56 protein-coding genes are annotated in these 49509 nt (G+C 70.3%); 37 read left to right on the top strand and 19 right to left on the bottom strand.

Features of this window, described 5'->3' with window-relative positions:
• Window positions 1-60 precede the first annotated feature (60 nt).
• On the bottom strand, window positions 61-1425 hold the full coding sequence (locus tag ACFQ6X_RS27830; protein WP_383185295.1) for an MFS transporter: 1365 nt from the start codon (window positions 1423-1425) through the stop codon (window positions 61-63).
• Between the two features lie 289 nt (window positions 1426-1714).
• Between ACFQ6X_RS27830 and ACFQ6X_RS27825 the strand changes: the two genes are divergently transcribed.
• From ACFQ6X_RS27825 to ACFQ6X_RS27775, 11 genes are read left to right on the top strand one after another with little or no spacing between them, the layout of a single operon-like run.
• Entirely contained in the window at window positions 1715-3199 is a 1485-nt protein-coding gene (locus tag ACFQ6X_RS27825; protein ID WP_383185293.1) for an aldehyde dehydrogenase, read from the top strand.
• 42 nt (window positions 3200-3241) lie between these two features.
• Window positions 3242-4186 (top strand): VOC family protein, encoded by a 945-nt coding sequence (locus ACFQ6X_RS27820; protein WP_351181257.1) that lies wholly within the window; start codon window positions 3242-3244, stop codon window positions 4184-4186.
• Window positions 4183-4980, top strand: coding sequence for an aspartate dehydrogenase domain-containing protein (locus tag ACFQ6X_RS27815; protein ID WP_383185291.1), 798 nt, complete (start codon window positions 4183-4185; stop codon window positions 4978-4980). The genes ACFQ6X_RS27820 and ACFQ6X_RS27815 overlap by 4 nt, the downstream gene beginning before the upstream one ends.
• Complete coding sequence (locus ACFQ6X_RS27810) at window positions 4977-5777, top strand: alpha/beta fold hydrolase (RefSeq protein WP_383185290.1); 801 nt, start codon at window positions 4977-4979, stop codon at window positions 5775-5777. The genes ACFQ6X_RS27815 and ACFQ6X_RS27810 overlap by 4 nt, the downstream gene beginning before the upstream one ends.
• An 11-nt stretch (window positions 5778-5788) precedes the next feature.
• Entirely contained in the window at window positions 5789-6310 is a 522-nt protein-coding gene (locus tag ACFQ6X_RS27805) for a cupin domain-containing protein (RefSeq protein WP_053930186.1), read from the top strand.
• Complete coding sequence (locus ACFQ6X_RS27800) at window positions 6303-7058, top strand: SDR family oxidoreductase (protein ID WP_383185287.1); 756 nt, start codon at window positions 6303-6305, stop codon at window positions 7056-7058. Before ACFQ6X_RS27805 ends, ACFQ6X_RS27800 begins: the two co-directional genes overlap by 8 nt.
• Before the next feature lie 19 nt (window positions 7059-7077).
• Entirely contained in the window at window positions 7078-7866 is a 789-nt protein-coding gene (locus tag ACFQ6X_RS27795) for an SDR family oxidoreductase (protein ID WP_383185285.1), read from the top strand.
• A gap of 9 nt (window positions 7867-7875) precedes the next feature.
• A complete protein-coding gene (locus tag ACFQ6X_RS27790) occupies window positions 7876-9501 on the top strand; it encodes a thiamine pyrophosphate-binding protein (RefSeq protein WP_383185283.1) in 1626 nt (541 codons plus the stop codon).
• Window positions 9502-9539: 38 nt separating this feature from the next.
• Window positions 9540-10478: a PDR/VanB family oxidoreductase gene (locus tag ACFQ6X_RS27785; protein ID WP_383185281.1), complete on the top strand. Its 939-nt coding sequence runs from the start codon at window positions 9540-9542 to the stop codon at window positions 10476-10478.
• Between the two features lie 29 nt (window positions 10479-10507).
• Entirely contained in the window at window positions 10508-10732 is a 225-nt protein-coding gene (locus tag ACFQ6X_RS27780; RefSeq protein WP_351182283.1) for a recombinase-like helix-turn-helix domain-containing protein, read from the top strand.
• 2 nt (window positions 10733-10734) lie between these two features.
• A complete protein-coding gene (locus ACFQ6X_RS27775; protein WP_383185279.1) occupies window positions 10735-11751 on the top strand; it encodes a Rieske 2Fe-2S domain-containing protein in 1017 nt (338 codons plus the stop codon).
• A gap of 80 nt (window positions 11752-11831) precedes the next feature.
• Here ACFQ6X_RS27775 and ACFQ6X_RS27770 read toward each other — a convergent pair whose 3' ends face one another.
• On the bottom strand, window positions 11832-13097 hold the full coding sequence (locus ACFQ6X_RS27770) for an arginine deiminase (RefSeq protein WP_383185277.1): 1266 nt from the start codon (window positions 13095-13097) through the stop codon (window positions 11832-11834).
• Window positions 13098-13166: 69 nt separating this feature from the next.
• On the bottom strand, window positions 13167-14621 hold the full coding sequence (locus ACFQ6X_RS27765) for a basic amino acid/polyamine antiporter (RefSeq protein WP_383185275.1): 1455 nt from the start codon (window positions 14619-14621) through the stop codon (window positions 13167-13169).
• A 185-nt stretch (window positions 14622-14806) separates the two neighbouring features.
• Here ACFQ6X_RS27765 and ACFQ6X_RS27760 point away from each other — a divergent pair, with 185 nt between their 5' ends.
• Entirely contained in the window at window positions 14807-15877 is a 1071-nt protein-coding gene (locus tag ACFQ6X_RS27760) for an LLM class flavin-dependent oxidoreductase (protein ID WP_383185273.1), read from the top strand.
• A gap of 21 nt (window positions 15878-15898) precedes the next feature.
• On the opposite strand, the gene ACFQ6X_RS27755 is transcribed toward ACFQ6X_RS27760, so the two are convergent.
• Both ACFQ6X_RS27755 and ACFQ6X_RS27750 read right to left on the bottom strand, forming a co-directional pair.
• Entirely contained in the window at window positions 15899-16519 is a 621-nt protein-coding gene (locus ACFQ6X_RS27755) for an L-threonylcarbamoyladenylate synthase (RefSeq protein ID WP_329204409.1), read from the bottom strand.
• A 120-nt stretch (window positions 16520-16639) separates the two neighbouring features.
• On the bottom strand, window positions 16640-18001 hold the full coding sequence (locus tag ACFQ6X_RS27750; protein ID WP_383185271.1) for an FAD-dependent oxidoreductase: 1362 nt from the start codon (window positions 17999-18001) through the stop codon (window positions 16640-16642).
• Window positions 18002-18304: 303 nt separating this feature from the next.
• Between ACFQ6X_RS27750 and ACFQ6X_RS27745 the strand changes: the two genes are divergently transcribed.
• Window positions 18305-18748, top strand: coding sequence for a nitroreductase family deazaflavin-dependent oxidoreductase (locus ACFQ6X_RS27745; RefSeq protein ID WP_383185269.1), 444 nt, complete (start codon window positions 18305-18307; stop codon window positions 18746-18748).
• 40 nt (window positions 18749-18788) lie between these two features.
• On the opposite strand, the gene ACFQ6X_RS27740 is transcribed toward ACFQ6X_RS27745, so the two are convergent.
• The 3 genes from ACFQ6X_RS27740 to ACFQ6X_RS27730 form a co-directional block, all read right to left on the bottom strand.
• Window positions 18789-19718: a PmoA family protein gene (locus tag ACFQ6X_RS27740; protein WP_383185267.1), complete on the bottom strand. Its 930-nt coding sequence runs from the start codon at window positions 19716-19718 to the stop codon at window positions 18789-18791.
• Window positions 19715-20869 (bottom strand): Gfo/Idh/MocA family protein, encoded by a 1155-nt coding sequence (locus tag ACFQ6X_RS27735; protein WP_383185265.1) that lies wholly within the window; start codon window positions 20867-20869, stop codon window positions 19715-19717. The genes ACFQ6X_RS27740 and ACFQ6X_RS27735 overlap by 4 nt, the downstream gene beginning before the upstream one ends.
• 123 nt (window positions 20870-20992) lie before the next feature.
• Window positions 20993-21967, bottom strand: a complete 975-nt coding sequence (locus ACFQ6X_RS27730) for an acetylxylan esterase (RefSeq protein ID WP_383185263.1) — start codon at window positions 21965-21967, stop codon at window positions 20993-20995.
• A 275-nt stretch (window positions 21968-22242) separates the two neighbouring features.
• Between ACFQ6X_RS27730 and ACFQ6X_RS27725 the strand changes: the two genes are divergently transcribed.
• The gene (locus ACFQ6X_RS27725; RefSeq protein ID WP_383185261.1) at window positions 22243-22518 is read left to right on the top strand and encodes a DUF2087 domain-containing protein; all 276 of its coding nucleotides are present in this window, start codon (window positions 22243-22245) and stop codon (window positions 22516-22518) included.
• A gap of 272 nt (window positions 22519-22790) precedes the next feature.
• On the opposite strand, the gene ACFQ6X_RS27720 is transcribed toward ACFQ6X_RS27725, so the two are convergent.
• Window positions 22791-23615: an aldo/keto reductase gene (locus ACFQ6X_RS27720; RefSeq protein ID WP_383185259.1), complete on the bottom strand. Its 825-nt coding sequence runs from the start codon at window positions 23613-23615 to the stop codon at window positions 22791-22793.
• A gap of 238 nt (window positions 23616-23853) precedes the next feature.
• Between ACFQ6X_RS27720 and ACFQ6X_RS27715 the strand changes: the two genes are divergently transcribed.
• Entirely contained in the window at window positions 23854-25149 is a 1296-nt protein-coding gene (locus ACFQ6X_RS27715; protein WP_383185257.1) for an alpha/beta fold hydrolase, read from the top strand.
• An 18-nt stretch (window positions 25150-25167) separates the two neighbouring features.
• Here ACFQ6X_RS27715 and ACFQ6X_RS27710 read toward each other — a convergent pair whose 3' ends face one another.
• On the bottom strand, window positions 25168-25740 hold the full coding sequence (locus ACFQ6X_RS27710) for a rhodanese-like domain-containing protein (protein ID WP_383185255.1): 573 nt from the start codon (window positions 25738-25740) through the stop codon (window positions 25168-25170).
• A 297-nt stretch (window positions 25741-26037) separates the two neighbouring features.
• Here ACFQ6X_RS27710 and ACFQ6X_RS27705 point away from each other — a divergent pair, with 297 nt between their 5' ends.
• From ACFQ6X_RS27705 to ACFQ6X_RS27675, 7 genes are all read left to right on the top strand, one after another.
• On the top strand, window positions 26038-26637 hold the full coding sequence (locus tag ACFQ6X_RS27705; protein ID WP_383185253.1) for a helix-turn-helix domain-containing protein: 600 nt from the start codon (window positions 26038-26040) through the stop codon (window positions 26635-26637).
• A gap of 102 nt (window positions 26638-26739) precedes the next feature.
• Entirely contained in the window at window positions 26740-27708 is a 969-nt protein-coding gene (locus tag ACFQ6X_RS27700) for an NADPH:quinone oxidoreductase family protein (protein ID WP_383185251.1), read from the top strand.
• Window positions 27705-28892 (top strand): acyl-CoA dehydrogenase family protein, encoded by a 1188-nt coding sequence (locus tag ACFQ6X_RS27695; RefSeq protein WP_383185249.1) that lies wholly within the window; start codon window positions 27705-27707, stop codon window positions 28890-28892. The genes ACFQ6X_RS27700 and ACFQ6X_RS27695 overlap by 4 nt, the downstream gene beginning before the upstream one ends.
• On the top strand, window positions 28889-30010 hold the full coding sequence (locus tag ACFQ6X_RS27690; RefSeq protein ID WP_383185247.1) for an acyl-CoA dehydrogenase family protein: 1122 nt from the start codon (window positions 28889-28891) through the stop codon (window positions 30008-30010). Before ACFQ6X_RS27695 ends, ACFQ6X_RS27690 begins: the two co-directional genes overlap by 4 nt.
• Before the next feature lie 267 nt (window positions 30011-30277).
• Complete coding sequence (locus ACFQ6X_RS27685; RefSeq protein ID WP_383185245.1) at window positions 30278-31171, top strand: phosphatidylinositol-specific phospholipase C/glycerophosphodiester phosphodiesterase family protein; 894 nt, start codon at window positions 30278-30280, stop codon at window positions 31169-31171.
• Window positions 31172-31308: 137 nt separating this feature from the next.
• Window positions 31309-31503 carry a hypothetical protein gene (locus ACFQ6X_RS27680; RefSeq protein ID WP_329204393.1) on the top strand — a complete coding sequence of 65 codons (195 nt, stop codon included), beginning with the start codon at window positions 31309-31311 and terminating at the stop codon, window positions 31501-31503.
• An 80-nt stretch (window positions 31504-31583) separates the two neighbouring features.
• Entirely contained in the window at window positions 31584-32333 is a 750-nt protein-coding gene (locus tag ACFQ6X_RS27675) for a hypothetical protein (RefSeq protein ID WP_383185243.1), read from the top strand.
• A gap of 13 nt (window positions 32334-32346) precedes the next feature.
• Here the strand turns inward: ACFQ6X_RS27675 and ACFQ6X_RS27670 are convergent, their stop codons facing one another.
• Both ACFQ6X_RS27670 and ACFQ6X_RS27665 read right to left on the bottom strand, forming a co-directional pair.
• The gene (locus ACFQ6X_RS27670) at window positions 32347-32988 is read right to left on the bottom strand and encodes an endonuclease (protein ID WP_383185241.1); all 642 of its coding nucleotides are present in this window, start codon (window positions 32986-32988) and stop codon (window positions 32347-32349) included.
• Window positions 32985-33203: a hypothetical protein gene (locus ACFQ6X_RS27665; RefSeq protein WP_383185239.1), complete on the bottom strand. Its 219-nt coding sequence runs from the start codon at window positions 33201-33203 to the stop codon at window positions 32985-32987. Before ACFQ6X_RS27665 ends, ACFQ6X_RS27670 begins: the two co-directional genes overlap by 4 nt.
• A gap of 126 nt (window positions 33204-33329) precedes the next feature.
• Here ACFQ6X_RS27665 and ACFQ6X_RS27660 point away from each other — a divergent pair, with 126 nt between their 5' ends.
• A complete protein-coding gene (locus ACFQ6X_RS27660; protein ID WP_383185237.1) occupies window positions 33330-34568 on the top strand; it encodes an aromatic acid exporter family protein in 1239 nt (412 codons plus the stop codon).
• Between the two features lie 6 nt (window positions 34569-34574).
• Here the strand turns inward: ACFQ6X_RS27660 and ACFQ6X_RS27655 are convergent, their stop codons facing one another.
• The 4 genes from ACFQ6X_RS27655 to ACFQ6X_RS27640 all read right to left on the bottom strand — a co-directional run bounded on the left by ACFQ6X_RS27655 (window position 34575) and on the right by ACFQ6X_RS27640 (window position 37150).
• On the bottom strand, window positions 34575-35012 hold the full coding sequence (locus ACFQ6X_RS27655) for an SRPBCC domain-containing protein (protein WP_383185235.1): 438 nt from the start codon (window positions 35010-35012) through the stop codon (window positions 34575-34577).
• Between the two features lie 194 nt (window positions 35013-35206).
• Window positions 35207-35437, bottom strand: a complete 231-nt coding sequence (locus ACFQ6X_RS27650; RefSeq protein WP_383185233.1) for a CDGSH iron-sulfur domain-containing protein — start codon at window positions 35435-35437, stop codon at window positions 35207-35209.
• Window positions 35421-36107 (bottom strand): HemK2/MTQ2 family protein methyltransferase, encoded by a 687-nt coding sequence (locus ACFQ6X_RS27645; protein ID WP_383185231.1) that lies wholly within the window; start codon window positions 36105-36107, stop codon window positions 35421-35423. The genes ACFQ6X_RS27650 and ACFQ6X_RS27645 overlap by 17 nt, the downstream gene beginning before the upstream one ends.
• 80 nt (window positions 36108-36187) lie before the next feature.
• A complete protein-coding gene (locus ACFQ6X_RS27640; protein ID WP_383185229.1) occupies window positions 36188-37150 on the bottom strand; it encodes an iron-containing redox enzyme family protein in 963 nt (320 codons plus the stop codon).
• 158 nt (window positions 37151-37308) lie between these two features.
• Here ACFQ6X_RS27640 and ACFQ6X_RS27635 point away from each other — a divergent pair, with 158 nt between their 5' ends.
• Window positions 37309-38673 (top strand): PP2C family protein-serine/threonine phosphatase, encoded by a 1365-nt coding sequence (locus ACFQ6X_RS27635; RefSeq protein ID WP_383185227.1) that lies wholly within the window; start codon window positions 37309-37311, stop codon window positions 38671-38673.
• Between the two features lie 8 nt (window positions 38674-38681).
• Here the strand turns inward: ACFQ6X_RS27635 and ACFQ6X_RS27630 are convergent, their stop codons facing one another.
• Together ACFQ6X_RS27630 and ACFQ6X_RS27625 are read right to left on the bottom strand one after the other, a co-directional pair.
• Entirely contained in the window at window positions 38682-39701 is a 1020-nt protein-coding gene (locus ACFQ6X_RS27630) for a PHP domain-containing protein (protein WP_383185225.1), read from the bottom strand.
• A 2-nt stretch (window positions 39702-39703) separates the two neighbouring features.
• Window positions 39704-40147 (bottom strand): hypothetical protein, encoded by a 444-nt coding sequence (locus ACFQ6X_RS27625; RefSeq protein WP_383185223.1) that lies wholly within the window; start codon window positions 40145-40147, stop codon window positions 39704-39706.
• 125 nt (window positions 40148-40272) lie between these two features.
• On the opposite strand from ACFQ6X_RS27625, the gene ACFQ6X_RS27620 reads away from it, so the two are divergent.
• The 13 genes from ACFQ6X_RS27620 to ACFQ6X_RS27560 all read left to right on the top strand — a co-directional run bounded on the left by ACFQ6X_RS27620 (window position 40273) and on the right by ACFQ6X_RS27560 (window position 48878).
• The gene (locus ACFQ6X_RS27620; RefSeq protein WP_383185221.1) at window positions 40273-40593 is read left to right on the top strand and encodes a gas vesicle protein; all 321 of its coding nucleotides are present in this window, start codon (window positions 40273-40275) and stop codon (window positions 40591-40593) included.
• A gap of 33 nt (window positions 40594-40626) precedes the next feature.
• A complete protein-coding gene (gene gvpJ, locus ACFQ6X_RS27615; protein WP_383185219.1) occupies window positions 40627-41076 on the top strand; it encodes a gas vesicle protein GvpJ in 450 nt (149 codons plus the stop codon).
• Window positions 41077-41078: 2 nt separating this feature from the next.
• The gene (locus tag ACFQ6X_RS27610) at window positions 41079-41828 is read left to right on the top strand and encodes a GvpL/GvpF family gas vesicle protein (protein ID WP_383185303.1); all 750 of its coding nucleotides are present in this window, start codon (window positions 41079-41081) and stop codon (window positions 41826-41828) included.
• 1 nt (window position 41829) lies between these two features.
• Window positions 41830-42084: a gas vesicle protein GvpG gene (locus ACFQ6X_RS27605; protein ID WP_383185217.1), complete on the top strand. Its 255-nt coding sequence runs from the start codon at window positions 41830-41832 to the stop codon at window positions 42082-42084.
• 7 nt (window positions 42085-42091) lie between these two features.
• Window positions 42092-43126, top strand: coding sequence for a histone protein (locus ACFQ6X_RS27600; protein ID WP_383185215.1), 1035 nt, complete (start codon window positions 42092-42094; stop codon window positions 43124-43126).
• 6 nt (window positions 43127-43132) lie between these two features.
• Window positions 43133-44230 carry an SRPBCC family protein gene (locus ACFQ6X_RS27595; protein ID WP_383185213.1) on the top strand — a complete coding sequence of 366 codons (1098 nt, stop codon included), beginning with the start codon at window positions 43133-43135 and terminating at the stop codon, window positions 44228-44230.
• On the top strand, window positions 44223-44576 hold the full coding sequence (locus ACFQ6X_RS27590; RefSeq protein ID WP_383185211.1) for a gas vesicle protein: 354 nt from the start codon (window positions 44223-44225) through the stop codon (window positions 44574-44576). The genes ACFQ6X_RS27595 and ACFQ6X_RS27590 overlap by 8 nt, the downstream gene beginning before the upstream one ends.
• Before the next feature lie 19 nt (window positions 44577-44595).
• Entirely contained in the window at window positions 44596-45432 is an 837-nt protein-coding gene (locus ACFQ6X_RS27585) for a GvpL/GvpF family gas vesicle protein (RefSeq protein ID WP_383185209.1), read from the top strand.
• Window positions 45433-45435: 3 nt separating this feature from the next.
• Window positions 45436-45663 carry a gas vesicle protein gene (locus tag ACFQ6X_RS27580; RefSeq protein WP_383185207.1) on the top strand — a complete coding sequence of 76 codons (228 nt, stop codon included), beginning with the start codon at window positions 45436-45438 and terminating at the stop codon, window positions 45661-45663.
• Complete coding sequence (locus ACFQ6X_RS27575; RefSeq protein ID WP_383185205.1) at window positions 45660-45938, top strand: gas vesicle protein K; 279 nt, start codon at window positions 45660-45662, stop codon at window positions 45936-45938. Before ACFQ6X_RS27580 ends, ACFQ6X_RS27575 begins: the two co-directional genes overlap by 4 nt.
• A gap of 116 nt (window positions 45939-46054) precedes the next feature.
• Window positions 46055-46210 (top strand): DUF6131 family protein, encoded by a 156-nt coding sequence (locus ACFQ6X_RS27570; RefSeq protein WP_383185301.1) that lies wholly within the window; start codon window positions 46055-46057, stop codon window positions 46208-46210.
• Between the two features lie 116 nt (window positions 46211-46326).
• Complete coding sequence (locus tag ACFQ6X_RS27565) at window positions 46327-46995, top strand: lytic polysaccharide monooxygenase (RefSeq protein WP_383185204.1); 669 nt, start codon at window positions 46327-46329, stop codon at window positions 46993-46995.
• A 215-nt stretch (window positions 46996-47210) separates the two neighbouring features.
• Window positions 47211-48878: an MFS transporter gene (locus tag ACFQ6X_RS27560; RefSeq protein WP_383185202.1), complete on the top strand. Its 1668-nt coding sequence runs from the start codon at window positions 47211-47213 to the stop codon at window positions 48876-48878.
• 44 nt (window positions 48879-48922) lie between these two features.
• Here the strand turns inward: ACFQ6X_RS27560 and ACFQ6X_RS27555 are convergent, their stop codons facing one another.
• The gene (locus tag ACFQ6X_RS27555) at window positions 48923-49504 is read right to left on the bottom strand and encodes an N-acetylmuramoyl-L-alanine amidase (RefSeq protein ID WP_383185200.1); all 582 of its coding nucleotides are present in this window, start codon (window positions 49502-49504) and stop codon (window positions 48923-48925) included.
• Window positions 49505-49509 lie beyond the last annotated feature (5 nt).

Raw genomic sequence — 49509 nt, 5'->3', positions numbered from 1 at the left:
GTCCCGGAGCAGTGATCACTGCTCCGGGACACCGGCCCCTCACGTGGAACGCCGGGTGTGTCAGGAGTTGAGCTCCTCCAGCGTCCTGTTCTTGGTCTCGATCGCGAACCAGGCGATCGCCGCGCCCACCGCGGCCACCACGGCGAGCTGCGCGAAGACGAGCCCGAGGCTGCCGCCCGCTCCGATGATCGCGCCCACCGTTATGGGGCCGAGGATGACGCCGCACCGGTTCCACAGGCCACCGAACGCCGCGCCCTTGGCCCGGTTGGCCGTCGGGTACAGCTCGGGGGAGTACAGGTAGAGACCCGCGTTGATCGCGTACAGGAAGAACGTCGTGCATGAGGCGAACACCGCGACCTGGCCGCCCGAGGTCGCACCGAGCAGGGCGAGCACGCCGAGCGAGAGCACGGTGCCGACGAGCGCGCTGATCAGGGCGGGCCTCCGGCCGATGCGGTCGATCACCATGGCCATGATGAACGTGCCGAGCAGACCGGTGATGTTGCTGAGCAGGGTGTAGACGAGTGCGGTGGTCAGATCCAGGCCGAACTGCTTCGTGTAGAGCGACGGCAGCCAGGTCGAGATGCCGTGGTTCACGTAGTAGGCGACGAACCACAGACCCGACAGGACCGCCGTACGCCGCAGGTAGCGGCCCTGGAACAGGTCGCGCAGACGGCCCTGGGAGGCCTCGTCGGGCGCGCCGGCGGCCGGTGCGGGCAGCGGCTCGGCGGTGGCGCGGGCGACCTCGGCCTCGATGAGGCTGATGGCTTCCTCGGCCTCCTGCGTACGTCCGCGGGCCAGCAGCCAGCGCGGGGATTCCGTGACGTGGCGCGGAAGCGCGGCGGCGATCAGCACCGGGAGACCGCCGATGACGAACATCGCGCGCCATCCGAAGTTGGGTACCACCCAGACGGCGAGCAGGGTGGCGGCCGCCAGTCCGGCAGGGAAGATCATCTCGTACAGGAGGACGAAGCGGCCCCGCTTGTCGGAGCGGGCGATCTCGTTGATGTACGTGGCCGCGACGGGCACGACGCCGCCGATGCCGAGCCCCTGGACGAACCGGAAGAGCGAGAAGGTCTCGATGCTGCCCGAGAAGGCGACGGCGAGGCTGGCGAGACCGGTGATCGCGACGCCCAGGGCGACGGTGCGCACCCGGCCGATCCGGTCGCCCAGCCAGCCCGCGGCGATGGCGCCGAGCAGCATGCCGATCGAGGCGGAGGTCACGGCGAAGGTGGCCTGGCCGGTGGTCAGGTGCCATTCCTTCATCAGGACGGGCAGTGCGGAGGCGGCGAGCAACTGGTCGAACGCCTCGAAGAACGTGACGGCGCCGATCAGGAACCGGACTTTGACGTGCCAGCGCGATTGCGGCAGTCGTTCGAGTCTCGCGGCTATGGAGCCGAGGGCTGGCTTGCCGGCCACAGTCGTCATGGAGGGTTCCTTCCGCGGGCAGAGCAGTTGCGGAGACAGTAGGTTCCAGTATCTAAGCGGTCAATGGTTAAGAGCTTAGGAATCTCGCTTCCGGCAACTTGGTGTTCATCATCGACGCCCTGGATGGCGTGCTCAAGGCATGGAAGGCAACGATTTCGCCCTGGACCCTTGCGGAAGAATAGTTAAGCGCTTAGATTTCTAGCACTTCGACGGTTCCGAGTGGCGGAACGCACCCCGTGCTTCCCCACCCGGCCCAGCCCTGCCCGCCACCTCGCCCGGAGGTACACCCGTGCCGCACATCCCCACCGACATCCTGATCGCGGGCCAGTGGCGACGCGGCGCGGGCGAACTGCTCGACACCGTCGACCCGGCGACCGGCCGCGTCCTCGCCACCGTCCACACCGCCTCGGCCGACGAGGTCGACGAAGCGGCCGAAGCCGCGGCGAAGGCGGTCGCGGACCCGGCCTGGCGGGACCTGCTCGCCCACGAGCGCGCCCGGCTGCTGCACCGCATCGCCGAGCTGACCGAGCAGGCGGCGGACGACCTCGCCGCACTGCAGACCGCCGACACCGGCAAGACGCTCACCGAGACCCGCGCCCTCGCGCTCAGTGCGGCAGGCACCTTCCGCTACATGGCGGCAGCCCTGGAGAGCGCCGAGGACTCGGTCACGCCGTCCCGCGGCCCGTACGTCACGATGAGCGTGTACGAGCCGCTGGGCGTCGTCGGCGCGATCAACCCCTGGAACTCGCCTGTCGCCAGCGACGCGCAGAAGATCGCGCCCGCGCTCGCCGCCGGGAACGCGGTCCTGCTCAAGCCGGCCGCCTGGACGCCCCTCGTCTCCCTCGCCCTCGGCCGCCTGATCACCCAGGCCCTCGAAGAGTTCCGCCTGCCCACCGCCCTGCTGTCGGTACTCCCGGGCAGCGGGCGGGTGGTCGGTGACGCCGTCGTACGCCACCCCCTCGTCGCCCGCATCGGATTCACAGGCGGTACGGAGACCGGTCGGTCCATCGCCACACTCGCCGCCCGGAAGCTCATCCCCGTCTCCCTGGAGCTCGGCGGCAAGTCGCCGACGATCGTGCGCGCCGACGCCGACATCGAGCAGGCCCTGGCCGGCGTGATGTTCGGGATCTTCTCCTCCAGCGGCCAGTCCTGCATCGCCGGCTCCCGGCTCTTCGTCGCCCGGGAGATCTACGACTCGTTCGTCGGTGAACTCGTCGAGCGGGTCCGCAAGCTGCGCGTCGGCCCCGGCACCGAGCCGGGCACCCAGGTCGGCCCCCTGGTGCACCACAGCCACCGCGACTCCGTCGCCGCCTACGTCGACCTCGCCCGCTCCGAGGGCGCACGGGTCCTGTGCGGAGGCTCGGCGCCCGAGGGCGAGCGGTACCAGGACGGCGCCTACTACCTGCCGACCGTCCTGGAGGGACTGCCCAACACCTCCCGCACCTGCCAGGAGGAGATCTTCGGGCCCGTCCTGGTCGCCCTGCCCTACGACGACGAGGACGACCTGGTCCGCCAGGCCAACGACTCCATCTACGGGCTGGCCTGCGGCATCTGGACCCGAGACCTGCGAGCCGCCTGGCAGCTCGCCCGCCGGATAGAGGCCGGCACGGTCTGGGTCAACACGTACAAGCAGTTCAGCGCCTCCACCCCGTTCAGCGGATGGAAGGACAGCGGCCTCGGCACGGAGAAGGGCCGCGACGCGATCCGCGCCTACCAGCGCCAGAAGTCCCTGTACTGGGGCACCTCCGGCCACCCGCTTCCCTGGGCCGGCTGACCCGGCACGCACCGACGCCCGTCCGTCCGTCTGGAGAGACTGATGCACCAACCACCCCCCGGCCCGATCGCCCGGCTCCGCTCACTGCGCTACGTCGAGCTGCATACCCCGGCCTTCACCGAGACCGCCGACTTCTACGAAGAGGTCTGGGGTCTGGAGACCGTCGAGTCCGACACCGGCGCGCGCTGGCTGCGCGGTACGGGAGACGAGCACCACGTCCTCCACCTCGCCGAGCGGGAGAAGGTCGGCCTCGGCCGCCTCTCGTTCGCCGTCGCGACCCCTGCCGAGGTCGACGAGGCCGCGCGGCGCCTCGACGCACGCGGCATCGTCCCCGTCTTCGGGCCCGGCCCGCTGCATCAGGCGGGCGGCGGCTACGGGCTGCGGTTCACCGATCCCGAGGGGCGCCTCATCGAGATCAGCGCCCAGGTCGAGGCGGTCGTCCCGCGCGGCCGGGACGGCGCCGTGCCCGTCGGGGTGACGCACGCCGTGCTCAACACCACCGACATCGACGCCGCCGTCACCTTCTACTGCGAGGTACTGGGGCTGCGCGTCTCCGACTGGTCCGAGCACCAGATGGCGTTCCTGCGCTGCAACGCGGACCACCACTGCATCGCCTTCAACCAGGCCGAGTGGACCTCGCTCAACCACGTGGCGTACGAGATGACCTCGGTCGACCACTTCATGCGGGGCCTCGGCCGGCTCCGGCACCACGGCATCACCCCCCAGTGGGGGCCCGGCCGGCACGGCCCCGGGAACAACACCTTCTCCTACTTCACCGACCCGTCCGGACTGGTCTGCGAGTACACCTCCGAGGTCGCCCAGATCGTCGAGGACGCCTGGATCGCCCGGGTGTGGCGGCGGGTGCCGGACCTGTCCGACCTGTGGGGGACGGCGGGACCGCCGTCCAAGGAGATCCGCTGCCACATGGCGGGCGCGCCGGACCCCGGCCCGCTCGCTCCCCTCGACGCCCAGGAGGCCACCGCATGAGCACCGTACGCAAGGTCGGCATCGTCGGCTGGGGCGCGATCGGCCGGGTCGTCGGCACCGCCCTCGCCGAAGGGCGGGTGGGCGGCGCCGAGCTGGTGTGCGTCGTCGACAACCGTCCGCTCGGCGAAGCCGCACCGGCGCGGCAGGCCACGTTCGAGGAGGCCCTGGAGACCTGTGACCTGATCGTCGAGGCCGCGGGCCAGGGCGTCGTACGGGAGTGGGGCGAGCGGGTGCTGGAGTCCGGCACCGACCTGCTGATCGCCTCCACCGGAGCGCTGACCGACGAGGACCTCGCGAAGCGGCTGCTCGCGGCGGGACCCGGCCGGGTGTACTTCACCGGCGGTGCCGTCGGGGGTCTCGACCTCCTCCAGGCCGCCCGCTCCCTGGGCCCGCTCGACGAGGTGCGCCTCACCACCACCAAGCTGCCCTCCACCCTCGAACAGCCCTGGATGGACGAGGACCTGCTGGCCCGGATGCGGTCGGCCACCGGACCGGTCGTGGTCATGACCGGCACCGCCCGCGAGGTCCCGGTCAAATTCCCCAAATCGACGAACGTGGCCGCGTCGGTCGCGCTGGCCGTCGGCGACCTGGACACTGTGCGGGTACAGGTCGTCGCCGACCCGGCGGCGCACCACACACGCCATCTGATCGAGGCCTCCGGCGCACACGGTGCGTACCGCTTCGAGGTCGCCCACCTGCCCGACCCGGGCAACCCGGCCACCAGCCAGGTGGTGCCGTACGCGGTCCTGCGCAGCCTCGCCGCGCTGGCGGGACGGACGGGCCAGATCCTGTGAACGCCCGCGCCGACGTCCACTCCGACGTCCATGTCGAAGAGGCGGGTAACCACGGCCCCCTGCTGCTGTGCCTGCACGGGATCGGCTCGTCGTCGGCAGCGTTCGCCCCGCAGCTCGCCGAACTCTCCTCGTACGCGAGGGTCGTGGCCTGGGACGCCCCCGGTTACGGGAAGTCGCCCGACCCTGAGGGCCCGCTCGACCTGGACGACTACGCGGACGCGGCAGCGGCTCTCATCCGTGAGCGTGCCTCGACCGCGCACGTCCTCGGAGTGTCCTGGGGCGGTGTGATCGCGCTCAGGCTCGCCACACGCCACCCTGAGCTCGTCGCCTCGCTGATCGTCGCCGACTCCAGCACGGGCTCCGGAACGGACGAGGCGAAGGCGAAGGGCATGCGGGCCCGGGCCACCGAGCTCGCAGAGCTCGGCCCGCGCGCCTTCGCCGAGGGACGCGGACCGCGGCTGGTGTCGCCGGGCGCCCCCGGCGAACTCGTACGCCGCGTCGTGGACACGATGGCCGCCTCGGTGCGGCTGCCGGGCTACGCGTACGCCGCCGAGTCCATGGCCGCCGCCGATCTGCGCGCCGAACTCCCCTCGATCGCCGCGCCCACCCTCGTGCTCTGCGGCGAGCAGGACCGGGTCACCGGCATCGACGCGAGCCAGGCCATCGCCGGAGCCATCCACAAGACCGCCTACGTGATCGTCAAGGACGCCGGTCACCTGGCCAACCAGGAGCAGCCCGGCCACTTCAACGCCTGGGTGCTCTCCCACCTCCGCATCACCGCATCCATCCCCGAGTAGGAGCCTCCACCATGCCTCTGACCACCGACGCGTACGACAACGGCGACGACCTCTCCGCGTACACCGACTCCCTCATCGCCACCAAGGCCTCCCGCGTCGCGGACTTCGACACCCTCTCCTTCCAGGAGAAGGCCGGCGCACAGTTCCGTCGCGGCCAGATCCGGTACGTCGGCTCGGGTGCCACCGGCAACCACGAGAGCGACAGCCGGATCCTCCCCTCCGGCGGGTTCACCTTCTCCAACATGCTGCTGCCGCCCGGCGCCGAGGGCCCGGCCCACACCCACCACGACGTCGAAGAGGCCTTCTTCGTCCTGGAGGGCGAGGTCAAGGTCGGCATCCACCGCGGTCCCGACGAGGCCGAGTACCGCACCCTCGGCTACCGCGACATGATCGTGGTCCCCGCAGGTGTGACCCGTTCGCTCAAGAACGAGGGCGACACCGACGCCCTGTTCTGCGTCGTCATCGGCACGCAGAAGCCGCAGGTGCCGACCTACCCCGAGTACTCGCCGATGCACGGCGTCACCCGTGGCTGACCAGCCCCCGGCCGACGCACGCACTGTCGTCGTCACCGGTGCGGGCCGTGGCCTGGGACTGGCCATGGCCCGCCGGGCGGGCGCCGACGGCTTCCGGGTCGTCGTCGCCGAGCTGGAACGGGAACGGGGCGAGCACGCCGTCGCGGAGCTGTGCTCCGAAGGCATCGACGCCCGCTTCGTGCGCTGCGACGTGGCCGACCCTGCCTCGGTGGCCGCGCTGGCCGCCGCCGTACGCGAGATCGGCCCCGTGTACGGCCTGGTCAACAACGCGGCTCTCGCCAACGGCGTGGGCGGCAAGGAGTTCCAGGACATCGACATCGAGGTGTGGGACCGGCTGATGGCGGTCAACGCCCGCAGCCCCTGGCTGGTGGCGAAGGCGCTGTACCCGCTCTTCGCGACACCCGGGCGGATCGTCAACATCGCCTCGGACGCCGCGCTGTACGGATCCCCCCGCCTCGCCCACTACATCGCCTCCAAGGGTGCAGTCATCGCACTCACCCGGGCCATGGCACGCGAACTCGGCGACAAGGGGATCACCGTGAACGCGGTCGCCCCCGGGCTCACCGAGTGCGAGGCGACCGCGACCGTGCCCACCGAACGGCACGACCTCTACCGCATGAACCGGGCCATCTCCAGGCCGCAGCAGCCGGACGACCTCACCGGGATCGTCTCCTTCCTGCTCGGCGAGGAATCCCGCTACCTGACCGGACAGGTGATCGCCGTCAACGGCGGCTTCACCATGAACTGAACTGCAGGAGACACGAGTTATGGATCTGGGACTCGCCGACCGCACCATTGTGGTCACCGGCGGCAGCTCGGGCGTCGGCCTGGCCACGGTCCGCGCCCTCCTCGACGAGGGAGCCCGCGTCGCCACCTGCGGCCGTGACGCAGACCGGCTCGCCAAGGTGGCGGCCGAGCTCGGCACCGGGCACGACCGCCTCCTCACCGGAGTCTGCGACGTCCGCGACGCCGACGCCGTGCGCGACTTCGTCCGCCGCACCGCCGAGGAGTTCGGCGGCATCGACGGACTCGTCAACAACGCCGGACAGTCCCGGATGAAGGGTCTCGACGACTCCACCGCCGAGGACTGGCGCGACGAGCTGGAGCTGAAGTTCGCCGGGGTGCTGAACCCCCTGCAGGCCGCGCGCCCGCACCTCGCCGCCTCCGGCGCGGCGAGCGTCGTCAACATCAACGCAGTGCTCGCCAAGCAGCCCGAGCCCCGGCTGATCACGACGAGCGCCGCCCGGGCGGGCATCCTCAACCTCTCCAAGTCCCTGTCGGTCGAACTCGCCGGCGAGGGCATCCGGGTCAACTCCGTCTGCCTCGGCCTCATCGACACCGGTCAGTGGACGAGGCGCTACGCAGCCGCGGACTCCGGCAGGAGCTACGAGGACTGGCAGGCGGAACTGGCCGCCGACCGCGGCATAGCCCTCGGCCGGCTCGGCCGGGCCGAAGAGGTCGCGTTCGCCGTCCTCACCCTGCTCTCGCCCCTCGCCTCGTACATCACCGGCACCAGCATCGACGTCTGCGGCGGCGTCGGCCGCTCCATCCTCTGAGGAGACACCATGCGTTACGACAACGGAGGCGATCTCCTCGTCGCCGTCCTGCGGGAACTCGGCATCGACACCGTCTTCGGCATCGTCAGTGTGCACAACCTGCCACTCGTCGAGGCCGTCGACCGCGAACTGCGTTTCGTGCCCGTGCGGCACGAAGCGTCAGCCGTGAACGCCGCCGACGCCTACGGACGTGCCCGCGGCACGCTCGGCTGCGCACTGACCTCCACCGGCACGGGAGCCGGCAACGCGGCCGGATCCCTGATCGAGTCGCTCAGCGCGGGAAGTTCCGTCCTGCACATCACCGGCCAGGTGGAGAGCGAATTCCTCGGCAGCGGACGGGGATTCATCCACGAGACCAAGGACCAGCTCGGCATGCTGAGGGCGGTCTCCGCCCACGCCGCGAGTGTGCCGGACGCCGAGCAGGCGGGTCGCATCCTGCGCGAGGCGGCCCGCGCGGCACTTACCGCGCCGGGCGGACCGGCAAGCGTGGAGTGGCCGATCGACCTCCAGTTCGCGGCGCAGACCGACGAGCCCGCCGAGCTTCCCGCAGCCGCCGTACCGGCTCCCGCGGAGAGCGAACTGGCTTCGGCCGGCGCCCTCCTGGCCTCCGCCCGACGTCCCCTGGTCTGGGCGGGCGGCGGCGCGGCCACCGCCGGCAGCGAACTCGCCGGACTGCTGGAGGCGACCGGAGCGGGACTGCTGACCTCGAACTCCGGCCGCGGTGCCGTGCCCGAGGACCACGAGCAGGTCATCGGTAACTTCGCCACCACCCCCGCGGTCCGCGCCCTGCTCGCCGACGCGGACGTGCTGCTCACCATCGGCACGCACTTCCGCTCGAACGAGACAGCCGACTACACGCTGGAACTCCCCGACGCGCACATCCAGATCGACATCGACGAGGACGCGCTGGGCCGGGTGTACCCCGCCACCCACGCGCTGCACGGCGATGCCGCAGCCGCCCTGACCGCCCTCCTGCCGCACGCCCGGCCCGCGGAGAGCGGCTGGACGGACCGCGTGGGCGCCGTCCGCACCGAGGTACGGGCGCGCCTGCACGACAACATCGGACCCCAGGCCGCGATCTGCGACGCGATCCGCGCCGCGCTGCCCCGCGAGGCGGTCGTGGCGCGCGACGTCACGATCCCCTCCAGCAGCTGGGGCAACAGGCTGCTGGAGATGTACGACCCGCGGGACAACGTCTTCCCGCGCGGCGGCGGCATCGGACAGGGACTCGGCATGGGCATCGGCGCGGCGCTCGCGCGGCCCGACGCACCCACCGTCGTCATCGTCGGCGACGGCGGACTCGCGGTCCACCTCGGCGAACTCCTCACCCTCGCCCAGGAACGGCCCCGGCTGACCCTGATCGTCTTCAACGACGGCGGCTACGGAGTGCTGCGCAACATGCAGGACCGCTACAGCGAGCGCCGCTCCGGGGTGGACCTGGCCACTCCGGACTTCGAACTGCTGGCCCGCGCCTGCGGGTTGCCGTACCTGCGGATCGCCGCCGAGGAGCATGCCGGCCCGGTGCTCGGCGAGGCCATCGCCTCCGAAGGCCCGACGCTCGTCGAGGTCGATCTGACGGCACTCGGACCGATGAAGGTCCCGTTCACCCCGCCCGTGAGGATCCCGGGCCAGTAGCCCGGTCGCGCGTACTGCCGGTAAGGAGGCAACAGGCCATGAGCGAGCATTCGCTGCAGCTGGTCGTCCATCGAATGACCTGGGAGGCGGAGGGCGTACTCTCCGTCGAACTGACCCACCCCGACGGCAAACCCCTGCCCGCCTGGACGCCCGGCGCGCACCTCGACGTCCATGTCGGGGGCCAGGTACGCCAGTACAGCCTGTGCGGCGACCCGAACGTGCCGGACGTCTACCGCATCGGTGTGCTCAACGAGCCCGCCTCACGCGGCGGTTCGCGGTTCGTGCACACCCAGCTGCGCCCCGGACAGCCGGTCACGGTCTCCGAGCCGCGCAACCACTTCGCGCTGGAGGACGCCGACGCCTACCTGTTCGTCGCCGGAGGCATCGGGATCACCCCGCTGCTGGCGATGGCCAGGGAGGCGGCCCGCAGGGGTACCGCCTGGCGGATGGTCTACGGAGGCAGGGGGCGGGCGTCGATGGCGTTCACCCCGGAACTTGCCGCGCTCGGTGGTGAGGTCACGCTCGTCCCGCAGGACGAACTGGGTCACATCGACCTGGATGCCGCGCTCGCGGACCTGCCCGAGGGCACGCTGGTGTACTCCTGCGGTCCCGAACCCCTGCTCGCGGCCGTCGAGGCACGCTGCCCCGGGGACCGGCTGCGCCTGGAGCGGTTCGCCGCGCCGACCGTGGAACGCACCGGTGACGACGAGGAGTTCGAGGTCGAGTGCCGCGCCTCGGGCGTGACCCTCACCGTCGGCGCCGACACCTCCATCCTCGACGCCGCCGAGGCCGCCGGGATCGACGCACCTCATTCGTGCCGCGACGGCATCTGCGGGTCCTGCGAGACCCGGGTGATCGAGGGCACCCCCGACCACCGCGACTTCCTGCTCAGCGAGGCCGAACGTGCCACCTGCGCCACGATGATGATCTGCGTCTCGCGGTGCGCCTCACGGAGCCGGCTCGTCCTCGACCTGTGACACCTTCCCCCGCACTTTCAGGAGACACCGTGACCGACACCTGGCCGTACCTCGACGTCCACCAGTCCCGTACGCACGAGCCGACCCCGTACGAGTACAAGCTCGCCGCGACCCTCGAGGAGGTCTTCACCAAGGAGGGCCACGAGCTGGCCGACGTGGTGCGCGGACTCAACGCCCGCCAGGTCCACGCCGGCGACGGCACACCGTGGACCGAGGAATCCTTCCGTGCCGAGATGAACCGACTGGGAGCCTGACCATGACCCTGACGTCCTCCGCCACGGCGGACCACATCTACGCCACGGGCCTGCGCAACCAGTGGCACCCCGTCGTCCCCTCGCACTTCGTCGCCCCCGGCGCGATGCGCAAGGTGACCGCGCTCGGCGAGCAATGGCTGCTGTTCCGCCGCTCCGACGGCGCCCTGTCGATGCTCGCCGACCGCTGCCCCCACCGCGGCGCACCCCTGTCGCTCGGCAAGCACCTCGGCGACCGGGTCGCCTGCTGGTACCACGGCGTCGAGGTGCAGTCCAACGGGACGGTCTTCTCCGTCCCCGGGCTGCCCGGCTGCAGCCTGGAGGGCAAGAAGCTGGTCACCTCGCTCCCGGTGCGCGAGGTCGCGGGCGCGATCCTCGCCTACTTCGGCGACGAGGAGCACCCGGAGCCGGCCGAACTGACGCTCCCGGAACCGCTGACGGACCCCGAGGTGGACGCGTTCCTGTGCTACGCCGAGTGGGAATCACCGTGGCGCTACGCCGTGGAGAACCTTCTCGACCCGATGCACGGCGCCTTCCTCCACCACGATTCGCACACGATGTTCGACGGTGATACGACGGCCAAGTTCCGTATCCGCGAGACCGGGCGCGGCTACTTCTTCGAGAAGACCGACCAGCGCGGCGTCAACTTCGACTGGGTGGAGCTCTGCCGCACCGGCGTGGACTGGGTCGACCTGTCCATCCCGTACCCGCCGTCGGCCGGTCCCGGCGGACCGTTCGGGATCGTGGGCATGGTCTGCCCGGTGGACGAGCAGCGCAGCGGCGTCTTCTTCTGGCGCTACCGCCGGGTCGAGGACTGGCAGCGCGCGTCCTGGCGCTTCCTCTACCGGACGCTGATCGAGAAGCGCCACTGGGAGGTCCTGGAGCAGGACCGCGTCATGCTGGAGGCCATGCCCGCCGACGCCGACCAGCAGGAGAACCTCTACCAGCACGACCTGGGTGTGGTGCGGCTGCGCCGCCTGTACCGCGCGGCGGCCGAGGCACAGTCGTCGGCGGGCGCCTGAGCCTGCCGCGACAGCAGCCGGGCCGGGCCGCGACGGGCGTGAACCGCGCACCCGGCCCGCCGCTGCCCGAGCCCGGTTCGTCAGAACTCGACAGGCTCGCGAATGAGGGGGCAGGTCATGCAGTGGCCACCGCCGCGGCCACGGCCGAGCTCCGCACCGACGATCGGGATGACCTCGACCCCGGCCGCGCGCAGCAGGTCGTTGGTCTGGGTATTGCGGTCGTAGGTGAAGACGACCCCGGGTTCGAGCGCGACGGCGTTGTTCCCGCTGTCCCACTGCTGGCGCTCGGAGGCGTACACGTCGCCGCCCGTCTCGATCACCCGCAGAGCCGGCAGGCCGAGGCTCCGGGCCACCACATCGACGAACGGACTCGATCCCTCGTCGATGACCTCCACGCCCTGTGAGGTGTCGCCGGGGCGGAGAGAGAACGTGTGGACCGCGTCCATGATCTTCGGATAGAGGGTGACGATGTCGCGGTCGGCGAAGGTGAAGACGGTGTCCAGGTGCATCGCCGCCCTCAGTTTCGGCATGCCCGCCACCACGACGTGTTCCGCGGCACCGTTTTTGAACAGGGCGGCGGCGACCTGGGTGATGGCCTGCCGGGAGGTCCGTTCGCTCATGCCCATGAGGACGACCCCGTTGCCGACGGGCATGATGTCACCGCCCTCGAACGTGGCGCTGCCCCAGTCGAGTTCGGGATTGCCCCACCAGACCGTGTCGCCGGCGAAGTCCGGGTGGAAGCGGTAGACCGTCTTCATCAGCAGGGTCTCGTCATGACGGGCGGGCCAGTACAGCGGGTTGAGCGTGACCCCTCCGTACAGCCAGCACGTGGTGTCGCGGGTGTAGAGGGTGTTCGGCAGCGGCGGCATGAGGTACTCGCGTGCCCCGGTCGACTCGCGGGCCAGGCCGAGGTAGCCGGAGCGGTACTCCTCGGGCAGGTCGGTGGTGGCCAGGCCTCCGATCAGGTACTCGGCGAGCTGCCGGGGTTCCAGGGACTCCAGGAAGGCGCGGGTCGGGTCGATGAGCCCCAGGCCGACCTCGTTGGCGGTGATCTTGCGGTCGAGGAGCCACGCCTTGGCACCGGGCACCGTCAGCGTCGCGGCCAGCAGGTCGTGCAGCTCCACGACCTCGACGCCGCCCTGCTGGAGCTTGCTGACGAAGTCGGCGTGGTCGCGCTGTGCGTTGTCCACCCACATCACATCGTCGAAGAGCAGGTCGCCGGCGTTGCTGGGGGTGAGCCGACGGTGTGCGAGGCCGGGTGCGCAGACCAGCACCTTGCGCAGTCTGCCCACCTCGGAGTGCACACCGTGCACGGGAGCTGCGCCGGTGTCGGTGGTGTTCGTCATGGGTGCGTCCTTTCGGTCGTGTGCTGGTGTGCCTGCGCGGAGCAGGACGGACTGGTTGCGGACGGGCCGTCAGAGGCTGATCCAGCCCGCGGCCAGGGCGATCACTCCCATGGCGGCTCCGGCGATGGAGACGGCGAAGATGACGAGTTCGGGCGGTGAGAACACCTGCCGCCGCTGTTCCCGTCGGGCCATGGCGAAGAGGATCGTGGCAGGGGCGTAGATGATGAGGGAGACCAGCACGAACTTCAGGCCTGCCGCGAACAGCAGGAACGCGGTGTAGAGCGTCGCCACGACGCTGACGACGAGGTCACGCCTGCGGCCTGTTCCGGCGGTCAGCTCATCGGGCCGCACCATGATCTTCACGGCGAACATCGCCGCCATCAGGAACGGGATCAAGGACAGGGAACTCGTCAGGTCGAGTGCGAAGTTGAACGCGTCGTCCGAGAACAAGGTGATGACGAGGACCACCTGGGACAGGGCCGTGGTCATCAGCAGTGCGGGCACGGGCACATCGGCGGAGTTCGAGCGACGCAGGAAGCGCGGCATGTCGTCGTCCTTGGCGGCCACGAAGAGCACCTCCGCCGCCATGAGCGTCCAGGCGAGATAGGCGCCGAGCACGGAGATGATCAGCCCGACGCTCACGAAGACCATGCCCCAGGTCCCGACAGCCGCCTCCAGCACAGCGGCCATGGACGGCTGGCGGAGCTCGGCGATCTCGGCCATGGGCAGGATGCCGTACGACACGATCGTGACCGAGGCGAAGACGGCGAAGACGCTGAGGAAGCCCAGCACGGTGGCCCGGCCGATGTCCTCGCGGCGCTTGGCGTGACGTGAGTAGACGCTGGCGCCCTCCACGCCGAGGAAGACGAACACCGTGGCCAGCATGGTGCCGCGCACCTGGTTGAAGAGGGAGCCCGCGTAGTCCGCGCCGGCGAAGTTGTCGGCGAAGACGCTCGTGTCCAGGTAGACCAGCGCGAGGATGACGAAGACGATGATCGGGACCACTTTGGCCACGGTGACCACCCTGTTGATCGCGGCGGCCTCCTTCACGCCCCGGCGGATGAGCAGGTAGAACGCCCACAGGCCGAACGTGGACAGCACGATGGCGATCACCGTGTCGCCGTCGCCGAGCGCGGGCCAGACGGCGCCGATCGTCGACATGATCAGAACCCAGTAGGTCACGTTGCCGACGCAGGCGCTGGCCCAGTACCCGAACGCCGAGAAGAAGCCGAGGTACTCGCCGAATCCGGCCTTGGCATAGGCGTAGACACCGGCGTCGAGATCCGGCCGGCGCACCGCGAGCGTCTGGAAGACGAACGCGAGCATCAGCATGCCCGTACCCGCGATGGCCCAGGCGATCAGCGCCCCGGCGACACCGGTCTCCTGGGCGAAGCGGGACGGCAGGGAGAACACTCCGGCGCCGACCATCGAACCGACCACCATCATGGTCAGCGTGAGCAGCGTCATCTTGACCGCGGTGCCGGAGCCCTGGACGGCGTCGGTCCCGGTGTCGGAGCTTGCCATGTCTTCCCCTCGTGCGAGACAGATACGAGAACTGGCGGACGGGAGAGCCACCGGCACCCACCGTCCAGTCGCTCGATGCCGTTGAAGGCGTTACGGACTTTAGCGACAAAATGGACAGCGCGTCTGCTGGGTGGACCGACACCCGGGACCGGGTCGGTCACGCTGTACGGGAATCCTGGTGGGCCATGAGCGTTGACCCATGCGTGAGCCCTTCGATCGAAGCGACCCGTTTCTCGTTCCTGGACCGCTCCCGCACCCGGGAGGGATACGACGGTCCGCAGGCGCTGCGCGACACCGTCCGGCTGGCCGGAGTGGTCGAAAAGCTCGGGTACCACCGCTTCTGGGTCTCCGAACACCACAGCGTTCCGGGCGTGGCCGGTTCCGCGCCGACCGTGCTGGCCGCCGCCGTCGCGGCAGCCACCTCCGTGATCCGTGTGGGCACGGGCGGGGTGATGCTCCCCAACCACCAGCCGTTCGTCGTCGCCGAGCAGTTCGGCGTGCTCGCCTCGCTGTTCCCCGGGCGGATCGACATGGGTCTCGGGCGCTCGGTCGGCTTCACCGACGGCATCCGCAGGGCGCTGGGCCGGGACAAGCAGGACGCCGACGACTTCGCGGGGCAGCTCGCCGAACTTCTCGGTTGGCTGGACGGCACCCAGCAGGCCCATCCCCAGGTGCACGCCCGGCCCGCCGAGGGGCTGCGCATACCCCCGTACGTCCTCGCGACCGGCGAGGGCGCGTCGATCGCCGCCGCGGCCGGGCTTCCCCTGGTGGTGGGTGACCTCCGCGGCCGGGAGAAGCTGCTGCACGCGATCGACGTCTACCGCAGGGAGTTCCGGCCCTCGGCCTGGACCCGGGAGCCCTACGTGGTCGTGGCGGGGACGATCGCCGTCGCAGGGACGGCCGAGGAGGCCAGGCGGCTCCTGGTCCCCGAGGCCTGGTCCATGGCGTACGCGCGCACCCACGGCACGTTCCCACCGCTCGCCCCGGCCGAGCGGATCGAGCAACTGGCGATGACCGAGAAGGAGCGGAGGCTGTTCGAGAGCGGGCTGCGCGGCCATCTCGCGGGCACGGAGGAGACCGTCGCGGCCGAACTCGAGCTGGTCGTCAAGGAGACGGGCGCGGACGAAGTGCTGGTCACCACGAGCACGTACGACCGTGAGGCGCTCGAGGACTCGCTGCGGCGGCTCGCGCGGACAGCGGGGCTGAGCGGGCCGGGCACCGCGCCTGCCGACGGGACCGCCGGCAGTGCGGAGTGACCGGGGTGTCGAGGGCTACCGCTACTCGAACCGCGCGGTGTCTCCCGCTCCGCGGCGTACGATCTCGAGTTCGCCGTTCGAGAAGTCGATGACCGTGGTCGGCTCGGTGCCGCAGTCGCCGGAGTCGAGCACGACGTCCACCACGTGGTCGAGGCGTTCCTTGATCTCCCAGCCCTGTGTCATCGGCTCCTCCTCGTCGGGCAGGAGCAGCGTGCTGGAGAGCAGCGGCTCACCGAGTTCGGCGAGGAGCGCCTGAGCGACGGCGTGGTCGGGAATCCGGACGCCGACGGTCTTCTTCTTCGGGTGCAGCAACTGCCGCGGCACCTCTTTGGTGGCGGGGAGGATGAAGGTGTAACTGCCGGGCGTCGCCGCCTTGATGGCCCGGAAGACGTCGTTGTCGATCTGCACGAACTGGCCCAGCTGTGCGAAGTTCTGGCACACCAGGGTGAAGTGGTGGCGATCGTCGAGGTTCCGGATCGACCGGATCCGCCCGATGCCGTCGCGACTGCCCAACTGGCAGCCCAGGGCGTAGCAGGAGTCCGTCGGGTACGCGACGAGCGCACCGGACCGGATGCTGTCGGCCACGCTGCTGACGGTGCGTCGCTGAGGATTCTCGGGGTGTACGTCGAAATACTTCGCCATCCGCCGAGTCTAAGGGCTCGGGGCGGTCCCGTTCGGCAACAGTCGGTACGGGCCGGAGCGACCGGGCAGCACCGCGCCCCCGGAGCCCGCCGAGGAGCTCCGGGGGCGCACGGCCCGCTGTCAGGCGCCGGACGCGTCCAGCATGGCGGCGCGCTCGACGACCTTGATCCGCTCGCGGCCCTGCTCCGCCCCGAGCGCCTGCTCATGGGCGTCGAGGCGGTGCCAGCCCTCGCGGGTGGTGTAGCGGACGCCGCGCTGCTCGAGGAATTCGACGACCGCATCGGGCTCGGGCTGCTCGGGGGCGGGCAGCCGTCCGGCGGTGTGGTCCTCCAGGAGGCAGGCGACCGTCTCGTTCGCGTCGCCCTTGGTGTGCCCGATCAGGCCGATCGGACCACGCTTGATCCACCCGGTGACGTACACCGAGGCCATCGGCTCCTCACCGCTCAGTACCCGTCCCGCGGCGTGCGGGACCGTACCGGAGGCCACGTCGAACGGCAGCTTCGGCAGCTCCTCCGAGTAGTAGCCGACCGCGCGGTAGACGCTCTGCACGTCCCAGTCGGTGAAGCTGCCCGTGCCCCGGACGTTGCCGGTGCCGTCCAGCTCGGTCCGCTCGGTACGCAGGGCGGCGACGCGGCCGTCCTCGCCCAGGACCTCCACCGGGGACTCGAAGAAGTGGAGGAACAGCTTGTGCGGACGGTCGCCCGCGTCCCGGATCGCCCAGTTCTCCAGCGTGGAGGCGACCATGTTGGCCTGCTTGTTCTCCCGCCGGGTCGCGATCGAGCCGTCGTCGTAGTCGATGTCCTCGGGGTTGACGATGACCTCGATGTTGGGGGAGTGGTCCAGCTCGCGCAGCTCCATCGGGCTGAACTTGGCCTGGGCCGGACCCCGCCGCCCGAAGACGTGCACCTCGAGCGCCCTGTTCGCCTTGAGGCCCTCGTACACATTCGCGGGGATCTCCGTCGGGAGCAGCTCGTCCGCCGTCTTGGCGAGCATGCGCGCCACGTCGAGGGCCACGTTGCCCACGCCCAGCACGGCGACCTTCTCGGCCTCCAGGGGCCAGGTGCGCGGCACCTCGGGGTGCCCGTCGTACCAGGCGACGAAGTCGGCGGCGCCGTAGGAGCCCTCGAGCTCGATCCCCGGTATGTCCAGGGCGCGGTCCGCGTCGGCGCCCGTGGAGAAGATCACCGCGTCGTAGAAGGTCCGCAGGTCGTCGAGGCCGATGTCGTTGGGGTAGTCGACGTTGCCGAACAGCCGCAGCTGCGGCTTGTCCAGGACCTGGTGCAGGGCCTTCACGATGCCCTTGATCCGCGGGTGGTCCGGGGCCACGCCATACCGGATCAGGCCGAAGGGGGCGGGCATGCGCTCGAACAGGTCGATCGATACACCCGGGTCCTGGGCGGCCTCGGACTTGAGCAGCGCGTCCGCTGCGTAGATTCCGGCAGGACCGGCTCCGACGATGGCGACGCGGACGGGGCGTGTCATGGAGTGTTGTTCCTTTGGGCGGCTGGTCAGGGGCAGGATGCTGCGGAGTAAGGCTTGGCTTACTACGCTCCGCCCCACGGTATGCCCTGCGCCTGAGCGACCCTGGAGCGGGGCAAGTGTGCAATTCGGATATAGATGTGTATATAGACACCAAAGGTGCGCGAATATGTGAGCGGAAATTACGTGAGCCCCATGGAGGCACCCGGACGCGACCCGTCCGCCGGTGTCCCCGCGTGCCCCGGACCATCCGGGGAGGCGTGAGGGGATGTGCGACGCAGGACTTCGACGAGAGGAGCACGTGTCATGCCGATCGAGGGCGAGTACGAGCCGAGTCCGACGCCGTGGGTGCGTGAGCAGGTCGAGCTCATCGAGAGTTCGGGCGGCACGCAGGGGACCACGTTGCGCGGCAAGCCCGTCATCCTCCTGACCACGCGCGGCGCCAGGAGCGGCAAACTCCGCAAGACGCCCCTGATGCGGGTCGAGCACGACGGCCGCTACGCCGCGGTCGCCTCTCTCGGCGGCGCCCCTAAGCACCCCGTCTGGTACCACAACGTGATCGCCGATCCCCACGTGGAGCTGCGGGACGGCACAGTGCGGCAGGACATGGTCGCCCGTGAGGTCACCGGCGAGGAGAAGGCCCTGTGGTGGGGCCGCGCCGTCGAGGCCTTCCCCGACTACGCCGACTACCAGACCAAGACCGACCGCGAGATCCCCGTGTTCGTCCTGGCGCCGGCCGGAGAGCGGTAGCGCCCCCGTCGCTCGGAGGGCATTCCCCGGGGCCGGGCGCCTACCAGGACAGTGCCCCGACCCGGGAGGCGATGCGTTCGCGGTCCCAGGCGCCGTCCGCGACCAGTACCCGATAGCGGCGGGTCATCGTCTCACCGGGTGCCAGGACCAGCTCGTCGTGGAAGGCGAACGACGGGGCCACGGCGGCGAACGGGGTGTTCCGCACGAACCAGTGCGCCGGATGAGTGCCGCCCGCGCCGGTGTGGTCGTTCTCGGGGGAGTGGACGAAGACGAGTGTGGCGTGGCCGTCGGCCCCGTCGTGCTCACCGCTGTAGGCCAGCCAGTCGGCCTGCTTCCCCATGAGCTCCGGGCCCTCGCCGTCCGGTGTGAGGATCCGCCCGTCGCGGAAGGCACGCGGCCCCCGCCAGAACAGGCCGGTGTACCCCGCGCCCGGACGGCCGTGCGTCGTCGGGCTGCCGAGGCGCAGCGGCTCCTCGCGCCGGTTGGTGACCGCGGACGACCACGTCAGCGCCCAGCTCCCGGTCGTCGCGTCGACATCGTGCACCTCGATGCGACGGGCCTCCTCGGCCCAGACCTCGCCGCTGTACGGATGCCAGGTCAGCCGCTCGGTGACGCGGGCCCTGCCGTCGTGCACCGACACCTCGTCGAATCCGCGGTGCGCCATCGAGCCGACGCGCTCCGGCAGGGCGAGATAGCCCTCGCCGTGCACATAGGTGTTGCCGCCCCACAGATTCTGTCCCGACAGGTGCGAGGCGGTCATCTGCAGACCCTTGTGCCAGCGGTGGTCGTTGGGGCGGTAGTCGGTCACCACCCGGCCGGACAGCGTCCGCAGGGGATGGATGTACGGTTTCGGCGCCTCCCAAGGGGATTCGGCCCGGTACACGTACCGCAGCAGTTCGACCCCGCTGCCGGCGACGGACACGGCGAGGTGGTCGCCGTGCACGTGGACGAGCCCCACGGTGCCCGTCATGCCGTGACCTCCGCGGATTCTGCCGGGGACCGGGGGGCCCAGCCGGGAGCGTCGCCGTGCAACGCGCCGTAGAAGGGATCGCCGGGACCGATCTCACCCGCCCGGACCGTGGCCCCGGTGAAGGCGGCCTTGTAGAGGGCTGTGACCAGTTCCAGGCTCTTGCGGCCGTCGGCGCCGCTGCTGCGGGGCCTGCGTCCGGCCCGCAGGTCCTCCAGCAGCCCGCGCAGCTGGGCCTCGTGCGAGCTGGGGACGTCCGCTCCGAAGTCCTGCCAGGAGGCCGCCTGCGCGGCAGGGACTCCCGGTGCGGGCGTGATCCGCCAGTCCGCGTTGCGATGCCCGTACAGATGGGTGAGCTCGACCGTGGCATGCTCGCAGTCGATGCGGATCCGGCTGACCTCGTCCGGGCTGAGCACGCTGTTCACGACCGTGGCCATCGCACCGCTCTCGAAGCGGATGAGCGCCGTGGAGACGTCCTCCGTCTCGACGTCGTGCACGAGCCGCCCCGCCATCGCGCGGATCTCCGTCCACGGGCCGAGCAGATCGAGCAGGAGATCCATCTGGTGGATGCCGTGCCCCATGGCGGGACCGCCGCCCTCGCTGCTCCAACTCCCGCGCCAGGGGACGGCGTAGTACGCCTCGTCGCGGTACCAGGTCGTCTGGCAGTGGGCCACCAGGGCCCTGCCCATCGCCTGTTCGGCCAGCAGTTCCCGCACATGGCGGGAGCCCGAACCGAATCGGTGCTGGAAGACGATCGCCGCGTACGGGCCGCCGTCCTCGGGGCCCTCGGCCGCCTCGATCGCGTCGAAGTCCTCCAGGGAAGGGCAGGGCGGCTTCTCGCACCACACCCAGGCTCCGGCCCGCAGCGCGGCAACGGTCTGATCGCGGTGGAACCGGGGCGGGGTGCAGAGCGTGACCAGGTCGGGCCGCTGTTCGGCCAGCATGGCGGACAGGTCCGTGTACGGGTGGGGGATGCCCGCATCCGCGCAGAACGCCTCGGCCGACGCCGCATCGACGTCGACCGCGGCGACTATCTCCAGCGGCTGTCCGGCGGCGAGCGCGGTCAGCGCCGGCAGATGGCTGCCCCGCGCGATCGCGCCCGTGCCGACGATCGCGACCCGGACCGGTCCCCGGTGTGAAGGACGGCTGGGCATGACGTACCCCCTGGAGGATCACCTGGCGGATGGCGAGCGCCCGATAGCAAGCGCTTTCTCTCCGGGGAAACCTAGGCTCCGCACGCGAGCCGGGTCAAGTGCCCGGCGCCGCGTACGTGGAGGTCAGGCCTTCAGCAGCCTGGGCAGCCGGGCGAGTTGCACCGCCTGCTGGAACGGGCCGCCGCCCTCGTGGTCGTTGAAGTCGTACACCTCGATCTCCTTGTCCGGGTGGGCGTACGCGTTGAAGGCGGCGAAGACCGTGGACGGCGGGCAGGTCTGATCCTCGAGGGCGACCGAGAACAGCGCGGGCGCCCGGCCGCGGGCGGCGAAGTGGACCCCGTCGAAGTAGGCCAGCGTGGCCCTCGCCTGTTCGGCGCGCCCCCGGTGCGTCTTGAGGTAGTTGCCGATCTCGCGGTAGGGGAGCCTGTCGGTCAGGCTGATCGCCCGGGGGAAGTCGCAGAGGAACGGGACGTCGGGTGCGACGGCCGCCAGGTCGGGTATCAGCCCGCCGACCGCGAGGGCGAGCCCGCCGCCCTGGCTCGCGCCGATCGCGGCGGTGCGGGTCGCGTCCGTCAGCGGGTGCGAGCGGGCCGCCTCCACGGCACGTACCGCGTCCGTGATCAGCCGCCGGTAGTAGTACGCCTCGGGGTCCTCGATGCCCCGGGTCATGAACCCCGGCAAGGACGGCCCGCTCCCCACGGGGTCGGCCGTGTCGCCCGGAGCCCAGCCGCTTCCCTGGCCCCGGGTGTCCATCACGAAGTGGGCCATGCCGGCCGATGCCCAGAGCAGGTACGAATGCGGCAGCCCGCGCCCGCCCCCGTACCCGATGAACTCCACGACCAGGGGCAGCGGTCGCGTGGTGCCCGCCGGCATGACGAGCCAGCCCCGGACCGGATGTCCGCCGAAGCCGGCGAACGTCACGTCGAACACATCGACCGTGGTCAGACCGGTGTCGGTGAGCAGTTCGAATCGGGCATCGAGGTCGTGGGTTCCGGCCTCGTCGAGGGTGGCCGACCAGAAGGCGTCGAAATCGGCCGGCTCCGCCGACCCGCTGGTGTAGGTGCGCAGTTCGTCCAGGGGCAGATCGAACAGGGCCATGCGGAACCGCCTTTGTCGCGAAGTCGATAGGGATGATCACACCGTACGACCGGCGGGGCATCAGTCAAAGAACTTCTTGTGTCCACAACGGGCGCAGCGCGGCGCCGGGTTTCGGTACGCAGAACGGCACCGCGTCGCACGGTCCACGAGGCGGGGGAGCGGCTCCAGGGCGCCATCGCCGTCGCGCGCACTGCAGGGCCGCGACACAGGCGCCGGCCTGCCGTCAACGCGGAAATCGCGTTGCCCGACCGGCCGGCGCCTGCCACGCTTCCGCCATGTCCGATTCAGAAAACCGCAGTTCGCACCAGGTGGCAGCGCTCTTCTCACACGGTCGCCTGACGGCGATCCCCCGGAAGGTGGCCCGCCGCCAGCAGCTGCTGGTCCACCTCGCCGACACACTCTTCGAGCGCGACCGCGCCTACACCGAGCGCGAGGTCAACGACGCGCTCCTCACCGTGCACGAGGACTGCTCGGCCCTGCGCCGCTATCTGGTGGTCGCCGGGCTGCTGGTCCGCCCGAAGGACGGCAGCAACTACCGACGGGGCCGCTGAGGGCCGTACCGGGTCACGGCCGGCTGTCCGGCAGGTGGGATGATCTCCCCATGGGGAGATGTTCGGGCACGTGCGCCCGGTGTGAGAGACATCGTCGGCTGAGGGGCGGGACCTGCCGCAGGTGCCGGTCCGCGGAACACCGGGCGGACCGGGCGGAGGCGGCTGCGGACGTCGGCGAAACCGCTGTGGAGCTGGGCGCCCTGGGGGCGTTGGGGCGCATGTTCCGCGCCGTCCTGCGGGCTCTGGTCGACTGACGGGCCGGGATTCCGGGCTCAGTTGAGGGTGTCGGGGTCCGGGCCCGTGCGCATGCCCCGGTCGAGACCGGCGATCGCGTCCATGTCCGCGGGCGAGAGCTCGAAGTCGAAGACGTCGATGTTGTCCCGGATGCGGGCGGGCGTGACCGACTTGGGGATCACGACGTTGCCGAGCTGGAGGTGCCAGCGCAGGACCACCTGGGCGGGCGACTTCCCGTGGCGCGCGGCGATCGCGACCAGTGCGCTGTCGTCCAGCAGCGCGCCCTGCGCCAGGGGGCTCCACGCCTCGGTGGCGATGCCGTGCTCGGCGTGCAGGGTGCGCAGTTCCTCCTGCTGAAGGCCCGGGTGCAGCTCGATCTGGTTCACGGCCGGGACGAGGGAGCCGGCGTCGATCAGGCGGCGCAGGTGGGCGGGCTGGAAGTTGGACACCCCGGCGGCCCGGATCCGGCTGTCGGCCAGCAGCTTCTCCAGGGCACGCCAGCTGTCCGGGTAGAGGTCGCGGGCGGGCGTGGGCCAGTGGATGAGGTAGAGGTCCACATAGTCGAGGCCGAGCTTGGCCAGGCTGGCGTCGAAGGCGGCGAGTGCCGAGTCGTACCCCTGGTCGGCGTTCCACAGCTTCGTGGTGACGAACAGTTCCTCACGCGGGATCCCGGAGGTGGCCAGGGCGCGACCCACGCCCGCCTCGTTCCCGTACACGGCGGCGGTGTCGATGGAGCGGTAGCCCGCGTCGAGCGCGCCGGACACCGCTGCGGCGGTCTCGTCGTCGGGGACCTGGAAGACGCCGAAGCCGAGCTGCGGAATCGTGATGCCGTTGTTGAGGGTGACGCTGGGGACCGTGGACATGGGAGACCTTCCTGAGGTGCCGGACCGGGCCGGACTTTGTCGTGCTGCGTACGATGATTACTGGCGTCGACAATAATTGCATACGCGGGTTAATGGCAAGCGCGGGCAAGTCGACGGGGTTCCTGGGCGTCCTGGACGCACGGTAGGAGCCACCGCGACGCGGCGCACGCGGCCCGGGACCGTTCGGGCAGGGGCCATGTGCTGAACTGTCCGGGAAACACCGGATCCAGGAGCACCCTTGAACAGCTATCGCCACCCCGGCCTCGTCCTCACCGACCGACGGTTCACGGTCCCTCTCGACCACGAGGATCCCGGCGGCGAGACGATCGAGATCTTCGGCCGGGAGGTCGTGGCGGGCGCCAAGTCGGACGAGGACCTGCCCTGGCTGGTGTACCTGGAGGGCGGTCCCGGCTTCGGCGCCCGCAGGTTCATCGGTACGGAGGCATGGCTGGGGCGGGCGGTGCGGGAGTTCCGCGTGCTGCTCCTCGACCAGCGCGGTACGGGGCTCTCCACCCCGGCCAACCGGCAGACCCTTCCGTTGCGCGGGGGGCCGCGCGAGCAGGCCGACTACCTGGCGCACTTCCGCTCCGACAGCATCGTCAGGGACTGCGAACTCATCCGCCCCCGACTCACCGGCGGCGCGCCCTGGACCGTTCTGGGCCAGTCCTTCGGCGGCTTCTGCGCCGTCCGGTACCTGTCCGCCGCCCCTGAAGGGCTCAAGGCCGTCCTGATCACCGGCGGGCTGCCCTCCCTGGACGCCCATGCCGATGACGTCTACCGGGCCGCGTATCCGCGGATCGAGCGGAAAGTCGCGGCACACTACGCCCGCTACCCGCAGGACATCGACCGCGCCCGCGCGATCGCCGCATACCTCTCCGAGCACCGCCCCACGAGCGGCGGGCACCGCCTGACACCCGAGGGGTTCCAGTCCCTCGGCATCCTGCTGGGCGGCGGGAACGGCAGCCACCAGCTCCACCACCTCCTGGAGAACGCCTTCGTCGGCGGCCCGCACGGCATCGAACTCTCCGACACCTTCCAGGAAGCCATGCGCGCGGCCACGTCGTTCGCGGGCCACCCGCTGTACGCCGTCATGCACGAGGCGATCTACGGGCAGGGCGGCCGGCCGACCGGCTGGGCCGCCGAACGCGTCCGAGCCGAATTCCCGCAGTTCGACGCCGCGTCGGTCGGCGACGGACCCGTGATCTTCACCGGCGAGAGCATCCACCCCTGGCACTTCGAGGTCGATCCCGCGCTGCGGCCGCTGCGCGAGACGGCCGAGCTGCTCGCCGCCCGGACCGACTGGCCCGCCCTGTACGACACCGAGCGGCTCGCGGCCAACGAGGTGCCCGCCGCCGCGGCGGTCTACCACGACGACATGTACGTGGACACGGAGCACGCGCTGCGCACGGCTGCCGCGATCCGCGGCCTCCGCACCTGGGTGACCAGTGAGTTCGAGCACGACGGCCTGCGGGCGGGAGGGTCACGCGTCCTGGACCGGCTGCTCGCACTCGTCCGGGGCGAGAGCGACCGGTAGCCCCCGCCCGCGGGCAGGTCAGCGCTGCAGGGCGTCCAGCGTCGTGTCCAGGTCGGCCGCGGTGCGCGGCGCACGGTTGTGCGGGAGCTTGGACAGCGCCGCCGCCATGCCGCAGGTGTTGGTCACCGCGGAGAAGACGAGACCGGAACCGATGCCCGCCGACAGCCAGCGCGCCGCCGGGAAGCGCCTGCCCGCGAGCAGACCGGCCACCACAAGGGAACCGGCGGCGAGCCGCACCTGGCGCTCCATGGGCCAGGTGGCGCGGCCGCCCTCCGGGCGGTCCAGGCCGTGCCCGTCGCCCGCCCATGCGGACGTGCCGCCGGTCAGCGTGACTGCCTCGATGTCGGCCCGGGCGAGGACCTCGCAGGCCTTCGTGGAGCGGACACCGGATGCGCACACCACCAGCAGGGAGCCGCGGGCCGAGGCGGACTTGAGTGCGGGTACCGCCTCGCCGAGCCGGTCGAGCGGAATGTTCAGGGCGCCTGGGACATGCCCCGAGGCGTACTCACCGGGCGCCCGCACGTCGATGACGGTGAACTCCTCCAGCCGGGCTGCGGCCTGGGCGGGGGAGAGGGAAGCGGGACTGGTCACGAGCGGGTTCCTTTCGTTCGTTCACCGGGGCGCGGAGAGCGGCGGGGCCTCACTCACCCCGCGCGACAGAATACCCACCGGGGTATGGCGGGCAGGGGTGGCTCGACACGACCTGGCTCGGTCGGGCAAGCGGCTCCCCCGACTCACCCTGCCCTGATCCGTTCCCGGAATGCACCAGGTCGCGGCCGTCCGTGGACTGCCTGCCGGGTGTAACGCGGGAGGGCGATGCCCTCTTCCCGACGGGGACGGATTCCCCAGCCGATTGACAAAGCCGTTTGCTGATTCTGCAATGGAGTCATGAAGGAACAGAGCCAGGACGACCCCGAACTCGATGCCGTACTCACCGGAGTGGGCCCCCGGCTGCGCCGGCTCCGCAAGGACCGGGGGGTGACGCTCGCCGCGCTCTCCGAGGCCACAGGAATCTCCGTGTCCACCCTGTCGCGGCTGGAGTCCGGGGGTCGGCGCCCCAGTCTCGAGCTGCTGCTTCCCATCGCCCGCGCCCACGAGGTGCCGCTCGACGATCTCGTGGGGGCGCCGCCCGTGGGCGATCCGCGGGTCAGGGCGAAGCCCATCGTGCACGGCTCGAAGACCTCCCTGCCCCTGACCGGCCGGCCCGGCGGTCTCCAGGCCTACAAGGTCATTCAGGAGGCGCCCTGCACGGAGGAGCCCGAGCAGCGCACCCATGAGGGGTACGAGTGGCTCTACGTGCTCAACGGGCGGCTGCGGCTCAAGCTCGCCGAGCACGACCTGGTCCTGGTGCCCGGAGAGGCGGCGGAGTTCGACACCCGGTTGCCGCACTGGTTCGGACCCGTGGGCGACGAGCCGGTCGAGTTTCTCAGCCTCTTCGGGCCGCAGGGTGAGCGCATGCATGTCAGGGCGAAACCCAAGCGTGCGTGAAGGAGCTGTCGCCGACCGGTGCCGGGTGTTCCCAGACGGGCAAGCAACCGCTTAGTATGCGCCGGAGCAGTGGTAATGCCGACAGTGTTGTGGAGGCCCCTCATGCAGGCATGGCGAGTGCACCGGAACGGCGAGCCGAGCGAGGTGATGGAGCTCGAAGAGACGGACCGGCCCAGTCCCGGACCGGGGCAGGTGCTGCTCGAGGTGCGCGCGGCGAACATCAACTTCCCCGATGCGCTGCTCTGCCGCGGCCAGTACCAGGTCAGGCCCCCGCTGCCGTTCACCCCGGGTGTGGAGATCTGCGGCAAGACGGAGGACGGGCGCCGTGTCCTCGCCACCCCCGCTCTCCCGAACGGCGGCTTCGCCGACTACGTCGTCGCGGACGAGGCCGCCCTGCTGCCCGCCCCTGACGCCCTGGACGACGCGGAAGCCGCCGCACTGCACATCGGGTACCAGACCGGCTGGTTCGGACTCCACCGCCGCGCGCACCTGCAGGCGGGCGAGACGCTGCTCGTGCACGCGGCGGCGGGTGGCGTCGGCAGCGCCGCCGTCCAGCTCGGCAAGGCGGCCGGCGCCACGGTCATCGGAGTGGTCGGCGGACCTGAGAAGGCCGAGATCGCCCGTGGACTCGGCTGCGACCTGGTCATCGACCGGCGGAGCGAGGACATAGTCGCCGCGGTGAAGGAAGCCACCGCGGGACGCGGCGCGGATGTCGTCTACGACCCCGTCGGCGGCGACGCCTACGCCAAGTCCGTGAAGTGCATCGCCTTCGAAGGCCGCGTCGTCGTCGTCGGATTCGCGAGCGGCGCCATCCCCACCCCGGGCCTCAACCACGCCCTGGTGAAGAACTACTCGATCGTCGGGCTCCACTGGGGCCTGTACAACACCAAGGACCCGGCCGCGGTCCGCGCCTGCCACGACGAGCTCACCAAGCTGGCCGCACAGGGCGTCGTCAAGCCCCTGGTCAGTGAGCGGCTCCCGATGGCCGAGGCCGCGCGCGGCGTCCAGTGTGTCGCCGACGGCACGAGCACAGGCCGCATAGTAGTCCTGCCGGCAGGAGGTGCCCGATGACCACCATCGACGCAGCAGAGATCCGTCGGCGTACGCAGGAACTGCTCGCCGCCCATCCGCCGGCCACGACGGACCGTACCGACTTCCTCAAGGCACGCTTCGACGCCGGTCTCGCGTGGGTGCACTACCCCGTCGGCCTCGGCGGACTCGACGCGTCGCGCTCCCTGCAGCCCGTCGCCGACGCCGAACTCGCCGCCGCGGACGCCCCCGACAACGATCCGCGGCGCATCGGCATCGGCCTCGGCATGGCGGCGCCGACGATCCTCGGCTACGGCACCGACGAACAGAAGCAGCGCTTCCTGCGCCCCCTGTGGGTCGGCGAGGAGGTGTGGTGCCAGCTCTTCAGTGAGCCGGGCGCCGGATCGGACCTGGCGGCCCTCGGCACGCGCGCCGTCCGTGACGGCGAGGACTGGGTGGTCGACGGGCAGAAGGTCTGGACATCCAGCGCCCATGTGGCCCGCTGGGCGATCCTCATCGCCCGCACCGACCCAGACGTGCCCAAGCACCGGGGCATCAGCTACTTCATCTGCGACATGACCGACCCCGGCGTCGAGGTGCGGCCGCTGCGCCAGATCACCGGCGAGGCGGAGTTCAACGAGGTCTTCCTCACCGGGGTCCGCATCCCCGACAGCAGGCGCCTCGGCCCGGTGGGTGAAGGCTGGAAGGTCGCCCAGACCACCCTGATGAACGAGCGCGTCTCGATCGGCGGAGCCCGTATCCCGCGCGAGGGCGGCATGATCGGCACGGTCGCGAGGACCTGGCGCGAACGCCCCGAGCTGCGCACCCACGACCTCCACCAGCGACTGCTCACGCTCTGGGTCGAGGCCGAGGTCGCCAGGCTCACCGGCGAACGGCTGCGCCAGCAGCTCGTCGCCGGGCAGCCGGGCCCCGAAGGATCCGGCATGAAGCTCGCCTTCGCCCGCCTCAACCAGGAGATCAGCGGCCTGGAGGTCGAACTGCTCGGCGACGAAGGCCTGTTGTACAGCGACTGGACCATGCGCCGCCCGGAGCTCGTCGACTTCACCGGACGCGACGCCGGCTACCGCTATCTGCGCTCCAAGGGCAACTCCATCGAGGGCGGCACGAGCGAGGTCCTGCTCAACATCGTCGCCGAGCGCGTCCTCGGTCTGCCTGTCGAACCGCGCAACGACAAGGATGTCGCCTGGAAGGATCTCTCCCGATGACCGCACAGACCGAAGCAGCCCACGCTCCCGACCTGCTCTACTCGGAGACCGAGGAGGACCTGAGGTCGGCCGTGCGCTCGCTGCTCGCCGACCGGGCCGACGCGCCGATGGTCATCGCCGGTATCGAGTCCGACACGCCGTACGACCTGCGGCTGTGGGAATCGCTTGCCGCCGGCATCGGGGCAGCGGGACTGCTGGTGCCGGAGAAACTCGGCGGACAGGGGGCCTCCCACCGCGAAGCCGCCGTGGTCCTGGAGGAACTCGGCCGCAGCGTCGCCCCCGCCCCGTATCTGACCAGCGCCGTCGTAGCCACGGAGATCCTCCTCGCGCTCGACACGCAGGACGGTCCGGTGGGTGAACTGCTCGGCGACCTGGCGGCCGGCCGCAAGGTCGCCGTCCTCGCCCTGCCGTTCGCCACGCCCGCCGCCGATGCCGCCGCCGCGATGACCGGCACCCTCGACCGGACGGTGACCGGTGTCGCCGAGGCGGTGGCCGCCGATGTGCTGCTGGTTCCCACCGCCGAGGGGCTGTACGCCGTCGACAGGGCCGGTGACGGCGTCACCGTCGAGTCGCTCGTTCCGCTCGACCTCACCCGTCCACTCGCCACGGTCACCCTGGCCGGGGCTGCCGGTACCCGACTTGCCGAGGCCGGGCCCGCGGCCCTCGCCGTGGAGAGGGGGCTGCTGTCCGGAGCCGGACTCCTCGCCTCCGAGCAGCTCGGCATCGCCGAGTGGTGCCTGACCGAGACGGTCCGCCACACCCGCGAACGCCACCAGTTCAACCGGCCGGTGGGCTCGTTCCAGTCTCTCAAGCACCGGATGGCGCAGCTCTGGCTGGAGGTCGTCTCCGCGCGCGCGGCGGCCCGCAACGCCGCGGACGCGCTGGCGGCCGGCAGCCCCGATGCGCCGCTCGCGGTGGCCGTGGCCCAGGCCTACTGCTCGAAGGTCGCGGTGCACGCGGCTGAGGAGTGCGTCCAGCTGCACGGCGGGATCGGGATGACCTGGGAGCACCCGGCACACCTCTACCTGAAGCGGGCCAAGGCCGACTCGATCGCGTACGGCACGGCGGGGCGCCACCGCGAGGCCGTCGCCGAGCTGGTGGAGCTGGCCGCGCCGTAGGGCCTCTCGTCCGGTTCGCACCAGGAGTGGGGGCGTCCGGATCACACCAGGAGCGGGGGTACGTGCTCACGTACCCCCGCTCCGTCGTGCCCGGCCCAGGTCTCCACCTGCCCCGATCGCCTGGGTAACAGCAGACGCAGCGCAGTCGACGGGCGGACGACGACGGGTCCAACTCTTGGCAGGTACCTGCCGTTCGAGTCGCTCGCGGCCCCATACTCGTCGCGTCCACCCGCCCGCTCTGCCCGCTCACCGCTTCAGGGAGACCCCATGGCACACCTGACCCGCCGCAGAGTCGTCACCACAGCCCTGGCCACCGCCGCCGCGGGCGCCTTCATCCCCGCCCAGTCGGCAGCAGCGGCGCCGGCCGTCCCCGCCGGCCGCCCCCACGGCCCGCGTCCCCTGACCCAGGCCCACGCGCACAACGACTACCTGCACCCGCGTCCCCTCCACGACGCGCTCGCGCACGGGTTCACCAGCGTCGAGGCTGACATCTTCCTCGTCGACGGCGAACTCCTCGTCGCCCACGAGGAGGCCGGCCTCGACCCCACCCGCACCCTCACCTCGCTCTACCTCGACCCGCTGCTGGCCCGGGTCAGGGCGAATCACGGCTCGGTGTACGCCGGATACCGCCCCCCGCTGCAGCTGCTGATCGACATCAAGACCAACGGCGCCGCCACCTACCTCGCACTCGACGCGGTGCTCCGGCGCTACCGGCAGATCCTCACCCGCTTCAGCCACGGCAGGGTCCGCACCGGAGCGGTGACGCCCGTCATCTCGGGCGACCGCGCCGCTCGCGTACCGATGGAGGCGCAGAGCACGCGCTACGCCTTCTACGACGGCCGGCTCGACGACCTGGGCACCGCGGCCCCCGCCTCCTTCATCCCGCTCATCAGCAGCAACTGGACCCAGAGTTTCAGCTGGCTGGGCACCGGCCCCTTCCCCGCCGCCGAACGGGACAGGCTGCGCACCCTCGTCTCCACCGCCCGCGCGAGCGGTCAGCGGGTCCGGTTCTGGGCCACGCCCGACCTGGCGGGGCCGGAGCGCGACGCCGTGTGGACGGAGCTCCTCGCCGCCGGCGTCGACCATCTGAACAGCGACGACCTGGCGGGGCTCGAAGCCTTTCTCCGCCACCGTGACCGGGACCGCCGCACCGGCCACTGACCGCTTCTCGGAAGGCGGCTCCGGTCACCCTGCGTCAACACCCGTTCGGCGGACACGCCAGTCCGCCGGATGGCCCCTCCGCTGCGCCACACTGGCGGCCGAATGCCGCAATTCCGGCGCGGCGGAGGAGGTTGGCCATGGCCATTTCGATCTCACTGGTGCTGCTCCTGCTGATCCTTGCAGTGATCTTCCTGCGCAACGGAGGACTCAAGGTCTCGCACGCGATCGTCTGCGCCCTGCTCGGCTTCTTCCTCGCGGGTACGAGCATGGCGCCCACCATCCACGAGGGGATCGCCGCCACCGCGAACGTCGTCAGCGGTCTGAAGCCCTGACCCCACGCACCGTCCGGGTGCGGGAGAATGGCGGCTGATCGTGGCAGAGCGCCGCACCGGACCAGTGAGGGAACGCAGCAATGTCCTTTCCGCCACCCGGACGGCAATCGGGCGCCGCCCACCACGAGTACTGCAACACGGCCCTCTGCTGCCGCTGCCAGCAGCGGCAGTGGACGACGAAGCTGGGCGACGAACGCCTCTGCGGTCCCTGCGCCTCCTGCTGCCGTGACTGCGGCCGCGCTCCCGCCCCCCACCTGGACGGGCTCGACGACGGCCTCTGCGCCGAGTGCCGCGGTATGTGCGGCCGGTGCCAGCGACAGCTGCCCCTCGCCGGCCCCTGTGTATGCCGCAAGTGGCGCGAGCGGGCCGGCGCCGACCCGGTGAACTACATCCTGCAGGCACTCCCGCAACCGCTGGTCCAGGCACTCGGCCACCGCACCCCGCAGTCCGTCCACGAACTGATCCACCGGGAACTCGCCCGGCGGACCCCCGACCAGCTCCTGGACCGCCTCGAGCGCCGGTGGAACGTCCGCTGGGCGCACGCCCTCCAGGAGAAGGACGAGGACGGCCGGCGCCGCTGGACCGCGCAGGAGGTCGCCGAAGCGCTGCTGAGCCCGGGCCACTGCACGAACCCGCAGTGCGAGGACGGCTACATGGTCACCACCGACACGCCGTGCGGACAGTGCCTGCGCCCCACGCACCGGTTCGTCACCTCCGTGGCCGACCGCACCTCGACCTCGGCCCATGCGAGGGAGACCGCTGCCCAGATCAGACGCGCGCTCCTGGAAGGCCGCTCGACCAAGCCCGGCAAGCCGCGTCCGCCGCGCTGACGCGCCGGTTTCCTCAGGCCTCCGCCCGGACCGAGGCCGCGACGTCCTTGTCCAGAGCGGTCCGCACCAGAGCTGCGGCGAGCACTGCGGGATCCCGGCCCTTCGCCAGCCGTGCCAGCCCGGCCGGCGAGGTGGGCAGGCCCAGCCGCTCGGCGCCCTGGAGCGCCTTCGCGTCGAGGTAGGGGGCCGTCTCCGGCCACACCGTCTGCACCTCGCGCAGGAAGATGTCCGCCCCCGTGGGACCCACCCCGGGAAAGCGCTGCAGCATGGTGCGGAGAGCGCCGGTGTCACCATCGGCGTCCCGGCGGAGGCGACGCAGATCTCCGCCGTGACCGGTGAGCAGCAGGACGGCACCGTCCCCGAGCTGGGTCGCCGTCCGCTCGTCGTAGCGGCGGTACCCGCCCTCGCCCAACGCGTCGACACGCTGCTGCCACGTCGCGTCCGCCATCCGGCGCGGGGTGCGCATCCCGTGCGCGTACAGCGCCCGGGCCGCGGCCACCGCCACCGAGGCGCGGATACGGGCGCTCAGCAGGTCGCTCAACACGAGGAGCCGGTACAGGGGCTGAGGGGTGTCGCGCAGCCGGATACCCGCCTCGTCCGCGTACGTGGTGCCATGCAGTTCCAGCAGAGCGTCCAGCGTCGCGCGGTCACTCATGTGAAGCCGAAGATGCGCGCGATGAAGTACCCGGCGACGACGGCGGAGCCGAGCAGCACCACTGCGGCCCAGAACGCTGGATGCTCCCAGATGCCGCCGTCCGCACGTTCGACGTGTGCTTCGCTGATGCACCCTTCACCGGGCGGCGTTTCGCCCGGGGGCATGCGGGTGCGCGCGGATGCCAGGGAGACCGGGGGAGTGTGTGAGATAGCCATACCTCCACGATCCCCCCGCAGTGCCCGCCCCGCATCGCAGGTCCTGGAGGGGCGCGGGTACCTCCGTACGGAGTCTGCCTGCCCTCCGAAGCGCTGCGGCACCCCGGTTCGGGGCACCGTCAAGGAATGCCTGGAGTAACTGCGCCCGCGCCCGTCATCAAACTCGTGCAGCGCACCACCGAGCCCGCCGCGGCGCAGCTGCTGCGGTCCACCGCCGCGGCCGTCATCGCCTTCGCCGTGGCCGAGGCGGTTCTGCCAGAGCCCCATCCGGCGCCACTGACCGCTCCGCTCACGGCTCTGCTCGTGGTGCAGGTGACGCTCTACGCCACGCTCACCACCGGGATCCGACGGGTGAACTCGGTGGTCGTCGGAGTGCTGATCGCCAGCGGCTTCAGCTCCCTGGTGGGGCTGAGCTGGTGGAGTCTGGGCCTGACGATCTTCACTTCGCTGCTGATCGGGCGCTTCGTCCGCGTGAACGAGTTCGTACCCGAGGTGGCCATCAGCGCGATGCTCGTTCTCGGCGTCGCACAGGTCGCCGACACCGCCTGGGAGCGGGTGTTCGAGACGCTCATCGGGGCAGGGGTCGGACTCCTGTTCAATCTCCTGTTCGCGCCGCCCGTCTGGGTCGAGACGGCGGGCGTCTCCATCGGCGGCCTGGGGGAGCGGATGGGCAGCATGTTCAGGGCACTGGGCGAGGAGATCGGCGGAAACCACCCCGTGCCGGAGGCCGCAGCACGCCTGCACGAAGCACGCAGGCTGGACCACGACATCGTGGAGGTGGACGCCTCGCTGCGGCAGGCCGAGGAGAGCTTGATGCTCAACCCCCGGGTACGGCAGGGGATGCTGTACCGCGTGGTGCTGCGCACCGGACTCGACACCCTGGAGATCTGCGCCGTGGTGCTCCGTGTGCTGACCCGCACCCTGACCGACCTGGCCAAGGCGCGCACGGACGAGTCACTCTTCCCCGAGGACGTCGCCGTTTCCCTGCGTGAGTTGTTCGGACACATGTCGGACGCGATCGAGGGCTTCGCGGTCATGATCACGACCCCGATCGCCGCCAGCGGGGAGGAGGCCGAGGAGCGCCTCGCCGAGGCACTCGACCGCAGTCGCACGACCCGCGACCGGGTGGCGGACCTGCTGCTCGAGGACGTTCAGGAGTACCCGAGGCAGTGGCAGCTGCACGGAGCCCTGCTCGCCGAGATCGACCGCATCCTCGACGAACTCGACATCGGCAAGCGCACGGAACGCCTCGGTGAGGAGCTCGACCGCCACTCCGCGGAAATGCACGAGCGTCATCCCCGTATCCAGTCGGTGCTCCGCCGACTGCGCGGGGCGACGCAGACCAGGCCGCGGGCGGAGGTCTGAGGGGCCTCAGCTTTCCCCGTCCTCGCAGACCTCGGCCAGCCGGTTGAGCATGGCTCGGTGGCGCAGTTGGATGACTACATCGAGGGCCGCGTTGTGCAGCGCGGCGCCCGCGCCCCGCAAGGGGTGCTCGTCGACGATCAGCAGGGTGTCGTCGCCCCACGGGCGGACATCGAACGCGACCCGCGCCGTGCCCAGATGTCCGCTGTCAATCTCGAGTTCCAGGACCCGCGGCGCTTCGCATCGGCGTACGACCGTTTCGTTGTCCAGCTCGAAGGGTCCGATTCGGACCCGGTACGCGATGGTGGAACCGACTTCCGGCCACCGGCCCTTCGCGGGATGGGAGTCGGCTGTGCCGACCACCCACCGGTCGTAGCGCTCCCCGTCGGACAGGACCGCCCAGACCGCTTCCGTGCTCCGCCTGATCAATTTGTGCCGTACAGCCATGAGCTCCTCCCGGCTTCTGGCGTGCGGTCGTCCCTACCCGCACTCCCAGCGTAGGTCGGCCCGCCCGGTCCGGCCTTCTCGCTCGGCGAGGCGGGGCCGGGAGCCGTCGTCGGCGGCACGCCCTACGCCATACGGGTGAACAGGCTCGGGCCCTGTCTCGCTCGGCCGGCAGGCCGCTGCCTGCCACGACGAGCTCACCCCGGCCGGGAGGCGGGGGCATCCGTATCGCGGTTCGTGCGGCGCCGGTGGCTGGTGTCGCACCACGGGTACATCCGGCTCCGCCGGCAGGTGCAGACGGCGACGACGAACCGGTTCGACACGGCCACGCGGCCGTCGGCACACATGACTTCCACGGGCCCTTCGACGAGCAGAGGGCCTTCGTCGTCGACAGAGATCCTGCGGGGACGTTCAGGGGTGTTCGGCACGGATGACCACCAATTCCTCGGTCGTGTCGTTCCGGCCCACCAGGCCCGACTCCCTCAGCCAACGGAGTCTGGACCGCAGCACGGGCCCGAGGGGTACGCGGGCACGGTCGCGCACCTGCGCGTGCAGGCCGGCGTCCGACAGGCGGCGCAGGGTCGCGTCGCTGTCGCACAGGCCGGAGTGGACCATCAGCAGGCGACCGCCGGCACGCAGCGCCGCCGGAGCCGCGGCGCAGACACGGTCGAGGACCGCGCGCCCGTCGCACCCGGCGTCCCATGCCTGCGCGGAACCGCGATCCGGTAGCCGGCCGATGGGGGACGGGACGTAGGGCGGATTGCAGATCACCAGGTCGTAGGACCTGCCGGGCAGTGCGGACAGGAGGTCGCTGCGCTGCACGGTCATGCGGCGACGGTGCAGCAGCGCGTTGAGCCGCGCGGTCGCCACGGCCCGCCACGCGATGTCCACGGCGGTCACCCGCGCCCCCAGCTGTGCCGCGTGCAGGGCGAGCGCGCCACTGCCCGTGCCGAGGTCCAGGACGTCGGTGCCGGGGCCGATCTCCTCCTGGTCCAGTGCCGCCATGAGGAGGCGTGTGTCGTGCTGCGGCGCGTACACGCCGGGGAGTGTCAGCAGCCGGGCCGGACGCATCGGCTTCTCGGTCAGTTCTGCGGACATTCCGAACCCCTTGCCTTCGTGGAACGACTCGGTGGATCCCGCTCCATGTCTCCGCGGATCCCTGTGAGGGAGCGGCTGGATCACACCTTCCAGTCCGCCAGCAGCCGGTCCGCGAGCCGGTCCTCGAGACAGGAGGTCGCGGTGACACCGAAGGCGATGTCGGCCGCCAGTTCCGGTTCGTCGTCGAGCAGCCCGCCGATGACGTCACGGCGCACCACTTGCTCGTGGACCGCGTCCGCCTCGACGTGTTCCGTGTAGAAGAACTCCGCGGCAGGCCCCGCACCCGTTCTCTTCATGGCGTGGGCCAGACGCCGGGAAGCGGGTGAGGAGGTGATCTCGACCGCGGCGAAATGCCCCACCAGGGCCCCGCGCAGCCGCCGGTGCAGGCCGAAGAGCGACATCAGGTTCACCAGGGCCAGCATCTCTGCGCAGCCGTCGTCCAGATACCGGCCGTAGGTGCTGTCGAGACCCAGATCGGTCATGAGGTCGGCGAAGAGCCGGGCGTGGACGCGGTCCGCACGTCCGCCTCCGAACTCGTCGTACTCGATCGCGGCCATGCCAGCCTTGGCCCGTCCGCTCAGCCGTGGCAGCACCCAGGCGTGCGGGTCGGCCTCCTTGAGGTGGTAGAGGGAGCGCTGCACCGCGTAGGCCCGCATGTGCCGCAGCTCGCCCCGGTCCTGCAGGAACCAGGAGACCCCGGTCCCGTGGACCGGTTCCACCAGCAGCCCGGCCAGTACCTCGTCGAGATCGGCCGTTCCTGTGGCGTCACGGCGCAGCGCCGCGAGGAAACGGTCCTCCAGCTCGGCGCGGACGGTGAGCAGACCCGGATCCCACTCCAGCTCCGGCCGCACGCCGGCGAAGCCCCGGTAGTGCAGCTCGTAGCAGACGTACAGAGCCAGATGCAGATCCTCGCCGTACGGATCGGTGTCCCCGGCGGAGCCGGGATCCGGCAGAGGCGCGTCACCGCGCAGAAAGCCGACCACGCCCGCCGACACCGGGCCACGCGTTCGCGGAAGAGAGGGTCCAGTGCGTTGATCGGACATGGGCACCTCCTGCCCCGTCACCTACGGAAACCACACAGGCATCATGATCGACTGTACGCCGGAGGTCCCGCCGCAGCCTTCCGGCGCATGCCGGGCCCGCCCGTCAGGCAGACAATCGGGGAAGGAACGGGAACCCCGTCCCGCTCGAAGGAGCACGCATGTGCGCTGACCGGGATCTCCACGGCGGCGATCCGCCGGACGGTGACGCCGCGGACGAAGTGGACCGCAAGGTCCGGTACGCGCTGGACCGGCTGACGCTGCTGAGCAACGCGGCGGAGGCACTGGCCGGCACCCTGGACGAGGAGACCGGCCTGCGCCGGCTGTGCCACACACTCGTGCCCGGGCTCGCCGACTGGTGCGCCGTCGACCTGGTGGACCGGCGGGGCCGACTGCGCAGGATCGTCGTCGAGCACCGCGACGCCGACCGGCTCTCGCCAGGCCTGTACGAGGGACTCCTCCCGCCGACCGAGGGTTCCGCCGCGGCGGTGGCACGGGCCCTGCAGGACGCCGGCCCGACGCTCCTGACGGACTTTCCGCCGCCGGACCGCGCCGCCGACCCGCTGCACGCGCGCGAACTCGAACTCTTCGACCGCATGACAGCGGACACCGCGGTCGTTGCTCCGTTGCGGACGCGCCGTCAGGTGCTGGGGGTGATCATGCTCGTGCGGACAACGAGCGACGCCCCGCTGGACGAAGACGTGCTCTCCCTCGTCGAGGACCTCGCCCACCGGGTCGCCCTGGCCGTCGACAACTCACGGCTGCACTTCGAGGCCCAGCACACCGCCGAGCGCCTGCAGCGCTCACTCCTGCCCGACCTGCCGGCCGAGGGGCCCGTGGAGCTCGCCGCCCGGTACCAGTCGGCAGTCGCCACGGCGCAGGTCGGTGGCGACTGGTACGACGCGTTCCTGCTGCCCGAGGGCGCCACCGCGCTGATCATCGGAGATGTGGCGGGCCACGACCTGCGCGCCGCGGTGACCATGAGCCAAATGCGCAACATGCTCCGGGGCATCGCCTGCGACCGGAAGGAGCCACCAGGCAAGATCCTGGCGCGGCTGGACGCAGCCACCCACATCCTCTACCCGCACCAGACGCTGACGTGCATCTACGCCCTGGTCGAGAAGCCGGTCGCCGACGGCCCCTGGCAGCTGCACTACGCCGTGGCCGGCCACCCCGCGCCGCTCCTGGTGACCTCGGACGGCGCGACCCGCTTCCTGGACGGCGGCAGGAGCCTGATGCTGGGCGTCGATCCGGACGAGCACCGCCAGGACGACAAGGAGGTGCTTCCTGCGAACTCGACCGTCCTGCTCTACACCGACGGCCTGGTCGAGCGCCGTGACGAAGTGCTGGACCAGGGCCTGGCCCGACTGCGCCGGCACGCCGCGGCACTGGCGCGCGAGCCCCTGGAGACCTTCTGCGACGAGCTGCTCAACGGACTCGCGGCCGCCGGTACGGATGACGTTGCCCTGATCGCGGTCCGTATCGCCGCACCTGCTGCCGGCCCCGCCACCGCCACCGCGGAATGACGACGCCGTCAGCCGGGTGCCTTCCCCCGCGTCCACTCCAACAGCCGGTCCGCCGTCCATGAGGTGATGACACGGTCGGCCGGGACCCCGCACTCCTCCGCCCGCGCACAGCCGTAGATCTGCCAGTCCAACTGACCCGGTGCGTGGGCGTCCGTATCGATGGAGAAGAGAACCCCGGCAGCGACCGCCCGCCTGAGCAGGGGGCGTGGAGGATCGAGTCGTTCGGGCCGGCAGTTGATCTCGACCGCGGTCCCCGCCTCCGCACACGCCGCGAAGACCTCGTCCGCGTCGAACTGCGACTCCGGGCGGGTCCGCTTGCCCACGAGACGCCCCGTGCAGTGCCCGAGCACGTCCGCGTGAGGATTGCGTACGGCCGCGAGGAGCCGCTTCGTCATCGCCGCCGCGTCCATACGCAGCTTCGAATGAACCGAGACGACGACCACGTCGAGGCGTTCCAGGAGCTCGGGCTCCTGGTCGAGGGAGCCGTCCAGCAGGATGTCGCACTCGATTCCGGTGAGCAGTCGGAAGGGCGCCCACTGCTCGTTCAGCTCCGCGACCACGTCCAGCTGACGGCGAAGACGCTCCGGAGACAGCCCGTTGGCCACGGTCAGCCTGGGGGAGTGGTCGGTGAGCACGGTCCACTCGTGGCCGAGTTCCGCCGCGGCCCTGCCCATCTCCGGGATCGGACTCCCACCGTCGGACCAGTCGGAGTGCGTATGGCAGTCACCGCGCAGGGCCGCAAGCAACGGCTCACCCCCCTGGGCGAGCGGCTCCGAAGCTTCCTCCTCCAGCCTTTCCAGGTACCGGGGCGTCCCACCGGCCATCGACTCCCGGATCACTTCCGCAGTCCGGGGGCCGATGCCCCGAACCGACTCCAGGGAGCCCTGTGCCACCCGGTTCGCGAGCTCGTCCCCGTCCATGGCCGTGACCGCATCGGCAGCCGTGCGGAAGGCCTTCACCCGGTACGTGGCAGCCTGGGACCGCTCCAACAGGAACGCGATCCGGCGCAGGGCCGTGGACGCCTCCACGGTCAGAGCCCGGCGGTGTGGTCGGGGTGCCCGTGGGTACGCCGGGCTGCCTTCATCTCCGCCTCGTACAGGTGCTGCCGCCCGGCCAGGAGGTCCTGCCGCACCCGGGCCTCGACCTCCACGAACGGCCGGTAGTAGGTCGTGTTGTACGCCTCGACGACCTGGTAGGTCCAGCAGCCGGGGATGACGTTGCGGCCCAGGATCTCGCGCTCCACGAGGTCTGCGTGGGCCGCGTGACCGGCCGTCCGGAGCAGTTCCACCGCCCGGTCCAGGGTGAGGTCCGCGCCACCGGTCAGCTGATGGAAGTCGTAGAGGCGGCCCCGGGCCCGCTCCACCGTCTCCAGCGCTTCGGTCAGCGCCCCGAGGGCTTCCACGGTGGTGTCCCCTACAGTCGGCGGGCGCACGTGTCCCTCACCGGGCCCGCTCTCCTCACGTGTCTCACGCATGACTACGACTGTGCACCCCTGCCCGCCGACTTCGTCCTGTCGGCGGGCCGATGGGGTGAGGACTGCGCCCTCGTCGGCCTGCCGCCCGAGATGCGCGGAGCCCCGCTGTCGTGAGACTGGATCCCATGGCAGAGAAACAGCGCACCCGCGCCGGGCACGCAAAGAAGGCGACAGCTTCGCGCCCCTCGTCCCGGCGAGGCCCCGAGCATGCCGCCCGTGTTGCCTGTCAGAGCCTGGAACGGCTCATCGGCCATCCCTCGGAGGGGGTGTCCGCGGTGCGGCGGAGCGAGGACGGATGGTGCGTCGTGGTCGATGTGCTGGAAGTCGAGCGCATCCCCGACACGACGAGTCTGCTCGCCTCCTACGAGGTGCAGCTGGACGAGGACGGCGAGCTCCTGGAGTACAGCAGGGTCCGCCGGTACCGACGGGGCGCCGCCGACGAGTGACCCGTGTTGCCCCATCAGCCGGAAGGAAACTCCATGACCACCATGTACGCCGACGAAGTAGCGCCGTGCCCGCCGCGTGCCGGAACCCTCTACGACGTTCTGGAACTCATCCTCGACCGGGGGATGGTCATCGATGTGTTCGTCCGGGTCTCGCTGGTCGGCATCGAGATCCTCAAGATAGACGCACGCATCGTGATCGCGAGCGTGGACACGTATCTGCGCTTCGCCGAGGCGTGCAACCGCCTTGACCTGGAGCGCGACTCGGGCAGCAGGACCGTCCCGGAGCTGTTCGGCATGGGTGCGGCCAAGTCCGTCGGCAAGCGGAAGGTACGCAAGGCCGCGGAGTCCGTCGGAGACAGCGTCCGCAAGGCGGTGGGCGGCGGTGACGACGACGATGACGAGCAGGAAGAGCAGCAGGAGCGGCCCAGGAAGCGCCGGGCGCCCGCACGTAGCGGGAGCCAACGACGACGCGCGGAGGCATGAACGTGACACCGACCGGCGTGTACGTCTACGCAATCGTCCCGACGGGCGTATCGCTCCCGCGCAAGGCCGTCGGTGTGGGGAGTCCGCCGGCCGCGCTGCGGCTCATCGGTGAAGGCCCGGTCACCGCTGTGGTGAGCGATGCTCCGCCGCAGCTCCGCGCGCGACGGCGGGACCTCATGGCCCACCAGGACCTGTTGATGGGCCTTGCTGACATCGGCCCCGTGCTCCCCATGCGCTTCGGAATGGTCGCGGCGGACGAGGATACGGTGCGCAGAGAACTGGGCGCATCACGGGAAGCCCATCTCGCCTCCCTGCGCCACCTCACCGACGGTGTCGAGATCAACCTCAAGGCCCTTCCGGCGCAGGACGCACTCGCGGCGGTCGTGGCCGAGGAGAACCAGGTACGGCGGCTCCGGGAGGAAGTGCGGCGGCGCCCCGGCTACGAGGCGAGTGTCCGGCTGGGGGAGGCCATTGCCATCGCCCTGTCGCGCAGGGCTGCGGACGCAGGCAAGAAGATCGTGCGCACGCTGACGCCCATGGCCCGGGCGGTGGCAGCAGGGCCGGAGGTCCACGGATGCGCGTTGAACGTTTCGTTCCTCATTGACCGGAGCGACAGCGACCGCTTCCGGGCGGAGGCGCAGAAATTCGCGGACACCCACCGTGCGCTCGTCGATCTCCGGGTCGCGGGACCACTGCCCTGCTACAGCTTCGTCTCCTCCCAGCCGGCCCGCACACCGGTGGCGGGGCGCTGAGATGGGGCTGATCAGCGGGATTCTCCTGCTCCCTCTCGCACCGGTCCGCGGAGTGATCTGGGTGGCGGAGAAGGTGAACGAACAAGCCGACCGCGAGATGCACGACCCCGGTGTGCTCCGTGCCCAACTGGCCGCGCTGAACCAGGAGCTCGAGGACGGCAACGTCAGCCTGCAGGAGTTCGAACGGGAAGAGGAAGAGCTGCTCGAACGGCTGCACGTCGCTCGGGCCCGCTCCGTGCAGAACGATCGAAGGTGACTGACTCATGGAAGACCAGACCAAGGTGACTCTGGCGGCCGCGGTGGTCGGCGGATATGTGCTCGGCCGTACGAAGAAGGGCCGTCTGGCGATCACCATCGCGACCTACCTGGCGGGCAGGCGGTTCGGTCTGGAACCACGCCAGCTCGCCGCCGAAGGGATGCGCAGGCTGGGGGAGGTGCCTCAATTCGCCGAACTGCAGGAGCAGTTGAAGGGTGAGGTCCTCGAGTCGGGCCGAAAGGCCCTGACAGCCGCAGCGGACCGAGGCATGAACACGCTCGCTGATGCGCTCAGCGACCGTACGGCCCGGCTCACGGACCAGGGCGAGGAGGAGGAAGAGGAGGAGTACGAGGAGGAAGAGCCCGAGGCGGAGTACGAGGACGAAGAGGAAGAGCCCGAGGCGGAGTACGAGGACGAAGAGGAAGAACCCGAGGGGGAGTACGAGGACGAAGACGAAGAACCCGAGGGGGAGTACGAGGACGAGGAAGAGGAGTTCGAGGAGGAGCCGGACGAGGACGAGTACGAGGACGAGGAAGCCGAAGAAGAGGACGAAGAGGAGCCGCAGCCGAGCAGGTCCCGCGGCTCGAGGCGGCCGTCGAAGCAGGCTCCAGCAAAGAAGTCGGCGGCGAAGAAGGCTCCGGCAAAGAGAGCTCCGGAAAAGAAGGCTCCCGCCAAGCGGACGCCTGCGAAGAAGGCGGCTCCTGCGAAGAAGGCCGCTGCGAAGAAGACGTCCCCGGCGAAGAAGAGCGCTGAGAAGAAGACCGCCCCGGCGAAGAAGGCCGCTCCGGCGAAGAAGTCCGCAGCGAGGAAGTCGGCTCCGGCGAAGAAGGCAGCCGCGAAGAAGACGTCCCCGGCGAAGAAGTCCGCTGCGGGGTCGAAGGCTGCGAAGAAGTCGACTCCCGCCAAGAAGTCGGCAGCTGCCAAGAAGTCCACGGCCAAGAAGTCGGCACCCGCCAAGAAGTCCACGGCCAAGAGGGCCCCGGCCAAGAAGGCCACGTCATCAAAGCGAGCCGCGTCCAAGCGCACCGAACGGCGGAGGTAGCCAGTCATGGCCAGGACGGACAGAGACGAGCCGGAGGCCGAGGAGTCGGGCATGGACCGGCTTCGCGGAGAGGCGTCGAACTTTCTCAGCGCGCAGGTGGAGAAACTTGCGGAGAAGGCCGGCGGAAAACTGACCGACGTCACGGGGAAGCTCACGGACGTTGCGGAGAACGGGGGTTCGCTCCCCGCGATCGGCTCCCGTGTCCTGCAGGGCGAATCACCGGTGAAGGCGTTCGTATCGGAAAAGGCCAAAGGCGTCAAGGACAACGTCGTGGACAAGGCCAAGCAAGCCTTCGGCGGAGGAAAGAGCAAGCGCAAGTCCAGCGGCAGCAAGATCACGAGCATCATCGAGGTCCTCGATGTGGGTGTGTCCCTGCGGGACGCGTATGACTACTGGACGCAGTACGACAAGTTCAGCAGCTTCGCCAAGGGCGTGCGCGACGTCTCGACGAGTGACGAGGTGACCAGCGACTGGAAGGTCAAGGTCGGCCCGTCCTCCCGCAGCTTCAAGGCGACCGTCCAGGAGCAGGTGCCGGACGAGCGGATCGTCTGGACCTCCGAAGGCGCGAAGGGCACCACCCGTGGCGCTGTCAGCTTCCACGAAATCGCTCCGAAGCTGACACGGATCGTCCTGGTGGTGGAGTACTACCCCTCCGGGTTCTTCGAGAAGACGGGCAACCTGTGGCGCGCCCAGGGGCGCCGTATGAGGCTGGACTTCAAGCACTTCCAGCGGTACGTCACGCTCACCGAGGAAGAGCCCGAGGGCTGGCGTGGCGAGATCCGCGACGGCGAAGTGGTGGAGAGCCACGAGGACGCCTTGGAACGAGAGGAAGAGGAGTCCGAGGAGGAAGAGCCCGAGGAGGGCGACGAAGAGGAAGGCGAGGACGAGGAGGAAGAGCCCGAGGAGGGCGACGAAGAGGAGGACGAGGAGCCCGAGGACGAGGAGTACGACGACGAGGGCGACGGGGAGTGGGAGGAGGAAGAGGAGCCCGAGGAGGAGGACGAGGAGCCCGAGGAAGAAGAGGAAGAGGAGCCTGAGGAGGAGCCCGAGGAGGAGGCCCCCGCGCCCAAGAAGCGCCGAAACCGGAGGCGCAGCCGTGACTGACACGGACCTTGTGCAGAACGGATACCAAGTCCCCGGACCTCAGACGACCAACCTCGCCGACATCCTCGAACGCGTTCTCGACAAGGGCATCGTCATCGCCGGCGACATCAAGATCGACCTGCTCGACATCGAACTGCTCACCATCCGGCTCCGTCTGTTCGTGGCGTCCGTGGACACCGCGAAGAAGGCCGGCATCGACTGGTGGGAGACGGATCCGGCACTGAGCTCGCACGCCGCCCGCAATGCGCTCCAGGACGAGAACCGCGAACTCCGCGAACGCCTGGAGGCATTCGAGTCGAAGGCGGACGAACTACCGGCGGGGCACGACGCAGCGGCCAGGCACTGAGCAAGGAGAACCGAGTCACATGACGGAGTCGGGAGCCGAATCTTCGGACGGCAACGCCATCTACGTATTCGCTGTGTGCGCGGCCCCGGTTCGGGCCGCGGTCGCGGATCTGCCGGGCGTCGCCGCGGACGCGCCGGTACGGACCCTGCCGTTCGGGGAGCTGACGGCCGTGGTCCAGACCGTTCGCGCGGCCGATTTCGCCGACGAAGCCTGGCAGGCCCGCCTGTCCGACACGATCGAGCTCGAACGCTACGCGCGGGCGCACCACCACGTCGTGACGGCCGCCGCGGCAGCCTGCCCCACCGTTCCGCTGCCGCTGGCCACCCTCTACCACGACGAGGAGCGGGCCGGGCTGGCGCTCACCGGTGAGGCCGGGCGCTTCCGTGCCGCGCTCGCCCGAACCGCGGACCACTCGGAATGGGGGGTCAAGGTCTACGCGGCGGAACGTCCCGCGCAGGACACGGAACGCCCCGCGGAGAAGGTGAGCAGCGCTTCTTCCCGGCCGGCCGGGCCCGCCGACCGGGCCAGGCCGGCTCCAGGAGCCGGCCTGGCCTATCTGGACCGCAAACGAGGAATGCAGGCCCGGCGCGAACAGCGACAGGAAGAGGCTCTCCGCATGGCGGAAACGGTGGACGCGGAATTCCAGAAGGTGGCGGCGGCTGCCCGCAGGCTGCGGCCGCACAGCCCCGAACTGGCCGGCGATCACCGGGTCCAGGTGCTCAACGCGACGTATCTGGTCGCGGAACGCCGGACGGGCGAGCTGGAGACGCTGGCGAGGACGCTCCAGGACAGCACCGGCGCGCGGATCGAGCTGTCGGGGCCCTGGGTTCCCTACTCCTTCGTCGGCGAGGTGTAGCGGATGGCGCACGATGTCGTGCCCTGGAACAATCCCGAGCCGCTGACCGGCCCCATCGGTGTACCGCTCGTCGACCTGCTGGACCGGTTGCTGGCGACCGGTGTGGTGATCAGTGGAGACCTGGTGATCGCGATCGCGGACGTGCCGCTCGTACGGCTGTCGCTCCATGCCCTGCTGTCGTCCGTCAACGAGCGGATCCCGTCTCCATGGGCCGACGGAGGTCCGCTGTGACCGCCTCACGGGTCGACGTGGATTCGGAACAGCTCGGGCACGACCTCGTCGCTCTCGTGCTGACCGTGGTGGAACTGCTGAGGCAGCTGATGGAGCGCCAGGCCATTCGCCGCATCGATCAGGGGGACCTCACCGATCAGCAGGTCGACGAGATCGGTACCACGCTCATGCTGCTCGACCAGCGCATGAACGAACTGTGCGAGCAGCACGGCGTGCGGCCCGAGGACCTCAACCTCGACCTGGGGCCACTGGGAACGCTTCTGCCGCGTGGCTGACGGGATCGGCCCCGGCGCATCGGAGTGAGAGCTTGTGGTGGGCAATGCACGTGCTCCAGGCATATGCACGCAAGTGCTTCTACTTCGAGGTGAAAGCCGCACGATCGGAGGAAGCGATGATCATCATTGGAGCAATTCTCCTCATCCTCGGCCTGGCGACCGGGCTGGGCGTCCTGTGGACCATCGGCATCATCCTGCTGGTCATCGGGCTCGCTCTGTGGCTCCTGGGGGCCGTGGGTCACGCGGTCGGCGGCCGCAAGCACTATTGGTGAGCTCCCGGCCGAGTGCCCCGCCTGGTTTGAACCACGAGCGGCCGGGCAAAGCCCAAGTGGCGCGGGAGCGCTCCCACGCCGGTGAATCCCCCCACTCCCGAAGGTGGAGATCGAGCATGAATTGTCATGATCACTTCAAGTTAGGCGCCTGGGTGCTTCGCCTGGGCGGCGTGTTCGTTGCCGCGTTGCTGTGTCTGCTCCCGTGGACCGGGACGGCGAACGCCCACGGTTCCGTGATCGACCCGGCTTCCCGCAACTACGGTTGCTGGCTGCGCTGGGGCAGTGACTTCCAGAACCCCGCCATGGCGCAGGAAGACCCCATGTGCTGGCAGGCGTGGCAGGCCGACCCGAACGCCATGTGGAACTGGAACGGGCTGTACCGCAACGGCTCGGGCGGCAACTTCCCGGCAGCGGTGCCCGACGGCCAGCTGTGCAGCGGCGGCCGGACCGAGAGCGGCCGCTACAACTCTCTGGACACGGTGGGTGCCTGGAAGACCACGAACATCGGCGGCAACTTCACCGTGAAGCTGTACGACCAGGCCAGCCACGGCGCCGACTACTTCAAGGTCTACGTCACCGAACAGGGCTTCGACCCTGCCGCCCAGCCGCTGACCTGGGGCGACCTCCAGCTGGTCGCGGAGACCGGCAGCTACGGCCCCAGCCAGAACTACGAGATCCCGGTGAGCACCTCCGGCCTCAGCGGCCGGCACGTGGTCTACACGATCTGGCAGGCCTCACACATGGACCAGACGTACTTCCTGTGCAGCGACGTGAACTTCGTCTGACGCACACCTGTCCCGCCGGATCCCCCTGTCCGGTGGGACCTCGCGCGCGGATCCCGCCGGCCGGCGGGATCCGCGACGCCTGTCGCCCACCGCTGCGAGGGGCCCGCCGGGCTCGATTGGCGAGGAACGCCCGTTCGGCCTACGGTCGATGGGTGAACGTTTCCGTTCACTAATCGCCCGAACAGGGCGCGTACCGCTCGAAACGCAGAACTGCTATGACGGACTCACCGGCGAATACCTCGACACTTGCCGAATCCCCGGAGCGGGGCCGCGGCAAGGGGATGGCGCTGTTCGTCATCGCCTCGTGCCAGCTGATGGTGGTTCTCGACATCACCATCGTCAACATCGCACTTCCGCACATCCAGACCTCGCTGGGCTTCTCGACCGAGAGCCTGTCCTGGGTCATCAACGCCTACACGCTGACCTTCGGCGGACTGCTGCTGCTCGGCGGTCGGCTGGGCGACATCCTCGGACGCCGGAGAGTCTTCATCTTCGGCGTCCTTCTCTTCGTGTTCGCCTCGCTGCTGGGCGGACTCTCCCAGGATTCCTGGCAGTTGCTCGCAGCCCGTGCGCTGCAGGGCGTCGGCGGTGCGATCGCCTCCCCGACCGCGCTCTCGCTCATCACCACGACCTTCCGCGAAGGACCCGAGCGGAACAGGGCGTTCGGTGTGTTCGCCGCGGTCTCCGCGGGCGGCAGCGCGATCGGGCTGCTGGCGGGCGGGATCCTGGTGGAGTGGCTCGACTGGCGATGGGTCTTCTTCGTGAATGTGCCCATCGGCCTGCTGATCGCCCTTGCGACGCCCCGCTACATCAGGGAGTCCGAACGCCATCCGGGTCACTTCGACGTCCTCGGTGCGCTCACTTCCACCATCGGAATGGTGCTCCTCGTCTACGGTTTCATCCGCGCCTCGGAGGACGGCTGGAGCGACAGCCTGACCATCGGTTCGTTCCTCGCGGCTCTGGTGTTCCTCGGTCTGTTCCTTGCCGTCGAGAGCCGGTCGAAGCAGCCCATCACCCCCTTGAAGATGTTCCGCGACCGCAATCGCGCCGGCACCTACGGAATGATGCTGAGCCTGGCGGCGGCGATGTTCGGCATGTTCTTCTTCCTTACGCTCTTCGTGCAGAACATCCTGGACTTCAGTCCGCTGCAGGCGGGGCTCGCCTTCCTCCCCATCAGCGTGGTCATCGCCATCAGCGCGGGGATCGCCTCGCAGCTGCTGCCCAAGTGGGGGCCGAAGCCCTTCATGGTGGTGGGCGCCATCCTGGCGGCTCTGGGACTCGGCTGGCTCACGTTCACCGACATCCACAGCAGTTACCTGGGGAGCATCCTCGGCCCGATGCTGGTCTTCGGCTTCGGTATGGGTATGCAGTTCGTGTCGCTGACGCTGATGGCCGTCTCCGGAGTGGCGCCGCGCGAGGCGGGAGCGGCGTCCGGCGTCCTCAACGCCACCCAGCAGGTGGGCGGTTCCCTGGGGCTGTCCATTCTGGTCACGGTCTTCGGTACGGCCAGTCGCAACGAGGCCACCGATCAGGTGCCGAGCTTCCTGGCCGAGTCGACTCCGGCCCAGCAGCTGGAGTTCCGCAGGACGGGCGAACTCCCGGCCCCCTGGGGCAACGAGGTGCTGGCTTCAGGAGTCTCCAGCGCGTTCGTCGTCGCTGCCGTCATGGCCGTCGTCGCCGCACTGATCGCCCTGTTCGTCATCCAGGTCCGTGCGTCCGACCTGGAACGCCTGCGCGGCGGCGCGATGATGCCGGGTGCCGAGCTGGGTGGCGAGGAGGCTCCGGGGGAAGGCCGGCCGGACAGTGCTACGGGCGCTCCCGCCCCGGTACGGAATAGGGGCGGGGACGGAGACGCGGCCACGGACCGGGACCCGGGCGGCTGAGGCACGGCTGAGCAGGTGTGACCCCGCCGGCGGGCCCGGTGGGGTCACAGCAGGTTGACGAGCCGTATGTAGCGCACCCAGTCCCAGTTGACGCCCGGGTCGGTGTGGTCGCTGCCCGGGACCTCGTGGTGACCGATGATGTGCGCACGGTCCTTGGTCATCCCGTAGCGGTCGCAGATGTTCGCAGTGAGCCGGGCCGACTGCTCGTACATGGCATGTGTGAAGTACGCAGGCTGATCCACCCAGCCCTCGTGCTCGATGCCGATGCTGCGGGTGTTGCGGTCCCAGTTCCCCGCGTGCCAGGCGATGTCCTTCTCGCGTACGCACTGGGCCACGTATCCGTCCCCCGAGCGCACCACGTAGTGGGCCGAGACCTTCTTGGCCGGATTCTGGAAGATGCCGATGGTGTCGGCGAAGGTCTCCTGGGCGACATGGATGACGACGAAGTCGACGGGGTACGCCGAAGGCCGGCTCGACGCCGTGTAGTTGGAAGAGGAAGCCGGAGCCCAGTGGGCCGACGGGTAGTCCGTGTCGCCGGTGGGGGCGGCTGCTGCTCTCACCGATGCCGGTAAGAGGGCCGCGGCGGCTGTGACGGCTGCACTCTGGAGAATCCTTCTGCGGCGCATCGACA

This window comes from Streptomyces sp. NPDC056452 (genome assembly GCF_042796085.1).
Taxonomy (GTDB): domain Bacteria; phylum Actinomycetota; class Actinomycetes; order Streptomycetales; family Streptomycetaceae; genus Streptomyces.
This window is presented reverse-complemented; position numbering and strand designations above follow the sequence as displayed.

Coding starts and splice junctions, on each gene's coding strand:
- ACFQ6X_RS27680 (WP_329204393.1), top strand. CDS start 31,309: ATGGCCATTTCGATCTCACTGGTGCTGCTCCTGCTGATCCTTGCAGTG.
- ACFQ6X_RS27570 (WP_383185301.1), top strand. CDS start 46,055: ATGATCATCATTGGAGCAATTCTCCTCATCCTCGGCCTGGCGACCGGG.
- ACFQ6X_RS27720 (WP_383185259.1), bottom strand. CDS start 23,615: ATGTCCACGGTCCCCAGCGTCACCCTCAACAACGGCATCACGATTCCG.
- ACFQ6X_RS27560 (WP_383185202.1), top strand. CDS start 47,211: ATGACGGACTCACCGGCGAATACCTCGACACTTGCCGAATCCCCGGAG.
- ACFQ6X_RS27555 (WP_383185200.1), bottom strand. CDS start 49,504: ATGCGCCGCAGAAGGATTCTCCAGAGTGCAGCCGTCACAGCCGCCGCG.
- ACFQ6X_RS27770 (WP_383185277.1), bottom strand. CDS start 13,097: ATGACGAACACCACCGACACCGGCGCAGCTCCCGTGCACGGTGTGCAC.
- ACFQ6X_RS27795 (WP_383185285.1), top strand. CDS start 7,078: ATGGATCTGGGACTCGCCGACCGCACCATTGTGGTCACCGGCGGCAGC.
- ACFQ6X_RS27820 (WP_351181257.1), top strand. CDS start 3,242: ATGCACCAACCACCCCCCGGCCCGATCGCCCGGCTCCGCTCACTGCGC.
- ACFQ6X_RS27660 (WP_383185237.1), top strand. CDS start 33,330: ATGCCTGGAGTAACTGCGCCCGCGCCCGTCATCAAACTCGTGCAGCGC.
- ACFQ6X_RS27830 (WP_383185295.1), bottom strand. CDS start 1,425: ATGACGACTGTGGCCGGCAAGCCAGCCCTCGGCTCCATAGCCGCGAGA.
- ACFQ6X_RS27635 (WP_383185227.1), top strand. CDS start 37,309: ATGTGCGCTGACCGGGATCTCCACGGCGGCGATCCGCCGGACGGTGAC.
- ACFQ6X_RS27645 (WP_383185231.1), bottom strand. CDS start 36,107: ATGTCCGCAGAACTGACCGAGAAGCCGATGCGTCCGGCCCGGCTGCTG.
- ACFQ6X_RS27725 (WP_383185261.1), top strand. CDS start 22,243: ATGTCCGATTCAGAAAACCGCAGTTCGCACCAGGTGGCAGCGCTCTTC.
- ACFQ6X_RS27805 (WP_053930186.1), top strand. CDS start 5,789: ATGCCTCTGACCACCGACGCGTACGACAACGGCGACGACCTCTCCGCG.
- ACFQ6X_RS27700 (WP_383185251.1), top strand. CDS start 26,740: ATGCAGGCATGGCGAGTGCACCGGAACGGCGAGCCGAGCGAGGTGATG.
- ACFQ6X_RS27790 (WP_383185283.1), top strand. CDS start 7,876: ATGCGTTACGACAACGGAGGCGATCTCCTCGTCGCCGTCCTGCGGGAA.
- ACFQ6X_RS27730 (WP_383185263.1), bottom strand. CDS start 21,967: ATGGCCCTGTTCGATCTGCCCCTGGACGAACTGCGCACCTACACCAGC.
- ACFQ6X_RS27745 (WP_383185269.1), top strand. CDS start 18,305: ATGCCGATCGAGGGCGAGTACGAGCCGAGTCCGACGCCGTGGGTGCGT.
- ACFQ6X_RS27760 (WP_383185273.1), top strand. CDS start 14,807: ATGAGCGTTGACCCATGCGTGAGCCCTTCGATCGAAGCGACCCGTTTC.
- ACFQ6X_RS27695 (WP_383185249.1), top strand. CDS start 27,705: ATGACCACCATCGACGCAGCAGAGATCCGTCGGCGTACGCAGGAACTG.
- ACFQ6X_RS27690 (WP_383185247.1), top strand. CDS start 28,889: ATGACCGCACAGACCGAAGCAGCCCACGCTCCCGACCTGCTCTACTCG.
- ACFQ6X_RS27750 (WP_383185271.1), bottom strand. CDS start 18,001: ATGACACGCCCCGTCCGCGTCGCCATCGTCGGAGCCGGTCCTGCCGGA.
- gvpJ (WP_383185219.1), top strand. CDS start 40,627: ATGACCACCATGTACGCCGACGAAGTAGCGCCGTGCCCGCCGCGTGCC.
- ACFQ6X_RS27685 (WP_383185245.1), top strand. CDS start 30,278: ATGGCACACCTGACCCGCCGCAGAGTCGTCACCACAGCCCTGGCCACC.
- ACFQ6X_RS27705 (WP_383185253.1), top strand. CDS start 26,038: ATGAAGGAACAGAGCCAGGACGACCCCGAACTCGATGCCGTACTCACC.
- ACFQ6X_RS27625 (WP_383185223.1), bottom strand. CDS start 40,147: ATGCGTGAGACACGTGAGGAGAGCGGGCCCGGTGAGGGACACGTGCGC.
- ACFQ6X_RS27565 (WP_383185204.1), top strand. CDS start 46,327: ATGAATTGTCATGATCACTTCAAGTTAGGCGCCTGGGTGCTTCGCCTG.
- ACFQ6X_RS27605 (WP_383185217.1), top strand. CDS start 41,830: ATGGGGCTGATCAGCGGGATTCTCCTGCTCCCTCTCGCACCGGTCCGC.
- ACFQ6X_RS27600 (WP_383185215.1), top strand. CDS start 42,092: ATGGAAGACCAGACCAAGGTGACTCTGGCGGCCGCGGTGGTCGGCGGA.
- ACFQ6X_RS27765 (WP_383185275.1), bottom strand. CDS start 14,621: ATGGCAAGCTCCGACACCGGGACCGACGCCGTCCAGGGCTCCGGCACC.
- ACFQ6X_RS27755 (WP_329204409.1), bottom strand. CDS start 16,519: ATGGCGAAGTATTTCGACGTACACCCCGAGAATCCTCAGCGACGCACC.
- ACFQ6X_RS27595 (WP_383185213.1), top strand. CDS start 43,133: ATGGCCAGGACGGACAGAGACGAGCCGGAGGCCGAGGAGTCGGGCATG.
- ACFQ6X_RS27670 (WP_383185241.1), bottom strand. CDS start 32,988: ATGAGTGACCGCGCGACGCTGGACGCTCTGCTGGAACTGCATGGCACC.
- ACFQ6X_RS27580 (WP_383185207.1), top strand. CDS start 45,436: ATGGCGCACGATGTCGTGCCCTGGAACAATCCCGAGCCGCTGACCGGC.
- ACFQ6X_RS27640 (WP_383185229.1), bottom strand. CDS start 37,150: ATGTCCGATCAACGCACTGGACCCTCTCTTCCGCGAACGCGTGGCCCG.
- ACFQ6X_RS27585 (WP_383185209.1), top strand. CDS start 44,596: ATGACGGAGTCGGGAGCCGAATCTTCGGACGGCAACGCCATCTACGTA.
- ACFQ6X_RS27620 (WP_383185221.1), top strand. CDS start 40,273: ATGGCAGAGAAACAGCGCACCCGCGCCGGGCACGCAAAGAAGGCGACA.
- ACFQ6X_RS27735 (WP_383185265.1), bottom strand. CDS start 20,869: ATGCCCAGCCGTCCTTCACACCGGGGACCGGTCCGGGTCGCGATCGTC.
- ACFQ6X_RS27655 (WP_383185235.1), bottom strand. CDS start 35,012: ATGGCTGTACGGCACAAATTGATCAGGCGGAGCACGGAAGCGGTCTGG.
- ACFQ6X_RS27785 (WP_383185281.1), top strand. CDS start 9,540: ATGAGCGAGCATTCGCTGCAGCTGGTCGTCCATCGAATGACCTGGGAG.
- ACFQ6X_RS27740 (WP_383185267.1), bottom strand. CDS start 19,718: ATGACGGGCACCGTGGGGCTCGTCCACGTGCACGGCGACCACCTCGCC.
- ACFQ6X_RS27665 (WP_383185239.1), bottom strand. CDS start 33,203: ATGGCTATCTCACACACTCCCCCGGTCTCCCTGGCATCCGCGCGCACC.
- ACFQ6X_RS27675 (WP_383185243.1), top strand. CDS start 31,584: ATGTCCTTTCCGCCACCCGGACGGCAATCGGGCGCCGCCCACCACGAG.
- ACFQ6X_RS27815 (WP_383185291.1), top strand. CDS start 4,183: ATGAGCACCGTACGCAAGGTCGGCATCGTCGGCTGGGGCGCGATCGGC.
- ACFQ6X_RS27775 (WP_383185279.1), top strand. CDS start 10,735: ATGACCCTGACGTCCTCCGCCACGGCGGACCACATCTACGCCACGGGC.